Raw genomic sequence first — 53,909 nt, 5'->3', positions numbered from 1 at the left:
AGTAATGTAGTGACCGGCATCCGGCCCGTCAAGCCGCGACAATACCGGTCCCCGCTTTTTCCAACCCACCCGGAGCCGCGCCATGTCTTCCTCACCGTCGCCCACCGAAACCATCGTGCTCGGCGGAGGCTGCTTCTGGTGCACCGAGGCGGTGTTCGACCGGGTGCAGGGCGTGCTGGACGTCGAATCGGGCTACAGCAACGGCCAAACGGTGAACCCGAGCTACGAGCAGATCTGCACCGGCCGCACCGGCCATGCCGAGGTCGTGAAGCTCGAATTCGACCCGGCGCAGATCAGCCTGCGCGAGCTGCTCGAGATCTTCTTCGTGGTGCACGACCCCACCACGCTCAACCGCCAGGGCAACGACGTCGGCACCCAGTACCGCAGCGGCATCTACACCACGAGCGACGCCCAGAAAGAGGTCGCCGACTCTGTCATCCGCGAGATCGAGGCCAGCAAGACCTACAGCGCGCCCGTGGTGACCGAGGTGGCGCCGCTGGCCAACTACTCGACGGCCGAGGCCTACCACCAGGACTACTTCCTGAACCACCCGAACCAGGGCTACTGCGCGTTCGTGGTCGGCCCGAAGGTCGAGAAGTTCCAGAAGACCTTCGCTTCGCGCGTCAAGGCCTGAGTCTCTTCTTTCACGCCCCGTGTCCGCCACCCTGCGCCAGACCCCGACCCGCATGACGCGCACCACGCGTGCGCTCGTCGTCGCGCTGGCGTTCGCGCTCTGGTTCGCCGGCACGATGGGGCTGATGCACCGTTCGCTGCACGTGCCGGGCCTGCCCGCCGCTGCAGCGGCGGCGCAGGCACAGGCCGCGCACCGGCACGACAGCGGCCACACGCTGGCCAGCCTGTTCGGCGTGCACGACGACGCCGACTGCCGCCTGTACGACCAGCTCGCGCACGGCACGGGCGTGCCCGGCGTGCCGCTGGTGGTGCTGCCGATGCTGCTGCCGGCGGCCACGTTTGCTTATCTGCAGGGCGAAGCCATCGCCCGCTGGGTCGCGCTCTTCGACGCGCGCGGCCCGCCGTCCACTCGCTGAATCCCCCGTGTTCCGGTGGCCGCACCCCCTTCGGGCGGGTGAGGGCAGCCGGTCGTTCCCCGATTCAACGAGTGTTCTTTCTTCATGACCCCCCAATTCCGTCGCAACGCCATCGGCGCTGCCGTTCTTTCGCTCGCCTCGGTGGCGAGCCTGGCCCAGACCGCCGACACCGCCGCCGCCCCGGCCGCTGACGCCACCAGCCTGCGCGAAGTCACCGTCACCGGCAACCCGCTGGGCGCGAGCGACCTGATCGCGCCGACCACCTCGCTGTCGGGCGACCAGCTGCTGCTGCGCTCCGAATCGACGCTCGGCGAAACGCTGAACAACCTGCCCGGCGTGAGCAGCAGCTACTTCGGCCCCAACGCCAGCCGACCCAGCATCCGCGGGCAGGACGGCGACCGCATCCGCATCCTGCAGAACGGCGGTGGCGCGCCCGACGCCTCGGCGCTGAGCTACGACCACGCGGTGCCCATCGACGCGCTGGTGACCGAGCGCATCGAGGTGCTGCGCGGCCCCTCGGCGCTGCAGTACGGCGGCAGCGCCGTGGGCGGCGTGGTCAACGTGATCGACAACCGCATCCCCACCGAGCCCATCAACGGCTTCGGCGGCCGTGCCGATCTGGGCTACGCCAGCGGCAACAAGGAAAAGAGCGGCGGCGTGCTGCTCGAAGGCGGCAACGACCGCTTCGCCTTGCACGTCGACGCCTTCAACCGCGATTCGAAAGATGTGGCGGTGCCGGTCGACCTCGAATGCAGCAAGCCCGGGCGCCTGTCGCTCGCGCGTCGCATCTGCAACTCCCAGAACGAGGCGCACGGCGGCGCGGTCGGCGGCACGCTGTTCTTCAGCCAGGGCTGGATCGGCGCCTCCGCCAGCACCTACCGCAGCAACTACGGCACCGTGGCCGAGGACGACGTGACCATCGGCATGAAGTCCGACCGCTACGCGCTGGAAGGCGAATGGCGCCCGGGCGGCTTCATCCGCAGCATCCACGCGAAGGTGAGCCGCACCGACTACCGCCACACCGAGTTCGAGGGCCGCGAGGCCGGCACCACCTTCTCGAACCTGAGCAACGACCTGCGCATCGAGGCGCGGCACGAAAAGATCGGCAACCTCGAAGGCCTCGTCGGCTTCAGCCGCGAGACCAACCGCTTCGCCGCCGACGGCTCGGAGGCCTTCGCGCCGCACAGCCGCACGCGCTCCAACGCGCTGTTCCTGCACGAAGAGCTCGGCACCTCGTGGGGCCGCCTGAGCTTCGGCGCGCGCACCGAGAAGGTCACGGTGCGCTCGCTGGGCTACCCCGACGACCTGTCGGTGACGCGCTTCGCCATCGGCGAGCGCACCTTCAACCCGCACAGCGCGGCGTTCGGCGCGCTGGTCAACCTCACGCCACAGTGGCAGCTGACCTCGAACCTGGCCTACACCGAGCGCGCACCGAAGGACTACGAACTGCTCGCCAACGGCCCGCACGTGGCCACGGCGGCCTGGGAAGTGGGCGACCCGAACCTGGGCAAGGAAAAGTCCACCGGCTTCGACCTGGGCGCGCAATGGAAGTCGGGCCCGAACACGGCCCGCGTGAACGCGTACGTCACGCGCTTTCGCAACTACATCGGCCTGACCGCGTCGGGCCGCACGCTCGACGAGGAAGGGCAGGTCGTCACCGACCCCGAGGCGACCGACACGCTGGCCGAGTACCGCTACGGCGGCATGCGCGCGCGCTTCACCGGCATCGAGGCCAACGGCAACCTGCGGCTGCTGGGCGCCGACGGCTTCGCGCGCATGGCCGACGCGGCCACGCTCGACCTCGAATGGCGCGGCGACATCGTGCGCGCGAAAAACCTCGACACCGGCGAGCCGCTGCCGCGCATCGCGCCGCTGCGCCTGGGCGCCACGCTGGCCTACGGCAACGGGCCGTGGACCGCGCGCGTCGGCTTCGACTACAACGCGGCGCAGCGCCGGGTGCCGAGCGTGGGCGCGCGCGAGACGGACGCGTACACGTTGTGGAACGCGTCCATCAGCTACCGCATGAAGGTGCAGCGCGCCAACCTCACCTGGTACGCGCGCATGGACAACATCGGGAACACGCTGGCCTACACGCCGACCTCGATCCTGACGACCACGGTGTTCCCGAAGGCGCCGCTGCCGGGGCGTTCGCTGAAGGTGGGCCTGCGCGTCACGTTCTGACGTTCCAACCTTTTGAGCGACGGGCGCGCGCTATCCTCGCCGGGTGAATTCGTTCGTCATTTCTTCCCTGCTGCCCGTCGTTCTCCTCATTGCCGCCGGCTACCTCGCCGGACGGCGCCGGTGGATCGGCGGCAATGCGGTGAAAGACCTGTCGAACCTCATCTTCCTGCTGCTCGCGCCCGCGCTGCTGTTTCGCGCCATGGGCACGGTGCACGTGCAGCAGCTGAGCCTGAAGCCCGTGGCGGCGTACTTCATCGCCTCGGGCCTGCTGTTCGCGGCCACGCTCGCGTGGCGCGGCTTCAACCGCACGGGCGCGGTGCTCGCGCTGGCCAACACCTACAGCAACACCGTGATGATCGGCATCGCGCTGATCGGCCTGGCCTACGGCGAGCCCGGCATGGTGGTGCTGCTCACGCTGATCTCGCTGCATTCGCTCGTGCTCATGACCAGCGCCACCGTGGTGCTCGAGCTGGCCGTGGCGCGCGAGCACGCGGCGGTGAGCGGCGCCGACCGGCGCTCCATGGCGCGCACCGTGGGGCGCGCGCTGCGCAACGCCATCATCCATCCGGTGCCGCTGCCCATCATCGCGGGCCTGCTGTTCGCTCAGACGGGGCTCGTGATGCCCGAGGTGATCGACAAGCCGATCCAGCTGCTGGGCCAGGCCTTCGGGCCGGTCGCGCTGGTGATGGTGGGCATCACGCTCGCGCTCACGCCCATCGGGCGCCACTGGCGCGGCGCGCTGGTGCAGGCGCTGGTGAAGAACCTCGTGCACCCGCTGCTGGTGGCGCTCATCGGCTGGCTGCTGGGCGTGCGCGGCATTCCGCTCACCGTGATGGTGGTGGCGGCGGCGCTGCCCATCGGCGCCAACGTGTTCCTGTTCTCGCAGCGCTATCGCAGCGCCGAAGACCTGGTCACGGCCAGCGTGGCGGTGTCGACTGTGTTGGCACTTGGCACGCTCACGCTGGTGATGGTCTGGGTGCAGTGGTTGCCCTGACGGCCCCCATTTCTCCCGCGCTTTTCGCGAACTTTTGCCCGACTGGGCGACAGCGCTAGCCCTATGCCGTTTGGCAGGGGTGGCCGTTTGGTGGGCTGGCGCGCGGCGTTCGCGCCCCTACATTTGCCGGCTGATGACGATCTACCCGGCGCGTGTTTCGCCCCTTGCCCTTGCAGTGACGGCGGTGGTCGCGACGGTGATCGCGCTGCACGGCGCGCGCGCGCATGCGGCGGGCGAGGCCAAGCCGTGCCGCACGCCCTGCCTGGCCGTTCCCGTGCCGGTTGAGGCGCCACAGGCCAAGGAAGCGGAGCCCAAGCCCGCCGTCGTGCGGCCGGCGCCGAAGCCGCGCCCGCAGATCACCGCCACCGCCGCGCCGGCCCCGGCGCCCGAGGCGCATCGCGAACCCGTCGAGCGGCGCCCCGCGCCTTCGAAACGCTGCAGCGAGATCAACATGCGCGCCGCCGTGGGCGAGCCGCTGTCGGACCAGGACATGACCATCTTGAGGAGCCAGTGCTGATGACCACGACCCACACGAACACAGCGAACACCGCCGTCCCCCGAACCCTGTGGCGCGTGCTGGCGCTGTGCACTGCCGCGCTGCTGGCCACCGCCTGCGCGCACCGCCCCGCGCCCAGCAGCGCCATGCCCTTCGACCAGGCCGTCACCCAGGCGGTCGACGACCTCATGGTGCAGACCCAGAAGCTGCCGGCCTTCCTGGCCAAGGTGGAGTCGACGCTGACGCAGCGGCGCATCGTGATCGACCCGCTGCTCGAAGGCGCCAGCGGCCAGCAGACCGAGGTGACGCGCGTGGCCGAGCAGCGCATCGTGCAGCGCATGCAGGCGCAGTTCAAGCAGTTCACCGTGACGCCGTTCAACGCCAACGAGATCGGCAACGCGCAGTACGTGCTCAACGGCACGCTGGTGCGCGACAAGGACGCCTCGGGCGCGCCGTACCGGCTGAACCTCGCCATGACCGAGATCAAGAGCGGCATGGTGATCGCGCAGTCGGTGGCGCGCATCAGCGATGCCTCGCTCGACACGCGGCCCACCGCCTTCTTCCGCGACAGCCCCGTGAACGGCAAGGACCGCGGCGTGGAGGGCTACATCCGCACCGCCGAGACGCCGGCCGGGCAGGCCGCCGACGCGCTGTACCTGGAGCGCCTGCCGACCGCCACGGTGCTGCAGGAGGCCACCGCCGCCTACGAGGCCGGCCGCATGAGCGAGGCCCTGAGCCGCTACGAGGCCGCGTCGAAGCGCGCCGACGGCCAGCAGCTGCGCATCTACAGCGGGCTGTACCTCACGCAGTCGCAGTTGGGCCGCACGGCCGACGCCGAGCGCACCTTCGGCACGCTGGCGCGGCTGGGGCTCGAGAGCAACAACCTGAGCGTCAAGTTCCTGTTCAAGCCAGGCTCGACCGACTTCCTGGCCGACCCGAAGATCAGCGCGGCCTACCCGATGTGGCTGCGCCAGATCGCGCGGCAGGCGGCGCAGATCGAGTCGTGCGTGGTGGTCACGGGCCACACGAGCCGCACGGGCTCGGAGGCGGTCAACGAGCGGCTGTCGCTGCAGCGCGCGACCAGCGTCAAGGCGCGGCTGGTGGGCGAGGCGCCGCCGCTGTCGAAGAAGCTGCGCGAAGCCGGCATGGGCTTTCGCGAGAACATCGTCGGTACGGGCGCCGACGATGCGAGCGACGCGCTCGATCGGCGCGTCGAGTTCAAGGTGGCCGGTTGCGAGGCCTGAGCCAGGCTCAGGGAGCCAGGCGTTCGCGCACCCAGTCCGCACCCTCGAGCCGGTAGCGCAGCCGGTCGTGCAGCCGGCTCTTGCGGCCCTGCCAGAACTCCCAGCGGTCGGGCACCAGACGGAAGCCGCCCCAGTGCGGCGGGCGCGGTGGCGAGAGCAGGTGCCTGGCGGCGTACACGGCGGCGTTCTTCACCAGCACGTCGCGCCCGCTGATCACTTCGCTCTGCGGGCTGGCCCAGGCGCCGATGCGTGAATCGAGCGGGCGGCTGGCGTAGTAGGCGTCGCTCTCCTCGGCGCTGACGCGTTCCACGCGGCCTTCGATGCGCACCACGCGCTCCAGCTCGACCCAGTGGAACTGCAGCGAGGCATATGGGTTGCCCGACAGCTCGCGGCCCTTGCGGCTGTCGTAGTTGGTGTACCAGACGATGCCGCGCGCGTCGTAGCCCTTGATGAGCACGATGCGGCCGGACGGCCGCAGGTCGCTGCCAACGGTGCACAGCGTCATCGCATTGGGCTCGGGGATGTGCGCGTCGACGGCCTCGGTGAGCCAGCGCTCGAACTGCTGGATCGGGTCGGCGGCGCTGCGGGTCTCGTCGAGCTCGGCGCGCTCGTAGCTCTTGCGCAGCGCGGCCAGCGCGTCCTTGGAAAGAGGGGAAGAAGTCATGCCGGGATTGTTGCGCACATACTTCGCCCATGACGACGACAGAGGCGAACTCCCCGACCGTGATCGTGCTGGCCTCGGGCCGTGGCGAGCGTTTCATCGCGGCCGGCGGCACGGGTTCCAAGCTGAAGGCGCTGCTCGCAGGCCGGCCGGTGCTCGAGCGCACGCTCGACGCGGTGCGCGCGAGCGGCCTGCCGTGGCACCTGGAAGACGCGGGGCACCCCGGCATGGGCGATTCGATTGCCGCCGCGGTGCGCGCCACGCCCGACGCGGCGGGCTGGCTGATCCTGCCGGGCGACCTGCCGCTGGTGCAGCCCGCGACGCTGCGGGCGGTGGCCGCCGCGCTCGGCGGGCGGGTGAATGCCGTGCAGCCGCAGTACCGGGGCGAGCGTGGGCACCCGGTGGGCTTTGCGGCAGGCTGCGGGGCGCAGCTGGCGGCGCTGGAAGGGAACATGGGTGCATCGCCCGTCCTGCGGTCGATGCGTGCGATCGATTCGGTCATCGATCTGGCCGTGGACGATGCCGGCGTGGTGACCGACATCGACACGCCCGAGGCCCTGGCGCGGGCCGAGGCGCTCTGGCAGGCGCGCGCGGGCGCCTGACCACTCACACTTTTTTCTTAGTTCGTGGCAACGACCGCGCAGAGCACGCGCGGGCCGGAGTTGCCGGCGGGCTGCGTCGTGAAGTCGTCGCGGTCGCGGTGCACCACGAGCGCGCGGCCGCGCACGTTGTTGGCGGCGCCGTCGGTCAGCGAGATCGCGTGGTTCTCGACGCTGAAGCGCGCCACGCCGCTGGCATCGGCGACCAGGCTGGGCAGTTCGCCGGCGTGGCTGCCGGGGGCGGAGAACTTGCCGTGCGTGCCGCCGGCCGGGTTGAAGTGGCCGCCCGAGGCGTTGCCGTTGTTGCCGCAGTCGCCCTTTTCATGGATGTGGAAACCGTGCTCGCTGCCCGGCGCCAGGCCGCGCACCTCGCCGGACACGCGCACGCCGTGGTCGAGTGCGGTGAGCGTCACCGAGCCGCGCGCGGGGTTGGGCGTGACGGCGGCGGTCGGCGTCAGTTCGACCGTGGTGCTCGGCTTGCCGCCCATGCTGCCGCAGGCGGCGAGCACGGCAGTGGCGAGGAGGGCGGTGCCAGTGGCGAGGAGACGGCGATGGATCATTGGTTTTCCTTGTTGATGAGCGGGGTGGAGGGTTGAGAGGACGCGGTGTCCGAAGACCCCGCAACGTATACCGGAGCCGGGACTGTCCCGCAATCGGCGGGTGTCTGAAATGGCGGCTCGGCGGCCAGCGCCACCAGCCGGGCCAGCGCGGCGTCGTGGATCGCGTGGCGCTGCAGCTCGAGCAGGGTCTGGCGCGCGTAGTCGAGCGAACTGCCGTAGCGGCCCACGGCATTCGCGAAGATGTGGCGGTAGCGCTCGTCGCTGAGCTCACCCGTGAAGTTGGGGCTGCGCCGTGACAGCGTGAAGGCCAGCGCGCGCACCGGCCCTTCGGCGGTGCCGCATTGCAGCCACTTGGGGTCGTACACGCCGGTCGGCATCTCGCGCAGCCAGAGGCGCTTCAGCGTCTCCAGGCCCTCGGCCTTCGGCACGCGGAACACCACGCCCCGGCAGCTGCCGCCCGAGAGCAGGCCGAACACCAGGCCCGGCGTCTGCACGCTGCCGCGGTTGACGCGGCTCCACATCTTGAGCGCGCGGTGCCAGCCGTGCACCGAGGCCGCGCGCCGCTCCGCAAAGCCGAACTCGGGCCGCCAGATCAGCGAGCCGTAGCCGAACAGCCAGAGATCGTCGCGTCCGCCCCAGTCGGCGATCGCGCGTTCCAGCATCGGCTGCGGGTCGCGCAGCGGACGGGGCATGGGGTCCAGCCCCGGCGGACCGGGGTCCGGCGCGACGGCTGACACGGGGGTGTCGGGGGTGGCGCCTACAATTTCGTGATCATGGTTCACCGCACCATTATTTACCGCCCCCTTTCCTACGGAGACCGCGCTTCCATGAACAACGACGACAGCCAGCAGAATTTCGCCCTCGGCTTCCTGGTGGCATTGATCATGCTCGTGATCATGTTCGTGATCGGTGTCGCCTTCTGGCATAAGGGCCTGGGCGCGACGGCCGCGCAGGCCAAGCCCGCTGTCGCGGCTTCGGCGCCGGCACCGGGCGGCGCGGTGCAGGTGACCGAAGTCACCGAGACCGTCACCGTGGTGATCCCCGACGGCGCAAGCATCCGCGTGGTCGGCGGCGTGGTGAACTTCTACTTCGCGACCGGCAGCGCCGACCTCGCACCGGGCGCCGCCGAGGCGCTGGCCCTGGTCATCAAGGGCGTCGAGGGTGGCCGCAAGGCGGTGGTTTCGGGCTTCCACGACACCACCGGCGACGCCGCCGTCAACGAGGAACTGGCCAAGAAGCGCGCCCAGATGGTGCGCGAGGTGCTGGCGGGCCTGGGCGTGCCGGCCGAGAAGATCGACCTGCAGAAGCCCGCCGTCACCGCCGGCTCGGGCAACAACGCCGAGGCGCGCCGCGTCGAGGTCCGGCTGGTCGACTGAGCGATCCGGCCTTCCGCATCCCCCCATCAAAAAACCCGGCATGGCCGGGTTTTTTTGTGCCTGCACGCGGCCGGGTGCATGCCTGAGTAATTTCGTATCGTTCTGCGGCCGGATTTCATCGGGGCGTCGCGCTCGAATTGGTACGATGGGCCTCCAGGCCCACAGTCGCGCCGGCGACACGCAGCAAGAGCCAACTTCCCCATGAGCAGCACACACCCCACCGTCCGCGACGTCACCGATCGCATCCGCGCGCGCAGCCGCGACACGCGCAGCACCTACCTCACGCGCCTGGCCGAGATCCGCGCCCGCGACCGCGGCTCCGACCGCATGGGCTGCGCCAACGTGGCGCACGCCGTGGCCGGCATCCCGGCCAACGACAAGTTCAAGGTGGTGGCCGAGCGCGCGCCCAACCTGGGCATCGTCACGGCCTACAACGACATGCTCTCGGCCCACGCGCCGTACCAGGGCTACCCGGACATCATCAAGCACGAGGCCCGCCGCCACGGCGCCACCGCGCAGGTCGCCGGCGGCGTGCCCGCCATGTGCGACGGCGTCACGCAGGGCACGCCCGGCATGGAGCTGAGCCTGTTCAGCCGCGACCTGATCGCCATGAGCACCGCCGTCGCGCTCACGCACGACATGTTCGACGGCGCGCTGATGCTCGGCGTGTGCGACAAGATCGTGCCGGGCCTCCTGATCGGCGCGCTGCACTTCGGCCACCTGCCCACCGTCTTCGTGCCCGCCGGGCCGATGCCCTCGGGCCTGTCGAACACCGCCAAGTCGAAGGTGCGCGAGCAGGCGGCGCAGGGCCTCGTGGGCCGCCAGGGCCTGCTCGAGGCCGAGATGGCCGCCTATCACACGGTCGGCACCTGCACCTTCTACGGCACCGCCAACAGCAACCAGATGCTGCTGGAGGCCATGGGCCTGCACGTGCCCGGCACGGCCTTCATCCAGCCCGGCGACGCCATGCGCGAGACGCTCACGCGCGAAGCCGTGCGCTCGGTGCTCAGCAAGGCCAGCGACACGGCCTTCAACTGCCCGCCCATCGGCGAGATGGTCGACGAGCGCTGCATCGTCAACGCCATGGTCGCGCTGCTGGCCACCGGCGGCTCCACCAACCACCTGATCCACTGGGTGGCCGTGGCGCGCGCTGCCGGCATCCTCATCGACTGGGACGACTTCTCCCAGCTGTCCGACGTGGTGCCGCTGCTCACGCGCGTGTACCCCAACGGCAGCGCCGACGTGAACGAGTTCCAGGCCTGCGGCGGCCCGGGCTTCGTGATCGGCGAGCTGGTCGAGTCCGGCCTCATGCACGCCGACGTGCTCACGGTGCGCGCCGGCGGCATCCGCGAATTCGCCAACATCCCGTCGCTGGCCGGCGAGAACACGCTGCAATGGACGCCCGCTGCGCCGCTGCAGAAAGAAGCCGTCACGCGCCCGGTGGCCAGCCCCTTCAGCGCCACCGGCGGCCTCAAGCTGCTCAGCGGCAACCTGGGACGCAGCGTGATCAAGGTGTCGTCGGTGCCCGACGACCGCCACGTCATCGAAGCGCCAGCCCGTGTGTTCGACTCGCAGGCCGCGCTGCAAAAGGCGTTCACGGCCGGCGAGCTGGAGCGCGACGTGGTCTGCGTGGTGCGCTGGCAGGGCCCGCAGGCCAACGGCATGCCCGAGCTGCACAAGCTCACGCCGCCGCTGTCGGTGCTGCAGGGCAAGGGCTTCCGCGTGGCGCTGGTCACCGACGGCCGCATGAGCGGTGCCTCGGGCAAGATCCCCGCGGCCATCCACGTGTCGCCCGAAGCCGCCGCCGGCGGCCCGCTGGCCAAGGTGCGCGACGGCGACCTGATCCGCCTCGACGCCGTAGCGGGTACGCTTGCCGTGTTGCTGCCCGAAGACGAATGGGCCGCGCGCGAGACCGCAACGCTGTCCGACGCACAACGCATCGCGGACGGGCACGGCCTGGGCCGCGAACTGTTCGCCGGCATGCGCCGCAACGCACTGACCGCCGAAGAGGGCGCCTGCACCTGGATGTGACGGGGACCCACGTGGGCCGCAAGAAACTTTTGGAGCCATGAGATGACAGACAGACTCACCCCCCTCGACGTGATGCGCGACGCACCCGTCATTCCGGTCATCGTGCTGAACGACGTGAAAGACGCCGTGCCCCTGGCGCGCGCGCTGGTCGCAGGCGGCATCCGCATGCTCGAAGTGACGCTGCGCACGCCGCAGGCGCTGCAGTGCATCGAGGCCATCGCCAAGGAAGTGCCCGAGGCTGTCGCCGGCGCGGGCACCATCCGCAGCGCGGCCGACGCACAGGCCTCGGCGCTGGCCGGCGCGAAGTTCGGCGTGAGCCCGGGCTACACGCGCGCGGTCGGCAAGGCCTGCCACGACCTCGGCCTGCCGCTGCTGCCCGGCGTGGCCACCGGCAGCGAGATCATGACGGCGCAAGAAGACGGCTACACCCAGCTGAAGTTCTTCCCTGCGCTGCAGGCCGGCGGCCTGCCGATGCTCAAGGCCTGGCAGGGCCCGTTCGGCGACGTCACCTTCTGCCCCACGGGCGGCATCCATGCGGGCAACGCAGCCGAGTTCCTCGCGCTGTCGAACGTGGCCTGCGTGGGCGGTTCGTGGATCGTGCCGACCGACGCCATCCGCGACGGTGACTGGACCCGCATCGAGCAACTGGCGCGCGCCGCGAGCCAGCTGCCCCGCTGAGCATGTCGGCCGATTTCGACGCGGGCGACCTCAAGGTCATCGCGTTCGACGTGTTCGGCACGGTGGTCGACTGGCACAGCGGCATCGCGGCCGAGGTCGAGCGCGTGCTGCCCGGCGTGGACGGGGCGGCCTTTGCGCTGGCCTGGCGCGCCGGCTACCAGCCCGCCATGAAGGCCGTGATGGAACGCATCGCGGCCGGCGAGGGCGGCTTCACGCTGCTCGACGAGCTGCACCTGAGCATGCTCGAACAGGTGCTGCACGACTTCAGCCTGGCCGACCACCTCGACAGCGCCGCCAAGCGCGACCTGAGCCGCGCCTGGCACCGCCTGCCGGCCTGGCCCGACGCGGTCGAGGGGCTCACGCGGCTGAAGAAAAAGTTCACCATCTGCACGCTCTCCAACGGCAACATCGGCCTGCTCACCGAGATGGCCAAGCGCGCCGGCCTGCCCTGGGACTGCGTGCTGTCGGCCGAGGTGTTCAAGGCCTACAAGCCCGACCCGCGCACCTACCTCGGCGTGGCGGGCGTGTTCGACGCGACGCCCGGGCAGGTCATGCTCGCCGCGGCGCACCACGACGACCTGGCGGCCGCGCGCGTGTGCGGCCTGAAGACGGCGTACATCGAGCGGCCCCACGAATTCGGCCGCAACCAGCCGAAGGACGTGTCGCCGCAGCCGGACAACCACTTGCATGTGCGCGACATCGTCGCGCTGGCCGACCGGCTGGGCTGCTGATCGATCAGTCAGTGATGAGTTTTTCCACCGTGCGCAGGTTGCGCGTGGTGGTGCTCGACTTGTAGCGGGTCTTCGCGAGCAGCTTGGCCACCGGCGTCTCCAGGCTTTCGCCGCGCGGGCACTGCCAGTACAGCACGCCATCGCCGCGCACCAGCTGTTCGACCTTGGCGTCGACCGTGCCGGCTTTGTCCATGATCTCGTCGAGCATCGCGGCATCGGAGCCGAACACGAGGTAGGGATGGTGCGTGTCGTCGATGCGTTCGAAAGGGTAGCTCGCGGCCATGTCGGCCACGCGCTGCTGCGTGAGCAACACGATCCACGCCTCGTAGCCGAAGCACTGGCGCAGCGCTTTCTCGATGCGCGTGCGCAGCGCGGCGGCATCGGGTGCGTCGGTGTCGAACAGCACGTTGCCGCTGGCGAGCACCGTGCGCACCGCGCCGAAGCCGAGCTCGTCGACGAACAGCGCCTTCAGGTCGGCGCTCTTGATCGTGATGCCGTTGACGTTCACGCCGCGCAGCAGGGCGACGTAGCGCGTCAGCGGCGCGTCCTTCTTCTTTGTCTTCGGGCTTGCCATGGTGTTGCGTGCGGCCCGAAAAGACTCAGCGCAGGCCGCCGCCCGCGGCGCTCTCGTTGCGCTGGATGAGCTCGATCTTGTAGCCGTCGGGGTCCGTCACGAAGGCGATCACCGTCGTGCCGCCTTTGACCGGGCCGGCCTCACGCGTCACGTTGCCGCCGGCGGCCTTGATCTTGTCGCAGGCCGCGTAGGCGTCGGGCACGCCGAGCGCGATGTGGCCATAGGCGGTGCCGAGCTCGTAGCTCTCGGTGCCCCAGTTGTAGGTGAGTTCGATCTCGGCCTGGTCGGGGTTGCCGTTGCCGTAGCCGACGAAGGCGAGGCTGTACTTGTACTCGGGGTTTTCCGACGTGCGCAGCAGCGTCATGCCGAGCACCTGCGTGTAGAAGTCGATGGAGCGCTGGAGATTGCCAACGCGCAGCATGGTGTGGAGAAGTCGCATCTCGTGGGTCGTGTCGTTATTGGGGGGAGGGCGCTATTGTCGCCCTCTGCTCCCGGCGATCAAGCGGCCAGCGTCAGCAGGTGCGCCTGGTGCTTCTTCAGGAAATCCATCAGGTGCCGTGGGTACTCGGGCACCACCGCCGCGCGCACGCTGGGGCGCGCCGCCAGCGCGTGGCGCCAGGCGTTCACCTTGGGCAGCGCGTCGAACAGGTGCGAATCGCTGATCGCGTCGAACACCTCGAAGTAGCGGAACACCGGTGCGAACACCGCATCGACGAGGCTGAAGGCTTCGCCCGCGAAGTAGGGGCCTTGCCCCAGCGCGGCCTCGACGCGTTCGAACTTGGCGGCCAGTGCCTCGCGCTTCTGCGCGAACACGGCGGCGTCCTGGGTGGTCTCGTAGCCCCACAGGTCGGCGAGGACGGCCGAGCCGAACTCCATCCATGCACGGTGCTGCGCACGTGCGAGCGGGTCTTCGGGGTGCAGGCGGGCGCCGGGTTGCGTTTCCTCGAGGTATTCGCAGATCACGTTGCTCTCGAACAGCACGGCCTCGGTGCCGTCGGGGCGCTGCACCTTCAGCAGCGGCACCTTGCCCAGCGGCGAGATGTCGAGAAACCACTGGGGCTTGTTCGCGAGGTCGATCACGACGCGCTCGAAGGGCACGTTCTTCTCGTGCAGCGCGATCGCGGCGCGTTGCACGTAGGGGCACAGCAGGTGGCTGACGAGGGTGAGGGCCTGGGTCATGGGCGTTCCGTTCTCGAAGGGTTGGGGTCAGGATCGCCGCGATTCTTGCGGTCCTGAACAACCTTTTCCGGAAAAGCCCATTCGGGCGCCGCCCGGTAGCTACGGCTTGGGAAAAAGGTACGCGCCGGCCGCAGGCTTGGGAAGGGGCTTGAGTTCGGTGAACGGCAGCGCCACCGTGGTGCCGAGGCAGGCGCCGAGCGCGTGCGGCACGCCGCTGACCGCGACGGCCAACGCATCGCGCCCGCGGGTGCGCTCGAAATGCAATGCCAGGTACTCGGGCCACACCTCGTCGCAACCCGTGTAGTGCTGCGGGTCTGCGGCGGCTGCGGATTCGGGCCCACGTCCCTCTGCCTTCAGCTTCTTCCCGATCAGCGCCATGAGCGTCTTGCTCGGCACGAACCCGTCCGGCGTCCTGGTGAACGCGCGGAACAGGCGTTCGAAGTCGAGGTACTCGCCACGGAGCAGGTCGAGTGTGTAGGGCGCGTGGTGGTTGTGGGGATGGGCGCCGCCGCAGTCGGTGCTTCCCGATTCGACGACGCTCATCAGCGTCGGGCTGAGAAAGGTGACGCGCACCGATTCCGCGTCGTAGTCCCCCAGCGAGCCGGCCGCCGGGTGCGTCGCGGTGTAAAGGGTGGCCTTGCATTCGAGCGCGGCGAGGCTGATCTGTCCGTGCCTGCGCGCGAGGATGGCGTTGACCTTCTCGACCACGCGCGCATTCGGGTGTCGCGTGAGCCGCGGATAGGAAAAGCGCGTGCGCGGATCGATGACCATGCGCCATGCCACCGCTCCGCTGACGTGCTCCACGCCTTGCTTGAGCGATGTCTGCAGCTTCAGGTGGTCGTAGGGCGCCGTCTCGATGGAGATCGGCGCGTCCGAAGCCGCGCCGGTGGTGTTGCCTGGCGGGATGGCGCGCGTCACCGGTTCGGTGGCGTCGGGACTCTTGTCCGGGTCGTACTGGCGAACCTGCCGGAGCTCGAACGCGACGTTCTTCTTGCCAGGGCCATCGCTCCAGCTTCCGGCAAAGGTGCCGTCGATCACCTGGCCGCGCCATGTCGGACCCGGCTGTCGGGTCTGCGCGTCTTCGAACAACGGCGCGTTGCCGCCTTGTGCCGCCCGGTACATCGCCTCGCCCTGGATCGGGAGGGCTTCCACGAGCTTCGTCACCGGCCCGGAGAGTGGAATGTCGACACCGTGGCGGCGATAGAAATACCGCCCACCGCCAGAAGCATTCATTTCGAGCACGACCTCGCTGGTGCCGAGGGTGCCTTGGTAGACCGTACGGACTTCTGCCAGGGCCGGCATCGCCGACCCGAGCAACGTCGCCCACGCGAGGAAGAGTCGGGTCGCGTTGCGCATCGTGGGGCCTTCCGTTACGAGGCCGTCTCGAGCCAGTGCGTGATCCGCCCGTTGTGCATCACCCCGATGCGGTCGGCCATCGCATGCGCTTCGGCCTCGTTGTGCGTGACCAGGATCGCGGTCTGGCCGGCCTTCTTCAGGATGTCGCGCACCTCGGCGGTCAGGCGTTCGCGCGTGCCGCCGTCGAGGTTGGAAAACGGTTCGTCCAGCAGCAGCAAGGCGGGCGATGGCGCCAGCGCGCGGGCCAGTGCGATGCGTTGCTGCTGGCCGCCCGACAGTTCGTGCGGGTAGCGCTCGCCGGCCTCGGCCAGGCCGACCAGCGCGAGCATCTCGGCCACGCGCGCCTGCTGCGCTGCGCGGCCCAGGCGGCGCAGGCCGAAGGCGACGTTCCTGGCGGCCGACAGGTGCGGGAACAGCGCGTACTCCTGGAACATCATGCCCACGCGCCGCTGCTCGGGCGGCAGGTGCTTCTGGGGCGACGACAGCAGCGTGTCGCCGAGGCGGATGGTGCCGGCGCGCACGGGCTCGAAGCCGGCGATGGCGCGCAGCACCGTGGTCTTGCCGCAGCCCGAGGGGCCGAACAGGCAGGCGATCTCGCCCGCGGCTAGGTCCAGCGAAAAGCCGTCGACCACCGTGTGCGGGCCGCGCGGCGTGTCGTACGCGAGTTGGAGCGAGTCGAGATGAAGCGGGGAACTCATGCGGGGTCCGTGTCGGGAGGCGTCACCGCCGGTGTCGTGCCGAGCTGGTTGCGCGCCAGCAGCACCACCGGCAGCAGGCCGGCGACCACGATGGCCAGCGCGGCGATCGCGCCTTCCTCGTAGGTGCCGCGCGCGGCCTCGGCATACAGCCAGGTGGCGAGGGTGTCGAAGTTGGCCGGGCGCAGCAGCAGCGTGGCCGGCAGTTCCTTCATGGCGTCGACGAAGACCAGCAGCGCGCCCGCCGCGATGGCGGGCTGCAGCAGCGGAAGGTGCACGCGGCGCAGCGTGCCGCCGGTGGTTTCGCCGAGCAGGCGCGAGGCCTGCTCGATGGCCGGCGGAATGCGCGCCAGCCCGGCCTCGATGCCACCCACGGGCATCGCAAGAAAGCGGATCGCGCAGGCCATGACCAGCACGATGCCCGCGCCCATCAGCGGCAGGCCTTGCCAGCCCATCGCGCCGGCCAGCGCCGCGTCGAAGGCCAGCGCCGGCGTCAGCAGGCCGATGGCGAGCACGGTGCCCGGCACCGCGTAGCCCAGCGTGGCCACGCGCGCCTGCCAGCGGGCGCGGTTGAGGCTCGTGCCCTGGCTGCGCGAGGCCCAGGCCACGACCAGCCCCGCCGCCACGGCCACCACCGTCACGCCGGCCGCCAGCGCCAGCGTGTTGCCCAGGCTGGCCACGAGGCCCTGCGAAATGCCGCCGCCCTGGTGCAGCCGCTTGCCGCTTTCCCAGACCAGGTACAGCGCGGGCGCGACGAAACCGATCAGCACCGGCAGCGCCGCCGTCGCGGTCGCGGCCCAGGCCGCGCCGCCGTGCAGGCGCCGGGGCTGCACCGCGCGCATGCGCTGCGCGGAGCCGAAGCGCTGGTGCTGGCGGCCGTTGCGTTCGAGCCAGACCAGCGCCACCACCACGAACAGCATCGCGCAGGCGATCTGCGCGGCGCCGGCCAGGTCGGAGCGCGTGATCCAGGTGGTGTAGACCGCCACCGTGAGCGTGTTCACGCCGAGGAATTCGGAGGCGCCGATGTCGTTGAGCGTCTCGAGCAGCGCCAGGCTCAGGCCGACGGCCAGCGCCGGCCGCGCCAGCGGCAGTGCCACGCGAAAGAACGCGCCGCGCCGGTTCTCGCCCAGCGTGCGCGCCGCTTCCAGCAGGTGCGCCGGCTGGGTCATGAACATCGCGCGCGCCGTCATGTAGACGTACGGGTAGAGCACGAAGCCCAGCACGAAGATCGCGCCCGGCATCGAGCGCAGGTCGGGCAGGCGGAACTGGCGCGGACTGTCGAAGCCCAGCATCCAGCGGATCGCGCCCTGCACGGGGCCGATGGGGTGCAACAGGTCGAGGTAGGCGAAGGCGACGATGTAGGTCGGCATCGCCAGCGGCAGCAGCAGTGCCCAGTTGAGCACGCCGCGGCCGGGGAAATCATGCGCCGTGACCAGCCAGGCACAGCCGGTGCCGATCACGAGGACGAGGGTGCCGACGCCCGCGAGCAGCAGCGCCGTGTTGAGCGCCGCCTGCGGCAGCACGTGCGCGAACAGCGGCCCCCAGTGGCCGACGCCCGAGCCGAACGCGAGCCAGGCCAGCGTGAGCACCGGCGCGAGCACGCCGAGTGCGATCAGGAACGACGCGCAGCGCCATGCCGGGCCCGCGGCGCGCAGGCCCGGCGGCTGGCGCCGCGAAATCAGCATTCAGTTGCCGGCAAGGTGTGCCCGGCCATGCAAGGTCACTGGTCGAAGCCGACCTTGTCGACGAGGGCGCTGGCCTGCTTGCGGTACTTGGCAATCTCGGTCAGCGGCAGCGGGTCGACCTTCAGCTCGCCGATGGACTGGCCGATGATCGGGTCGAGGGCCACGCCCTTGCGCACCGGGTACTCGTAGTTGGCGTCGGCGTACAGCGCCTGGGCCGGTTCCGACACCAGGAACTCGAGCAGCTTGACCGCGTTGGCGCGCTGCGGCGCGTTCTTGGCCACGGCTGCGCCGCTGATGTTCACGTGCGTACCGCCGCTCTTGGCGCTGGCGAAGGTCGGGCGGATCACCTTGATGGCGTCGCCCCACTTGCGCGCGTCGGTGCCTTCCTTGGCGCTCTTCATCTGGCCCACGTAGTACGAGTTGGCCACGCCGATGTCGCAGATGCCGCCGAGGATGTCGCGCGCCACATCGCGGTCGCCGCCGGTGGCCTTGCGCGCCAGGTTGCCCTTGACGCCGCGCAGCCACTGCTCGGTCTTGGCTTCGCCGTCGTGCGCGATCATCGCGGCCACCAGGGCCGTGTTGTAGGGGTGCTGGCCGGCGCGGATGCAGACCTTGCCCTTGTACTTCGGGTTGGCCAGGTCTTCGTAGCGGAAGCTGGTCAGCGGCTGGTTCTTGTCGGCGTACAGCACGCGCGCGCGCAGCGAGAGCGCGAACCACTGGCCGTCGGCGCCGCGCAGGTTGGCCGGAATGGCCGACTCGAGCGCGGCCGACTTCACCGGCTGCGTCACGCCGCCCTCGACGAGGTCGACGAGGTTGCCGATGTCCACCGTCATCAGCACGTCGGCCGGCGAGCGCGCGCCTTCGGCCTTCACGCGTTCCAGCAGGCCGTCCTTCACGAACACCGTGTTGACCTTGATCTTGCTCTGCGCGCTGAACGCCGAGATCAGCGGCTGGATCAGCGCCGGCTCGCGCGTCGTGTAGAGCGTGAGCTCGTCATTGGCGGCGTGCGCGGGCAGGGCGGTGAGGGCGAGCCAGGCGGCAGAAACGCCGAGGAGGGCGTGCGCCACGCGGCCCTGGGGGCCGGAACGGTCGGTCATGAAGGATCCTCCAGGTGCGGTGAGGTGTTCTAGAAAATGCATCGGCGACGGCGGGTGCGTCGCTGATGCGAACAATTATCACTGACAGGGAGGAGCGGGTTTTCCTTTTGGCTTACAGCTTGAGGGCCTACTTGAAACGCCTCACCGCCCCGCCGGCACCTCGAACACCAGGCACGTCGTCGTCGCATGCGCATACAGCGTGCCGTCCGCCCCGACCAGCCGCGCCTCGGCGGTCGCGAGCTGCTTGCCGCAGTGGATCACCTTGCCCTCGGCGCGCACGCGCTGCACCTTCGGCGTGAGGCCCTTGACGTAGTTCACGCTGAGTTCGGCCGTCGTGTACGCGCGACCGGGCGGCATCATGGTGTGGACCGAGCAGCCCAGCGCCGAGTCGAGCATCGTGGCGACCCAGCCGCCGTGGATGGTGCCCAGCGGGTTCAGGTGCTGCGGCAGCGGCGTGCCCTGGAAGATGGCGACGCCCTTGCTGACCGAGACGATGGTGAAGTCCAGCGTCTTGGCGATGGCGGCGTAGGGAATCTCGCCGTTGAGCATGGCCTGCATGACCTCCAGGCCGGTCTTGCCGGCGACCTGCTCGGGGCGCGCGAGCCCGGGGCCGGGGCCGTTCTCGAGGCGCTCGGCGATCTGCCGTTCTTCGGCGATCCATGCGTCGAGCAGATGGGAAGGGGTGTCGGTGAAAGCTTGCTGCGTCATGCCTGTGTTCCTGCTGGGGGCTTTGCGGGGTGGTGTTGATTGCATATGCAATAGTTGCACATACAATAATACCCCATGGACACACCCACCCAACCCCGCGGCTGCACCAGCTTCAAGACGCGCCAGCTGATGCGTCGCCTGACGCAGCACTACGACGCCGAGGTGTCGCGCAGCGGCCTCAAGACCACGCAGTACTCGCTGCTGTCGCACCTCAAGCGCCTGGGCCCGATGCGCCCGGTCGACCTGGCGGGCGAACTGAAGATGACCGCGTCCACGCTGAGCCGCAACCTGCAGCCGCTGATCACCGCGGGCTGGGTGGCGCAAGTGGCGGGCGCCGATGCGCGCAGCCGGCTGGTGTCGCTCACCGACGCCGGCGACGCCAAGTGGCGCGAAGCGCAGCAGCACTGGAAGACGGCGCAGCTCAAGCTCAATGCGCTGCTGGGCGTGGAGCGCGTGCTGGCGCTGCATGCGCTCATCGACGAATCGCTCGCGCTGCTGGGCACGGGCGAGCCGGTCGACGTGCAGGACTGACGCTTCCCACCCTCCCACAACGAACACGTTCCGCGTCTACGAAGCCGCGCGGCCGGATTCCCTGTCTCTTCGTTTCTCCCCCGACCCATTCCAACAGTTCCAGAGGTCCCATGTTCGCCACCCACGTCTCCGCATGGCTGCAGCGCCGCGGCATCCACTACGGCTGGATCGTCGCCGCCGTCACCTTCCTGACCATGCTCACCATGTCGGCCGCGCTCGGCCTGCCGGGCGCGATGATGAAGCCGCTCGGCGAGGAGTTCGGCTGGAGCACCGAGCAGATCTCGTCCGCGCTCGCGCTGCGCTTTGCGCTGTTCGGCCTCATGGGCCCGTTTGCCGCGGTGCTGATGGAGCGCTACGGCCTGCGCGCGGTGATGTGCGCCGGCCTCACGCTGGTCGGCCTGGGCATGGCGCTGGTCACCACGGCCTCGCAGCTGTGGCAACTCTTCGTGCTGTGGAGCCTGATGCTCGGCCTGGGCACCGGCATGACGGCGCTGGTGCTGGGCGCCGTGGTGGCCAACCGCTGGTTCGTCGCGCGGCGCGGCCTGGTCGTGGGCATGCTCACGGCCAGCGCGGCCACCGGCCAGCTGGCCTTCCTGCCGCTGGCGGCCTGGATGATCGAGCACTGGGGCTGGCGCTCGGCCATCGTGCCGATCGTGGTCGGCAGCGTGGTGATCGGGCTGCTCGCGCTGTGCCTGGTGCGCAACCGGCCGTCGGACATCGGCCTGCTGCCCTACGGTGAAGCGCCCGGCACGCAGCCGGCGCCGGCACCCGCCTTCACGATGAACTTCGCCACGCCGTTTCGCGTGCTGCGCGAGGTGGCGACCAACCGCACCTTCCTGATCCTGGCCGGCACCTTCTTCATCTGCGGCCTGAGCACCAACGGCCTGGTGCAGACGCACTTCATCTCGCTGTGCGGCGACTACGGCATGAGCGCCGTGCCCGCCGCCTCGGTGCTCGCGATGATGGGCGCCTTCGACTTCGTCGGCACCATCCTGTCGGGCTGGCTGTCCGACCGCTACGACAACCGCAAGCTGCTCTTCTGGTACTACGGCCTGCGCGGGCTGTCGCTGTTCTGGCTGCCGCATTCGGAGTTCACGATCTATGGCCTGGGCCTGTTCGCGATGTTCTACGGCCTCGACTGGATCGCCACCGTGCCGCCGACCGTCAAGCTCGCAGGCGCCGCCTTCGGTCCCGCGAAGGTCGGGCTGGTGTTCGGCTGGATCTTCGCGGCCCACCAGCTGGGCGCAGCCACCGCGGCCTACGGCGCGGGCTTTGCGCGCACGCTGCTGCTGACCTACACGCCGGCGCTGTACACGGCCGGCGCGGCCTGCCTGTTCGCGGCGCTGATCGTGATGGCGATCCGCCGTCCCGCCAAGACCGCCGCTGCACCGGCCGCGGCCACCACCAACGCCGCCGCGCGCGCCTGACCGTCGGAGACCCGCATGACCACCCCCCAACAAGCGAACGGCGACCTCGACCCGCGCACGCGCCGCCTGCTCGAGGCGCCCATCATCCCCACGCTGCTGCGGCTGGCCGCGCCCAATGTGCTCGTGATGCTGGCGCAGGCCTCCGTCGGGCTCATCGAGACCTACTTCGTCGGCAAGCTCGGCACCGACGCGCTGGCTGGCATGGCGCTGGTGTTCCCCATCGTCATGCTGATGCAGATGACTTCCAGCGGCGCGATGGGCGGCGGCATCGCCTCGTCGATCGCGCGTGCGCTGGGCGCGCGCCGCCGGGGCGACGCCGACGCGCTGGTGTGGCACGCGGTGGTCATCGCGATCGGCTTCGGCCTGTGCTTCACGCTCGCGCTGCTGCTGGGCGGGCGCTGGCTCTACGGCGTGATGGGCGGCACCGGCGCCGCGCTGGAAGCCGCGCTCACGTACTCGAACTGGGTGTTCGCGGGCGCGGTGCTGGTGTGGCTGTTCAACTCGCTGTCCGCCATCATCCGCGGCACCGGCAACATGGCGGTGCCGGCCAACGTGACGGTGGTGGGCGTGGTGTTCCTCATTCCGGCGTCGCCGCTGTTGATCTTCGGCATCGGGCCGTGGGGCGGCATGGGCATCGCGGGCGGGGCGCTGGCACTTCTGCTGTATTACCTGCTGGGCTCGCTCGCGCTCATCGCCTACCTGCGCTCGCCGCGCAGCCTGCTGCGGCCCACGCTGGCGGCGTTCCAGATGCGCTGGCCGCTGTTCCGCGACATCCTGCGCATCGGGCTGGTGGGCACGGTGTCGACGGTGGCGACCAACCTGTCGATCGGCATCGCCACCGCACTCACCGGCCACTTCGGCGCGGGCGCGCTGGCCGGCTATGGCACCGCGTCGCGGCTCGAGTACCTGCTGGTGCCGCTGGTGTTCGGCCTGGGTGCGCCGCTGGTCGCGATGGTCGGCACCTGCATGGGCGCGGGTCTGCGCGAGCGCGCGCTGCGTGCCACCTGGGCCGGCGCGGCGCTGGCCTTCGGCATGGCCGAGGTCATCGGGCTGGCCGCCGCGCTGTTCCCGCGTCCGTGGCTGATGCTGTTCGGCCACGACCCCGTGATGCTCGAGACCGGCGCACACTACCTGCGCGTGGTGGGGCCGCTGTACGGTTTCTTCGGCGTCGGGCTGGTGCTGTACTTCGCCTCGCAGGGCGCGGGCCGGCTGCTGTGGCCGGTGCTCGGCAACATCGCGCGGCTCGCCGTGGCGGGCACGGGCGGCTGCCTGGCGCTGCGCTGGGGCGGCGGGCTCACCGGCGTGTTCGCGGCGCAGGGCGTGGCGCTGGTGGTGTACGGCATCGTCATCGCCTCGGCCATCGCGGGCGGTGCGTGGTTCGGCCGCGTGGGCTGGCCGCGCACGACCCAGGGGCTGCTGCGCCGCGTGGCGCAGGCCTGAAGCGCTCTCGCTATCTCTTCATTAACGAAAGGCTCGTCATGCAGATCAAGGATTCCGTCGTCTTCATCACCGGTGCCAACCGGGGGCTCGGCCTGGCGTTCGCCAAGGCGGCACTCGCGGCCGGTGCGCGCAAGGTCTACGGGGCCGCGCGCGACCCCAAGAGCATCACGCTCGCGGGCGTCGTGCCCGTGGCGCTCGACGTGACGCAGCCCGCGCAGATCGAGGCCGCGGTGCGCGCCTGCGGCGACGTGACGCTGCTGGTCAACAACGCGGGAATTTCGCGCGGATCGAGCTTCCTGGGGTCGGCCGATGCGGTGGCCGCGGCACGCGCCGAGTTCGAGACCAACTTCTTCGGCCCCTGGGCGCTCACGCAGGCCTTTGCGCCGGTGCTCGCGTCGAACGGCGGCGGTGCGGTCCTCAACGTGCTGTCGGCCCTGGCCTGGACGACGTTCCCCGGCGTGGCGACCTACAGCGCCACCAAGTCGGCGGCCTGGTCGCTGAGCAACGGATTGCGCAACGAACTGGCGGGACAGGGCACGCAGGTCACGAGCCTGCACGTGGCGCTCATGGACACCGACATGGCGGCGCGCCTGCCCGGCCCCAAGACCTCTCCCGATGACGCCGCGCGCCAGGCGCTGGCGGGCGTGGAAGCGGGGCTGCCCGAGGTGCTGGCCGATGAGGTCACGCGCCAGCTCAAGCAGAGCCTGTCGACCGAGCGGCCCGCGTATGCGAGCCCGCCGGTCTGAAGTGCGTCAATAGCGGTAGGGGTTGTTCGGGCGACGGTCGTAGCGGTTGGGCACACCGTCGCCGTCGTTGTCCCGGCGGCCGTGGCGACGGCCTTCCCAGTCGCGGCGGCCGTGGTCGTAGTAACCGTGGCGACGCGGACCGTCGTAGTAGCCCGGGTGGTAGTGGCGCGGGGGCGGCGGCGGGGCGTAGTAGTGATGGCGCGGCGGCGGCGCGGGTGTCACGTACACCTGGGCCTGGATGAACGGGCCGCCGGCCTGGGCATGGGCCGGCGCGGTGAGGGCGGCCAGCGACAGCAGGGCGGCAGCACCGAAGGCGAATGTCAGCTTTTTCATGGCGACTCCTGGGGAGTGATTGCGATGCCTCATCGTCGCGCCATTATGTGAAGTTCTTGTAAGCCGGAAGCGAAATCGCATGAAGAGCTGTAAGCCGCTGCGCGCACACTTTTTCAGCGTTGCGGGGCCGGCAGCATGCGTCGCAGGGCTTCGAAGAACAGGTCGGACTGTTCCCGCTCGCCCTGGATCTGCGCCGCCACGTGCGCGGCCAGCTTGGCGTTGACGGGCACCAGCGGGCGCCCGGTCGATTGCGCGATCACCTGATGCAGGCAGGCGCGCTCCAGGTAGTACAGGTCGTCGTAGGCATGGGCGATGGTGCCGCCCGCCACGATCACACCGTGGTTCGCGAGAAAGGCCACGTCCTTGCCCGCCATGGCGCGCGCGATGCGTTCGCCCTCGGCGTCGTCCAGTGCCAGGCCGTTGTACTCGGCGTCGATGGCGATGCGGTTCATGTAGCGCATGGCGTTCTGGCTGGCCGTGGGGTCGAGCGCGCGGTCGACCGTGAGCGTCAGCGCCGTCGCGTAGGGCATGTGGCAATGCAGCACCACGGCGTGGCCCGTGAGGCGGTGCACCGCGCCGTGGATGAAGAGGGCGGTGGGCTCCACGCGGTGGCGGCCCGCGAGCACTTCGCCGTGCACGTCGATCAGCACGATGTCGTCGGGACCGATCTCGCTCCAGTGCAGCCCGCGCGGGTTGATGAGGTAGCGGTCCTGTGCGCCCGGCAGCAACACGCTGAAATGGTTGCACACACCTTCGGACAGCCCGTGGTGGGCCGCGGCGCGCAATGCGAGCGCGAGGTCTTCGCGCAACTGGCGCACGGCGGGGCTGGCGTATTCGGAATCGGCGGACATCGCGAGGGTCTCCTTCTTTCTTGTGGTGGATGGGTCTTGTCGGATCAGGCGCGGACCAGCCCGGCCCAGGCCGCCACGAAGCGCTGCGCGTCCTCGCGCACGGCGGCGGCGGTCTTGCCGGGCTTGTAGAGCGACGAGCCGATGCCGAAACCGGCCGCACCGGCTGCGCGCCACGCGCCCATGTTGTCCGGCGAAATGCCACCCACGGGCATCACGGGCGTGCCGGCCGGCAGCACCGCGAGCAGGGCCTTGACCACGGCGGGCGAGGCCAGTTCGGCCGGGAACAGCTTGAGGCCCGTGGCGCCGGCCGCGAGCGCGCCGAAGGCCTCGGTCGGCGTCATCACGCCGGGCAGGCAGGCCATGCCCAGGCGCGCGGCCTCGGCGATGACGTCGGCGTTGAAGTTGGGCGACACGATCAGCTCGCCGCCGGCCGCATGCACCTCGCGCACCTGCTTCGCGTCGAGCACGGTGCCCGCGCCGACCAGCGCGTTCGGAAAGCGCTGGCGCATCAGCGCGATGCTCTCCAGCGGCTGCGGCGAATTGAGCGGCACTTCGAGCAGCCGGAAGCCGGGCTCGACGATGGCGTCGCCCACGTCGGCGGCTTCGGCGGGCGAGAGGCCGCGCAGGATGGCCACGAGCGGCAGGGCCTGCATCGCGGCGTTGAATTTATCGAGGGGCGTGGTCATGGGGCGGGTGTCCGGTCGGTGTCGAGAAAGCCGGACAGCGTGTGCAGTCCGGCCCAGGTGGCTTCCGCGCCGAGCGTGCGCGTGGCGACGCCGGTGGCGCGCAGGGCCAGGGTGTAGCGTTGGGTGAGGGTGGAAGAGCCGATCAGCACGACCTCGCCGACGGCCTGTACCGATTGCGTGCGCAGCTCTTCGCCGATGAGCAGGCCCGACAGGTAGCTCGAGAGCTCTTCCTTGGGCATGCGCTCGAACAGCGCGAGCGTGCGCGTGCCGAAGGCGTTGTGCAGCAGGCCGTGGCCGTTCTCGGAGCGCGTCACGCCTTCGAGGAACGCGGCTTCGTCGAGCGGCGCGGCCGCATCGAGCGTGCGCCCCAGGATCGAGTGCTGGCTCAGCAGCGCGTAGAACTCGCCCGTCATGTAGGTGCGAAAGCCCGCGACGCGGCCTTTCTTGACCGTGGCCCATTTGTTGTGGGTGCCGGGCAGGACGAAGACGCCGTCGTCCAGGCCGGTGATCGTCATGGCGCCGAGGATCTGCACCTCTTCGCCGCGCATCACATCGGGCACGCCGGCGTGTTCGTCGCTGAGGCCGGGCACGATGGCGATGCGCGCGCCGGGGATGGCGTCTGTGGCGATGATGCTGCGGCCTACTTCGACGCGGCCCGCGGGGCAGGGGCAGTAGGGCGCTTCGACCCAGCCCTGCTTGCTGCCGGCCATGCCGGAGATCAGGCAGCGCGTGTCTTCCAGGCGCATCCAGTCGCCGAACAGCGACTCGAACACGGCAGGGAAGCCGCCTTCGGGCACGGTGAGGATGCCGCGGGCGTCGCTGCGTTCTTCGATGACCTGTCCGCTCGGGTCGAGCAATGCACCGCGTAGCGAGCTTGTGCCCCAGTCGATGGCGATGAGTCTTGTCATGTCTGTCGTCTTTGAGAGGTTGTTCGGGGCGCGTGCCCAGGCCACCGGGTACTTCCCTCCGCGAATGTCCTCCGGCCTGCGGCCTCCCCCTTGATTTCGCTGCGGGAAGCACCCAGTGCCCTGTGCACGAGGGCACGCTCTGCGTTTGCAGCCGATCAACGACTGCTGTGAACCCGCTCACGTCGATGGGGTGCCTTGCGCCGCGAAATCAAGGAGGAGCCCGAAGGGCGGGGGACATTCGCGGAGCAAGGTACCCCGTCGGCGGGAGCGCGCCCTGGATCTCTCCAAATCAGTGATTGTCTCGCGGCACAAAAGCCCCACGGCGACCACGCAGAAAGGCCAGGTCCGCTCCCTGGTCGGCCTGCAGCACCGTGTCCACGTACAGCTTCCAGTACCCCGAATCGAGTGGGGCCTTGGGCGCGACCCACTTCGCGCGGCGCTTCGCCAGTTCCTCGTCGCTCACGTGCAGGTGCAGCTTGCGGTTCGGCACGTCGAGCTCGACGATGTCGCCGTCCTGCACCAACGCCAGCGGGCCGCCCGCAGCCGCCTCGGGCGCGGTGTGCAGAACGACGGTGCCGTAGGCCGTGCCGCTCATGCGTGCGTCGCTGATGCGGACCATGTCCGTGATGCCCTTGCGCAGCACCTTCGGCGGCAGCGGCATGTTGCCGGCCTCGGCCATGCCGGGGTAGCCCTTGGGGCCGCAGTTCTTGAGCACCATGATGCAGTGCTCGTCGATGTCCAGGTTCTCGTCGTCGATGCGCTTGTGCAGGTCGTCGGCGCTTTCGAAAACCACCGCGCGGCCCTTGTGCACCAGCAGCTCGGGCGTGGCCGCGCTGGGCTTGATAATGGCGCCGTTGGGCGCGAGGTTGCCGCGCAGCACGCAGATGCCGGCCTTGTCCTTGAAGGGCTCGGCCTGGGTGCGGATGACCTGCGGGTTGTAGTTCTCGGCATCCTTCACGTTCTCCCACACGCTCTGGCCGGTGACGGTGAGGATGTCCTTGTGCAGGTGGTCGGCGATTTCCTTGATGACCACGGGCAGGCCGCCCGCGTAGCAGAAGTCTTCCATCAGGAACTGGCCCGAGGGCTGCAGGTTCACGAGGCAGGGCAGGTCGGCGGCGAGGCGGTCGAAGTCGTCGAGCGTGAGCTCGACGCCCATGCGCCCCGCAATGGCCAGCAGGTGGATCACGAAGTTGGTCGAGCCGCCGATGGCCGCGTTGACCTTGATTGCGTTCTCGATCGCTTCGCGCGTGAGGATCTTCGACATGTTCAGGTCTTCATGCACCATGTCGACGATGCGCCGGCCCGCTTGCCGTGCGAGCACGTTGCGCCGGCCGTCGACGGCAGGGTAGGCCGCGTTGCCCGGCAGGCCGATGCCCAGCGACTCGACCATGCTGGCCATGGTGCTGGCCGTGCCCATCGTCATGCAGTGGCCGTGGCTGCGGTGCATGCAGCTCTCGGCCTCGAAGAAGTCCTGCAGCTTGAGCGTGCCGGCGCGCACCTGCTCGCTCATCTGCCACACACCGGTGCCCGAGCCCAGCTCCTGGCCGCGCCATTTGCCTGAGAGCATCGGGCCGCCCGACACGCCGATGGTCGGCAGGTCGACGCTGGCCGCGCCCATCATCAGCGCGGGCGTGGTCTTGTCGCAGCCCATGAGCAGCACCACGCCATCGAGCGGGTTGCCGCGGATGCTTTCTTCGACGTCCATGCTCGCGAGGTTGCGGTACAGCATGGCGGTGGGGCGCAGGAGCGTCTCGCCCAGCGACATCACCGGGAACTCGAGCGGGAAGCCGCCCGCCTCGTACACGCCGATCTTCACCTGCTCGGCGAGCGTGCGGAAGTGCGAGTTGCAGGGCGTGAGTTCGCTGAAGGTGTTGCAGATGCCGATGACCGGGCGACCGTCGAACTGGTCGTGCGGCACGCCCTTGCCCTTCATCCAGCTGCGGTAGATGAAACCGTCGCGGTCGTGGCGTCCGAACCACTGCTGGCTGCGCAGTTCGCTGGCGGGCTTTTTCTTCGGGGCGTTGCTCATGGGATGTGTCTCTTCGTCGTTGATGCTTTGCGGAAATCCTCAGGGTTTTTCCTGCGGGACGACCGTTTCAATCATCATATGATAAGCGTGACGAGCTGTCGCGCATTCAGGGTTTTCGAGTGGCCGGCACAGGCAGATCCGCCTGAATCCGGCCCCGATACGGGCAGGCAAACAGGCACCGGACACCACCAGAACCACACACCCACAGGCAGGCATGATCAAGAACGTTCACGGCAACACGGTCGACCGCATCGGCAGCGACATCGTCGCGGGCCGCTATGCGCCCGGCGCGTCGATTCCGCCGGAGCCGCTCTTGTGCGAAGAGCTCGGCGTGAGCCGGACCGTGGTGCGCGAATCGATCAAGTCGCTGATCGCCAAGGGCCTGGTGACCAGCGGCCCGAAGGTGGGCACGCGCGTGCAGCCGCCCGACCAGTGGAACTGGTTCGACGCCGACGTCATCGTGTGGCAGACGCAGGCGGGCCTGTCGGCCGAGTTCCTGCGCGACCTGCAGGACCTGCGCCGCGTGGTCGAGCCCGCCGCGGTGGCGCTGGCCGCCCAGCGCGCCACCGCCGAAGACATCGCCGACATGGAAGACGCCTACGCGGGCATGAAGCGCGCCATCGAGTTCGGCGGCGACTACATCACGCCCGACCTGCGCTTTCACCAGGGCCTCATCCGCTCCAGTCACAACCGCATGCTGGTGCAGATGAGCCGTGCACTGGGCGCGCTGCTGCGCACCAGCTTCGAGATTTCGACCACCCGCAAGAACGGGCCCGCGAGTTCGCTGCCGCTGCACCGCGCGGTGCTCGACGCCGTCATCGCACGCGATCCGGCCGCCGCCGAGAAAGCCGTGCTGGTGCTCATCGACGGCGCGCGCCACGACATCGAGACGGTGCTGGCCTCGCGCAAGAAGATTCCGCGCATCAGCCGCCCGGCGACGCAGCTGAAGGCCTTCCCGCTCTAGACGCGGCGGCCGCGCAGACATCCCATAACAACACTGGAAAGTCAGGAGACGCAGATGCTGATGCAAAGGGCTATCGACGGATTTTTTCGCCTGCTGGAGTTCCTCGTCGTCGTGTGCATGGTGGCGATGGTCGTCATGGTGTTCGGCAACGTGGTGCTGCGCTACGGTTTCAATTCGGGCATTTCGGTGTCGGACGAGATGTCGCGCTACTGCTTCATCTGGCTCACCTACATCGGCGCCATGGTGGCCATGCGCGACGGCGCGCACCTGGGTGTCGACACGCTCATCAAGCACCTGCCGCTCATGGGCAAGAAGGTCTGCTTCTTCCTGAGCCAGTCGCTCATGCTGTTCTGCAACGTGCTCTTCTTCATGGGCACCTACGAGATGCACGAGCTGCAGGTGACCAACATCTCGCCCGTGGTCGGCATCTCGATGATCTGGGTCTACGGCATCGGCTACGTGGTGTCGGTGGTGATGGCCCTCTTCAACATCGACAAGCTCTGGCGATTGTTCCGGGGCCGGGTGCCCGACCAGGAGCTGATCCAGATCATGGAATCCGAAGAACAGGTGCTCGACGCCGCCGCACACGGGAAGGTGGCGCAATGACTGTCACGATCTTCATCGTCTCCCTGCTCGGCGCCATGGCACTGGGCATTCCGATCTCGTATTCGTTGCTGGTGTGCGGCGTCTCGCTGATGGGCTGGCTGGCCTACACCGGCGGCCTGCCGGCCTTCGACAGCCAGATCATTGCGCAGCGCTTTGTCGACGGTGCCGACAACTTCCCGCTGCTGGCCGTGCCGTTCTTCCTGCTGGCCGGCGAGTTCATGAATGCGGGCGGGCTCAGCCGGCGCATCGTGAACCTGGCGATGGCCTGGGTCGGCCACTACCGCGGCGGCATGGGCTATGTGGCGGTGCTGGCCGCGATCATCATGGCCTCGCTGTCGGGCTCGGCCGTGGCCGACACGGCCGCGCTCGCCGCGCTCCTCATCCCGATGATGAAGGCCGCCGGCTACCAGATGAACCGCTCGGCCGGCCTCATTGCCGCGGGCGGCATCATCGCGCCGGTGATCCCGCCGTCGATCGGGCTCATTGTGTTCGGCGTGGCGGGCAACGTGTCGATCACCAAGCTGTTCCTCGCGGGCATCGTGCCCGGCATCCTGATGGGGCTCGCAGTGGGCGTGGCCTGGTGGATCGTGGCCCGGAAGGACAACGTGAAGTCCTCGCCGCGCGTGCCCTGGGGCGAGCGGCTGAAGGTCACGGCGCAGGGCAGCCTGGCGCTCGCGCTGCCGATCATCATCATCGGCGGCATGAAGTTCGGCGTCTTCACGCCGACCGAAGCCGCCGTGGTCGCGGCCGTCTATTCGCTCGTGGTGGGCCTCTTCATCTATGGCGAACTCAAGGTCAAAGACCTGTACCGCCTCACGCTCGCGGCGGGCAAGACCACCGCGGTCGTGATGTTCCTCGTGGCCGCCGCGATGGTGAGCGCCTGGCTCATCACGGTGGCCAACATCCCGACCGAGGTGGTGTCGCTGCTGGAGCCCTTCCTGGACAACAAGACGCTGCTGATGTTCGTGATGATGGTGCTGATCGTCATCGTGGGCACCGCGCTCGACTTCACGCCTACCGTGCTCATCCTCACGCCGGTGCTGATGCCCGTGGTGCTCAAGGCCGGCATCGACCCGGTGTACTTCGGCGTGCTGTTCATCATGAACAACGCCATCGGCCTGATCACGCCGCCCGTGGGCACGGTGCTCAACGTGGTGAGCGGCGTGGCGCGCATCTCGATGGACGATGCCTTCAAGGGCGTGATGCCCTTCTTCATCGCCCACCTGGTGGTGCTGTTCACGCTGGTGTTTTTCCCGCAGCTCGTGACCGTTCCGCTGCAGTGGTGGATGGGGCGCTAGTTCTTCTTTTTTCCTGTCAGTCAGTTCGTTCAACCAACCCCTCGAATCGAAGGAGACAAGCATGTTGTTTCGCAGAACCCTGATGACCGCCGCCCTCGTGGCCGGCGGCCTGCTGGCGTCGACTGGCGCCCTCGCGCAATTTGCCGAACGCACGATCAAGTTCACCAACGGCGTGAACGAAGACCACCCCGTGGGCGTGGGCGTGAAGAAGATGCAGGAGGTGCTGGCGGCCAAGACCGGCGGCAAGATGAAGATCACGGCCTTCTGGGGCGGCGCCGCGGGCGGCGACCTGCCGGCCACGCAGGCGCTGCGGGCCGGCACGCAGGAAATGGTGTGCACCTCGAGCTCGCCGCTGGTGGGCATCGTGAAGGAACTCGGTGCCTTCGACCTGCCGTTCCTGTTCGCCAACGAGAAGGAAGCCGACGCGGTGCTCGACGGCCCCGCGGGCGAGTACTTCAACAAGAAGCTCGAAGCCGCCGGTCTCGTGAACCTGGCCTACTGGGAGAACGGCTTCCGCAACCTCACCAACAGCAAGAAGCCCGTGGCCAAGGCCGAGGACTTCGAAGGCGTGAAGCTGCGCGTGATGCAGAACAACATCTTCCTCGATTCGTTCAAGACCCTGGGCGCCAACGCCGTGCCCATGGCCTTCGGCGAGGTGTTCACCGCGCTCGAAACCCGCACCATCGACGGCCAGGAGAACCCCTTCGTGACCATCGAGACCTCCAAGTTCAGCGAGGTCCAGAAGTACCTGAGCGTGACGCGCCACGCCTACACGCCCTTCCTCATCCTCTACAGCAAGAAGCTCTGGGACCAGCTCAACCCGCAGGAGCAGGCGGTGCTGCGCGAGGCCGCGAAGGAAGGCCAGAAGGTCCAGCGCGAAGCCAACCGCGCGCTCAACGAGAAGTCGCTCGCCAGCCTGCGCAAGACCATGACGGTGAACGAAGTCTCGGCGGCCGAACAGAAGCGCATGTTGGAGAAGGTCAAGCCCGTGTACGACAAGAACGTGCCCAACATCGGCACGGAAGCCGTGGGCGTGGTCACCGACGCGCTGAAGAAGGCGCGCGGGGGCTGACCGAGGCTTTCGGCCATGCGCTGAATGTGTGCAAGAGCCGCGCGGCACCCGCCGCTGCGGCTTTTTCTTTTTGCGGAATCCTTGTCATGAAAATCACGCAGCTCGAAACCATCCGCCTGGGCGAGTTTCCCAACATCCTGTGGGTGCGCCTGCACACCGACGAGGGCCTGGTCGGCCTCGGCGAGACCTTCATGGGAGCCGAAGCGGTCGAGGCCTACCTGCACGAGTGGGCGGCGCTGAAACTGCTGGGCACCGACCCGCTGCAGATCGAAGCGCGCAACCGCGACATCACGGGCTACCTCGGCTGGCGCGGGTCGGGCGTGGAAACGCGCGGCAACTCGGCCGTCGACATCGCGCTGTGGGACCTGTTCGGCAAGGCCGCCAACATGCCGGTGCACACGGCGCTGGGCGGCAAGAGCCGCGATGCGATCCGCATCTACAACACCTGCGCGGGCTACCAGTACATCCGCAGCGCCACCAACCAGACCAGCTCGAACTGGGGCCTGGCCAACAACAACGGGCCGTACGAAGACCTGCAGGGCTTCCTGCACCACGCCGACGAACTGGCCGAATCGCTGCTGTCCGAAGGCATCACGGCCATGAAGATCTGGCCCTTCGATCCGGCGGCGGAGAAGAGCCACGGGCAGTACATCAGCAACGCCGATCTTGACACCGCGCTCGAGCCCTTCCGCAAGATCCGCCAGGCGGTGGGCGGCAAGATGGACATCATGGTCGAGTTCCACAGCCTGTGGCGGCTGCCGATGGCGCAGAAGATCGCGCGCGCGCTGCAGGAGTTCGACACCTTCTGGCACGAAGACGCCATCCGCATGGACAGCCTCGACCTGCTCAAGCAGTACGCGAAGGACTGCCAGGCGCTCGTCTGCGCCAGCGAAACGCTGAGCTACAAGTGGGGCTTCAAGGACTACCTGCAGACCGGCGTGGCCGGGGTCGCGATGCTCGACCTGAGCTGGTGCGGCGGCCTCACCGAGGCGCGCAAGATCGCCGCCATGGCCGACGCCTGGCAACTGCCCGTGGCACCGCACGACTGCACGGGGCCGGTGGTCTGGGCCGCGTCCACGCACCTGAGCCTGCACGCGCCCAACGCGCTCATCCAGGAGAGCGTGCGCGCCTTCTTCACCGGCTGGTACAAGGAGCTCGTCACCGAGTTGCCGAAGGTCGAGAACGGCATGATCAGCCTCAACGACAAGCCCGGCCTCGGCTTGGAGCTGCTGCCCGACCTGCACAAGCGCGCCGACGCGATCGTGCGGGTGTCGAAGGCGGCGTAGCGCCGTTCGTCAGCGGTTGTCGTCGGTGCGCAGCCGCAGCAGGGCGCGCACGAAGCCGTGGTCCGAGCGCGAGCGGTCGCGGCCTTCGTGCAGGTGGTCGTTGAAGTAGTCGACGCGGCGCACGTCGCCCAGGCTGTGGCGGCTGGCGGCGACGAACTCCTCGCTCACCAGGATCTGGTCGAGCACATCCGGGAAGCCCTGGTGGATGTGCGAATAGGCCACGTCCTTCTTCAGCGCCGACTCGCCTTGCATCTCGTAGGCGTTGAACAGCGCCACGTCGCGCGCGGCCTTGTCGTAGGCCACTTCGGAGGTCGCGGCCACCAGTTGCGTGGTCACGCTGTGCGGGTTGTCGTTGAAGTCGCCCATCACCACCAGCGGCACGTTGGTGCCCTGCAGCAGGTCGATCACGATGCAGCGCAGGGCCGCGGCCTCGGCGCCGCGCATCAGCAAGGAGCGCAGCGAGGCCATCGCGCCGATCTTGCGGTCGTCGCGGTCTTCGAGGGAGTTGCCTTGCGCGTCCTGCAGGAACTTGGGGCGCTTGGACTTCAGGTGCACCGTCAGCACATGCACCTGCTGGCCGTGCTTCATGCGCACGGTGACCAGCAGGGGCGGGCGCTCGAAGCGCGTGTGCGGGCCGATGCCCGGCACCTCGACGCCGAAGCCCGAGGGGAAATCGACGAAGGACTGCACGCTGTCCACCTGCAGCCGCGTGACGATGCCGACGCGCGGCGTGCCCTGTGCGCCCGGCCGCCCGGGCGTGCCCGGCGGGCTCGCGGGCGGCGGCGAGTTCTCGGCGCCCGGCACCGAGACGAAGTCGTAGCGCAGCCCGCTGCGCCCGATGGCGGCCTTCAGCGCGGCCTCGTCCCACACCTCCTGCACCGCGAGCACGTCGGCATTGAGCGCGTGGATGCGCTCGCCGATCCAGTCGATCTTGCGTTCGTATTCGCGCTCGTTGTAGGCGTCCTGGTTCTCGTAGTACACGCGGTTGGGGTTCGCGAGGTTGAGCAGGTTGCAGGTGGCGACGAAGAGCGTGGCGTAGTTGGGCGGGATGTATGGCATGGAAACGCGATTGTGTCCCGGGTTAGGATTTCAAGCTGAGGTGCGCCCGCCATGTCGTCCATGTCATTCGATGGCGAGGCTGGCCGCAAGAAATAACAACGAAACCAGGGAGCCGCCCAGCGCGGAATGCATGAAGCTCATCCATATCACCACCTGCGCTGTGGCGGCGCTGCTCGTTGCGGGCTGCGCATCCAGGAGCCATCCCTCGATGTCCTTCGGCGGCAGCCTTGTCGAACACAGCCTGCTGCGCGTCGAGGACCATGTGTCCTTTGCCCTGGAAGATGGGCCCGAGACGCGCAACTTCACGGTCGCGTGCAATGCGCCGCAGGCGTGGTTGCTCTACTCCGACCTGCGCACGGGCCGCAGCTATCCAGTGACCGGCCGGCGGTATGGCGTGCGCAAGGAACTGGACGAGCGCCAGGCGTTGGCTCTGAAAGCGCAGCCGGCGGTCGAACGCGCATGCCGCGCGACCCCGCCCGATTGGCGCGAGGTGCAACGCGGCGCAGACGGCACATTCACGCTCATCGACATCGCAAGCATCGAGCCCTCCGAGGGTGCCTTGCTCTTCTGGGGCGCGTTCGACTATTCGCGCATGGACTTCGACCTGCCTTACCGGGCACCCTTTGGCCAGAAGCGCGAGCGCTTCAGGCTCGCGTGCCCATCGCAGTCCTATGCCCAGGTGAGCGGCTTCGACATCGATGAGCGCGGCCGCGTCACGGACGGTCGGGTTGAAGGCGACAGGGCGAAGTCGTACACGGTCGGCGGCGACACGAATGCGGACTACAAGGCGCTCTTCAAGGCGGCCTGTGGCGGTGCTTCGGCAGGGCAGGCGTTGCCTGCCTTCACTTCTCGCGCCAAGGCGCTGCCCGATCCCGCAGGCCTGACACCGCCGAATCCGGCGGTGATTCAGGCCGTTTCCCAGCTGGGGCTTCCGCTGGCGCCCAAGCGCCTGAAGCGTGTCGTGCTCGAAGGCACCTGGACCCGCGACGGGAAGACGACGCCGACCCGCAGCGAACTCCAGATTGCGCCGGATGCGACAGCTTCCATGTTCCGAACCCGGACGAAGACCGGCACAGGCCCCGCGGACGGCACGCGGTCGCAGACCGCTTCATTCCTGGGCCTGGTCGACTTGAGCAGCTTCGTCAACTTTCTTCCCGGCTCCGACACGATCAGCCAGGCCATGACCGAGCTCACGTTGACGGGCGACTGGCAACGCATGGCCGTGGGCTCGGAGTTGCGCTACGAGACGAAGAAACTGAGCTTGTTCAGCATGATCGGCGGAGTGACCTACGACTACACAACGGTCTGCAAAGTCGCCGGCGTCAGTGCGGCCGCCGAACTTCATCCCGATCTGAGCGGCGACGCCAGGCGCCTGGAGTGCCGGATGCAGCCCGACTCGCTCGGTCGGACCGACACCTATGTCTATCTGACCGACTACGGCTACGCCGTACAGGTTCGAGAGGTCGCGGCCAAGCCGCCTTCCGAAGGCATCAAGAAGATCACAGCGGTCGAACAATGAGCGCCGTCATGACACATCGGCGCGCGCTGCTGCGCAGCCTGCGCTGACGCGCCGACAAAAGAAAAGGGCACCGAAGTGCCCTTGCTCATTTCTGGGGCAGGTGTTCCTGCCCGCAGCGCTCAGCGACCGAACGAACGGCCACCGCCGCCGCCGGAGCGGCCACCACCGCCACCGCCGTAGCCACCACCGCCACCCGAGCGGCCACCGCCACCCGAACGGTTGCCGCCGTAGCCACCACCACCGCCGCCGCCCGGGCGACCGCCGCGACCGCGACCACCCATGTGGTCGACGCTCGTGCGCAACGGATCCGGCTGGCCGGCTGCACCGCCGCCTGCGACGGCTTCAGCGCGCAGGTGCGCGACCTGGTTGGCCTGCGTCGGGCTGTGGCTGTTGCCGTGATGGCGCGGTTGGCGCTCTTCGTGCGGTGCGTGGTGATGCGGCTGCTGCGGTGCGCGCGGCTGGCCTTGCTGCGGGCCGCGGCCCTGTGCCGGACGGGCTGCGCCCTGGCCGCGCGGGCCCTGGCCCTGGCCTTGGCCGCCACCGTTGGCATTGCGGCCTTGACCGCCGCCGCCCTGGCCGCCACCACGGCGTTGACCGCCGCCATTGCCGCCGCCACCGCCGTTGCCGCCACCCTGGCCGGCCTTGTTCTCGCGGATGCGCGACATCATTTCGGTGCGGGCGGCCTTGGCGGCTGCCTGCATGACTTCGCGGCTCGGCGGACGGCCGGCGCCGCCCCAGATCGTCTGGCGACCCATGGCGATCGGCTCGGCGCGTTCGCCTTCTTCAGGACCGAAGCCCTCGACCTTCTGCACCGGGATCGTCTGCTTCGTGAAGCGTTCGATCTCCTGCATGAAGCCTTCTTCGTCCAGGCACACGAAGCTCACGGCCTCGCCGCTCGAACCGGCGCGGCCGGTGCGGCCGATGCGGTGCACGTAGTCTTCGCTGACGTTCGGGATCTCGTAGTTCACGACGTGCGGCAGCTCGTCGATGTCGATGCCGCGCGCGGCGATGTCGGTGGCCACCAGGGCGCGGATGTCGCCGCTCTTGAAGCCGGCCAGCGCCTGCGTGCGGGCGCTCTGGCTCTTGTTGCCGTGCAGCGCCATCGCCTCGATGCCGTTCTTGGTGAGGAATTCGGCCACGCTGTTGGCGCCGAACTTGGTACGCGTGAACACGAGCACCTGGCTCCACTTGTTCTCGTTGATGATGTGCGCGAGCAGCGCCTTCTTCTTGCCGCGGCCCACGGGGTGGATCACCTGCGTGATGCGCTGCACCGTGGTGTTGCGCGGCGTGACCTGGATGCTCTGCGGGTTCTTGAGCAGCGAGCCGGCGAGGTCGCGGATCTCGTCGCTGAAGGTGGCCGAGAACAGCAGGCTCTGCTTTTCCTTGGGCACCAGGGCCAGGATCTTCTTCACGTCGTGGATGAAGCCCATGTCCAGCATGCGGTCGGCTTCGTCCAGGATCAGCATCTGGACCTGGCTGAGGTCGAGCATGCCCTGCTGTTGCAGGTCGAGCAGGCGGCCGGGGGTGGCCACGAGGATGTCGACGCCCTTCTTGAGCTTGCTGATCTGCGGGTTCATGCCCACGCCGCCGAAGATCACGGTGGAGTCGAGCTGCAGGTACTTGCCGTACGTACGCACCGACTCTTCGACCTGGGCCGCGAGTTCGCGCGTGGGAGTCAGCACGAGGGCACGGATGCCGATGCCGCCGAACTTGTTGGTGGCGCTGCGGCTCATGGTGAGCTTGTGCAGCATCGGCAGGGTGAAGGCCGCGGTCTTGCCGGTGCCGGTCTGGGCGCCGCCCAGCAGGTCGTGGCCGTCGAGGACCACGGGAATGGCTTGCGCCTGGATGGGGGTGGGGGTGTCGTAGCCGTGCTCGTGCACAGCCTTCAAGATGGCGGGAGCCAGCTTCAGTTCGTCAAAATTCATTGTGGAAACAACAAGCGCCATACACGGCGCAGTGGCATCGGCCCGCCAGGCGTCGTTTTGGGGTGACGCCGAGCCAGTCAAGGCAGATGAAGGTCAGGGGTGGGAGCCGGAAGACCCGCGGTGATTTGGGGTTTTCTTCGTCCCCGGCAGAGAGCCGGTTTGCGGGCAACTGGACCCGGCAACGAGGACTATTGTCGCATGAGTCGATAATCATGGGTTCGCCGCGCCCGGATCACTGTCCGGACGACCGTGCTTTTACGCAAATCCCAAGCTACCCAAGGTAATCATTCACAGATGGCTCAATACGTCTATTCGATGAACCGCGTCAGCAAGACCGTGCCGCCCAAGCGGCAGCTCTTGAAGGACATTTCGCTCTCTTTCTTCCCCGGCGCCAAGATCGGCGTGCTCGGCCTGAACGGCTCGGGCAAGTCCACGCTGCTCAAGATCATGGCGGGTGTGGACAAGGAATTCGAGGGCGAGGCCCTGCCCATGCCGGGGATGACGATCGGCTATCTGGAGCAGGAACCCAAGCTCAACGCCGAGCACACGGTGCGTGAATCGGTCGAGGAGTCCATGGGCGCGGTGTTCGCGGCCAAGGCCCGCCTCGAAGAGGTGTACATCGCCTACGGTGCCGAAGACGCCGACTTCGACGCGCTGGCGGCCGAACAGGCCCAGCTCGAAGCCATCATCGCCACCGCCGGCACCGATTCCGAGCACCAGCTCGAAATTGCCGCCGACGCGCTGCGCCTGCCGCCGTGGGACGCCAAGATCGGCCTGCTGTCGGGTGGTGAAAAGCGCCGCGTGGCGCTGTGCCGCCTGCTGCTGTCCAAGCCCGACATGCTGCTGCTCGACGAACCGACCAACCACCTGGACGCCGAATCGGTCGAGTGGCTCGAAGTGTTCCTGCAGCGTTTCACGGGCACCGTGGTGGCTATCACCCACGATCGCTACTTCCTGGACAACGCCGCCGAGTGGATCCTGGAAATGGACCGCGGTCGCGGCATTCCCTGGAAGGGCAACTACAGCACCTGGCTCGAGCAGAAGGGTGAACGCCTGGCGCAGGAGCAAAAGAGCGAAGAAGCCCACGCCAAGGCCCTGAAGAAGGAACTCGAGTGGTCGCGCCAGAACCCGAAGGCACGCCAGGCCAAGAGCAAATCGCGCCTGGCCCGCTTCGAAGAGCTGAGCGACATGGAATACCAGAAGCGCAACGAAACGCAGGAAATCTTCATTCCTGTGGCGGAGCGACTGGGCCAGCAGGTGTTCGAGTTCCACGGCGTCAGCAAGTCCTTCGGCGACCGCATGCTGATCGACAACCTGAGCTTCACCGTGCCGCCGGGCGCGATCGTCGGCATCATCGGCCCGAACGGCGCCGGCAAGTCGACGCTGTTCAAGCTGCTCGCGGGCAAGGAAAAGCCGGACACGGGCGAGGTCGTCATCGGCCAGACCGTGAAGATGGCCTTCGTCGACCAGCACCGCGACGAACTGGCGTCCGACAAGACCGTGTGGGAAGACATCTCGAACGGCCTGGACATCATCAACGTCGGCAAGTTCCAGATGGCCAGCCGCGCGTACGCGGGCCGCTTCAACTTCAACGGCGCCGACCAGCAGAAGAAGGTCGGCACGCTGTCGGGCGGTGAGCGCGGCCGCCTGCACCTGGCCAAGACGCTGATCGCGGGCGGCAACGTGCTGCTGCTGGACGAACCGTCGAACGACCTGGACGTGGAAACCCTGCGCGCCCTGGAAGACGCGCTGCTCGAGTTCGCCGGCACCGTGATGGTCATCAGCCACGACCGCTGGTTCCTCGACCGCATCGCCACGCACATCCTCGCGGCCGAAGGCGACAGCCAGTGGACCTTCTTCGACGGCAACTACCAGGAGTACGAAGCCGACAAGAAGAAGCGCCTGGGCGAAGAAGGCGCCAAGCCGAAGCGCATGCGCTACAAGGCACTCAAGTAAGACAGGACGCAGGCGGCTTCGGCCGCTTCGACGACCAGAGCGCGCGGTTCCGCAAGGGGCCGCGCGCTTTGTCGTTCAGGGGGCGTCGTGGCCGACGAGGTCGGCGTCGAGCCAGCCGCGCAGGCTGTTGACGAAGGCGAGCGCTTCGACGCGGGGCAGATCGTCCACCCGCACGACGGCTTCGGCAAGCTGTCCCTCGCGGATGCGGCGGGCCCGGCCGATGCCGTCGAGCAGGCCGCAATGCAGCGGCGGCGTGACCCAGCGGCCGTCGAGCCGCAGCGCGATGTTGCCGCGCGTGCATTCGGTGATCTCGCCGTCGCGGTTCCACAGCAGGGTGTCGAACACGCCGGGCGCGGTCGGCGCAAAGGCCTCGTAGTGCGCACGGCGCGTGGTCTTGAAGCGCGAGAACTCGCTGTCGGCCTCGTCGAAAGCGCGTGGGGCCAGCTGCAGGCGCACGCGCGGTGGCGGGGCGTCCGTGGCGAAGGCTTCGGCGCGCGGTTGCCCTTGCGCGTCGAGCAGCAGGCGCACGCGCCATGTGCCTGCGGCATGCGCTGCGCGCAGCTGGTCCAGGCAGGCCGTCACTTGCGCTTCGTGCCACGGATAGCCGAAGTGCGCAGCTGCACGATGCATGCGCGCCAGGTGCGCGGGCGCATCGCGCAGTGCGCCATCGGCCAGCGCCAGGGTTTCGAGCAGTTCGAAGGACGTCATGGTTGCGAAGATACCGCCGCGCCGAGAAAGGCACGCTTGTGCCGCCACTCGTCCCACTCCGCATCCGCCTGCGCATCGGCCGTGATGCCGCTGCCGATGCCGCAGCGCGCGGCGCCGTCGCGCAGCGTGACGGTGCGGATCGGCACGTTGAAGGTCGCGTGCCCGCCGGGCCGCACCACGCCCACGGCACCGCAGTACACGCCGCGCGCGTCAGGCTCCAGCGCGCGGATCATGCGCATGGCGCTCACCTTCGGCGCGCCGGTGATGGAACCGCAGGGGAACAGCGCCGCGAACAGGTCGGCCAGCGTCGTGCCTTCGCGCAGCCGGGCTTCCACGTCGGAGGTCATCTGCCACACGGTGGGCAGCGCCTCGGTGTGGAAAAGGCGCGGCACGCGCACCGAGAAGGGCTGGGCCACGCGCGAGAGGTCGTTGCGGATCAGGTCCACGATCATCACGTTCTCGGCGCGCTCCTTGGGCACGGTGCGCAGCCGCAGCGCGTGGGCCGCGTCTTCGGCGGGCGTGGCGCCGCGCGGGGCGGTGCCCTTCATGGGGCGCACGAGGATGCGGTCGCCGTCGCGGTCGAAGAACAGCTCGGGCGACACCGACAGCACCTGCTCGTCGCCGGTGTCGATGAAGGCGCCGTAGCCGTTGGGTTGCGCCTGCCGCAGCGCATGGAACCAGGCCTGCGCGTCGCCGTCGAAAGTGGCGTGCAGCGGCGCCGTGTAGTTGAGCTGGTACAGCACGCCGTCGGCGATGGCGCGGTGGATCGCCAGCATGTGGCGGTCGAAGGCTTCGCGCGACAGGTCGGCCGTCCACGCGACGGGCGCCACGGCGGGTACCGGCGCGTCGGGCCATGGCAATGCCTCGTCATGCACGCCGAACCAGGCCAGCGGCCCGTCGGGTGCATGCACCTCGAACGCCGGGTCGAACGCCGCGGCGGCCTCGTAGCGCAGGTGGCCGACGCACCAGCGGCCTTCGCGGGCCAGCGCCTCGACGGCCTCCAGCACAGGGCGCACCTCGTGCGGCGCATGGGCGACGAGCACGCGCACGGGCGCGCCGAAGGCGGCGCGCAGCCGGGTCGCCCCGTCGGTGCGCGGGTCGGCGAAATCGATCAGCGTGGACAGCAAGCGCGCGCCCGGGCCTTCTTGTCAGGTGGCCGCGCGGACCGGCGCGGCCGTCGCTGGGCTGGCCGAGCCCGCGAGTGCCCGCTTGCGCACCGCGTAGATGTTGTTGCGCAGGGCATAGAGCTCGTCGGCGTACGACAGCGGCACGGCCACCTTGTTGACCACGCGGTCGAGGTCGTCGAGTTCTTCCAGCAGCTTGTCGCGCTCGGCCTGACTCTGGCGCCCGTCCACCTTGGCCTCGATGTCGCGCAGCCGCGCGTACCAGCGGAACACGCGCCGGCGCACGCGGAACTGGTACAGCGGCGGGATCACGCGGCTCAGCGGCAGCATCAGCACCAGCACGCCGCCCAGCACCAGCCACATGCGCTCGACCAGGTTGCTGGCCCAGAACGGCAGGTAGCGCTGCCAGAAGGGCGGCGTGCCGTTGATCGCGCGGTCGCCCTCGGGGCTCACGGGCAGTTCGCTGGTGCGGGTGTTGGGGAAGTCGCGCGCGCGGTTGAACCAGCCGGCGTCGCTGTGCACGGTCTGCGCGGCCTGCGCGAACAGCTGGCGCAGGGCCGGGTGGGTCTCGTCGCGCGACAGCAGCGAGGTGGTGGCGGCGAGCAGCGACACGTCGTGCAGCGGCAGGTCCTTCGACAGGTCGACCACGCCGCGCGGCAGTGACACGGCCGACAGGAACGGAAAGCGCCGTGTGTAGGCCTCGGCCTGGCCGAAGTCCATGAGCTGGATGTCGCTCGCGCGCAGCAGGCGCTGCACCTGCGGCGACTGCGGCGCCGAGAACAGCACGATGGCATCGAGCAGCCCGGCCTGCAGCGCCTCGGCCGCGGCGGCCTGCTCGAGGTTCGACAGCAGCAGGTCGTCGGGCCCGAGCCGGTTGGCCTTGAGCAGCCGCTCCATGATCTCGGGCAGCCCGCTGCCCGGCAGGTCGACGTTCACGCGCAGGCCGCGCAGCTGCGTGAGCGAGGTCAGCGTGCCGGTCTTGCGATCGATCTTCTGCGCGGTGTCGGTGCGGTAGAAGAGCCAGATGGGCTCGAAGAACAGCGCGCCCAGCGAGCGCAGGCCGGCCTCTTCGTCGGCCACCGGGTCGGCGCTGCCGCCGCGCACGAAGGCCACGTCGGCGCCGCCGGTGCGCAGCAGTTGCAGGTTCTCGGTCGAGCCTGAGGTGGCCTTGAGCTCGACGGTGATGCCGCTGTGCTTCAGGGCGTCGGCGTAGCGCTTGCCGAACTGCGCATAGGCGCTGCCCGTGGGGCCGGTGGCCAGCGTCACGTGCTTGGGCGGCTGCGGCTGCAGCCACCAGTAGGCCGCAATCAGCAGGCCGATGACGATGAACACGATCGGGCCGGCCGAGGCGATCAGGTCGCGGATCGACAGCAGGATCAGCTTCAGGGTGCGGGGAAACGCCATGGGGTGCCTCGTCGTGCGGTGCGCGGGTCAGCCGCGCGGTGCGGCCAGGTCGGCGGCGCAGGGAATGTGCAGCTCGCCCACGGTCACCGCGCGCGCGGCGCGCACGGCGCGCACGGTGGCGATCGCGGTGGCTTCGGCGGCCATGGTGCTCAGCACGGTCATGCCGGGCGCATCGCCTTCCAGCGGCACGCGGCCGGTGGCCAGTGCGAACAGCGTGTCGCCGTCGCTCATGGTGTGCACCGGGTTGATGGCGCGCGCCAGGCCGTCGTGCGCCACCATGGCCAGCCGGTTGGCCTGCACCTTGGTCAGCACCGCATCGGTGGCGATCACGCCGATGGTGGTGTTGGTGCCCGCCAGCAGCGGCTTGGGCAGCTCACCGCGCAGCAGCGCGCGGCGCGTGTCGAGCAGGGCGGCGCCGTCCTCGGTGCGCGCGCCGGCCACGGGCAGGGCGGTGTCGGGGTCGATCACGTCGCCCAGCGAATTGACTGCGATGAGTGCGCCGACCGTGACGCCGCCCACGGTGACCGAGGCGGTGCCGATGCCGCCCTTCATCGCGCGGTGCACGCCGAAGAGCTTGCCCACCAGTGCGCCGGTGCCCGCGCCCACGTTGCCTTCGGCGGGCGCGTCGGTCGAGGCGGCTTCGCAGGCGGCGTAGCCCGCGGCCGCATCGGGGCGGATGCGCGCGTCGCCCATCGGCAGGTCGAACAGCACGGCGGCCGGCACGATGGGCAGGGTGCCGAAGCGCACGTCCATGCCGACGCCGCGTTCTTCGAGCCAGCGCATCGCGCCCTCGGCGGCGGCCAGGCCCCAGGCGCTGCCGCCCGCGAGCATGACGGCGTGCACTTCCTGCACGAGGTTGCCGGGCGAGAGCAGGTCGGTCTCACGCGTGCCGGGCGCGGCGCCGCGCACATCGACACCGGCCACGGCGCCGTCGCGCGCAATGATCACGGTGCAGCCGGTGGGGCGGCGGGTGTCGGAGAAATGGCCGACTTCGATGCCGGCGACGTCGGTGATGGCACCGGCGCGAGAAGAGGGGGAAGAAGACGCAGCGGACATGGCGGCCGATTATGGGACCGCGACCTTTACGATCCCCACAATGACAGTTGCAAGAAGTTTCTCCCCCGAGGGCGGCAGCCGCCACGTGGTGGTGATCGGCGCGGGCGCGGTGGGCTGCGCCACCGCCATCGAGGCCCTGCGCGCGGGCCTGCGCGTGACGCTGGTGGAGCCCGGCGAGCCGGGTGGCCCGCAGGCCACGAGCTACGGCAACGCCGGCTGGCTGTCATCGCACTCCGTGGTGCCGCCCGCGCTGCCGGGGGCCTGGCGCAAGGTGCCGGGCTGGCTGGCCGACCCGCTCGGGCCGCTGGCGTTGCGCTGGCGCCACCTGCCGCGCGCGCTGCCGTGGCTGTTGCGCTACCTGGCCTCGGGCTGGACCGAGGCGCGCGTGCAGCGCACCGCCGACGCATTGCGCACGCTGCTGGCCGATGCGCCCGCGCTGCATGCGCAACTGGCCGCCGAGGCCGGCGTGCCGCAGTTCATCGAGCGGCGCGGGCTGCTGCATGCCTACCGTTCACGCGCCGAGTTCGACGGCGACGCGCTGGGCTGGCGCGTGCGCCGGCGCGCCGGTGTCCAGTGGGAAGAATGGCCGGCGGACGAACTGCGCCGCCGCGAGCCCGATCTGGCCGCGCGCTACACGCTCGGCATCTTCGTGCCCGAAGCCGGCCACTGCCGCAATCCGGGCGCCTACGTGGCGGCCCTCGCCCAACATGCGCTCGACGCGGGCGCCGAACGCGTCGCCGCGCGGGCCACCGGCTTTCGCATCGAGGGCGGCCGGCTGCGCGCCGTGCGCACCGAGGCTGGGGAGATCGCCTGCGATGGTGCTGCCATCTGCGCCGGCGCGCGCTCGGGCCCGCTGGCCGCGGCGGCAGGCTCGGCGGTGCCGCTGGAGTCCGAGCGCGGCTACCACGTGGTGATCGAAGGCGCCACGGCCGGCCCGCGCACGCCGACCATGGTGGCCGACGGCAAACTCATCGCGCACTGGATGGACGGCGGCCTGCGCGCGGCCGGGCAGGTGGAGATCGCGGGCCTCGAAGCGGCGCCCGACTGGCGCCGCGCCGAGATCCTGCACGCGCATCTGCAATCGATGTTTCCGTCGCTGGCACCGCCCGCGCCCGGTGCGCCTTCGGTGGCGCACTGGCTCGGACACCGGCCGAGCCTGCCCGACGGACTGCCGTGCATCGGCCCGTCGGCGGCCAGCGGCGACATCGTGCTGGCCTTCGGGCATGGCCACGTCGGCCTGTGCGGCTCGGCGCGAACCGGGCGGCTGGCAGCGCAACTGCTGGCGGGCGTTGCGCCGGAGATACCGCTGGCGCCCTTCGATCCGGGGCGCTTCAGGTCCTGAGGTTCAGTTCGCCGGCGTGATCGACAGCACGGTGAGTGCGCCGTCGACCTTGTCGACGGTGAACTTCACCTTGTCGCCGGCCTTCACCTTGGCGAGCAGCGCCGGGTCGCTCACGCGGAACACCATGGTCATGCCGGTCATCTCGAGGTTCGGGATGTCGCCGTGGCGCAGGGTGATCTTCTTGGCGTCGGTGTCGACCTTGCGGACTTCGCCGTCGACCTGGGGCAGTGCGGCCTGCGCGAACGCTGCGGCGGCGAGCACGAGGGTGGAGAGGGCAGTGAGGACTTTTTTCATGGTCGGGGTTCCTTCCTTGTTTGGATGGGATGAAGGGTAAGAGGGGGGTCAGCGGTAGCTCTGGAAGACGCGCGTGCTGCCGTCGGCCAGCACCAGCAGCACGTCGTAGGCGTCGCGCTGGTCGCCGTAGGCGGGGCCGTCCATGCCGGGCGAGCCGATGGGCATGCCGGGCACGGCCAGGCCGACGGCCTTGGGTTTTTCCTTCAGCAGGCGCTGCATCTCGCGCGCCGGCACGTGGCCTTCGATGGCGTAGCCGCCGACGCGGCCGGTGTGGCACGAACCCAGCTTCGCCGGAATGCCGAGCCGCTCGCGCGCGGGGCCGTTGCCCTCGTCGTGCACGCGCGTGGCAAAGCCGTTCTTGTTGAGGTGCTTGACCCAGTCCTGGCAGCAGCCGCAGTTCGGGTCTTTCCAGATCTCGACCATCGGCGCGGCGGCCTGCGCGGCGAGCGGCAGGGACGCGGTGGCGGCGGCGAGTTTCAGGAGGGTTCGTCGTTGCATGGTGGGGTTCCTTTCAGTGGGTCATCGTGCGGGCGCGGCAGCGGCCCGCACGCGCACGCGGCCGGCCATGCCGAGTTCGTAGTGGTCCTTCACGAGGCAGGCGAAGTCGAAGTCGCCGGCGCGGTTGAAGGTCCAGATCAGTTCGCCGGTCTTGCCCGGCTGCACGTGCGCCATCCAGGGCTCGTCGTGCTCCATGCCGGGGTGCTTCTTCATCATGGCGGCATGGTCCTCGATGACGGCGGTGGTGCCAAGCACGAGCTCGTGCAGGTCCTTGCCGCGGTTCTTCAGCCGCAGGCGGATGGTGTCGCCTTCGCGCACTTCGAGGACCGAGGGCGTGAAGGTCATGTCGTCGGCCATCGCGATGTCGATGGTGCGCTTCACGGCGCTGGCCTTGCCGGCGATGCCCCAGGCTTTCTGCTCGGGTGCGAGCGAGGCGGCGGCGGTGCCAGTTTTGGGTGCGTGGCTTTCGTGGGCCGTGGCGAGCGTGGTGACGGCTGCGAGTGCGATGCCGGCGACGAGGGGGGAGAAACGGGTGTTCATGAATGGAATCTCAAAAAAGTTGGATCGATGCGATCAGTGGTTGTGGGCCCCATGGCCCGAGGGCTTGCGCACGGTGGCGCTGCCGCTGCCGCTGCCGCTGCCGCTGCCGGGGCTGGCGGGCGCGGCACCCGTCTTGCGCGGCGCCACGGGCGCACCGCTGGCCGACACCTCGCGCGCGACCGTGCCGGCCGGGTGCTTGAACCAGCCCGGGTCGCGGTAGTCGCCCGGCTTCTGGTCGCGCCGCACCTTCAGCAGCGTGAACATGCCGCCCATCTCGGCCGAGCCGAAGGGGCCGGTGCCGGTCATCATGGGCACGGTGTTCTCGGGAATGGGCATTTCCATCTCGCCCATGTCGGCCATGCCCTTGTCGCCCATCACCATGTAGTCGGGCACGAGCTTCTTGATTTTTTCGGCCACGCCCTTGTGGTCCACGCCGATCATGGTCGGCACGTCGTGGCCCATCGGGCCCATCGTGTGGTGCGCCTTGTGGCAGTGCAGCGCCCAGTCGCCTTCCTCGTCGGCAATGAACTCCATCTGCCGCATCTGGCCCACTGCCACGTCGACCGACACCTCGGGCCAGCGCGCGGTGCGCGGCACGGGGCCGCCGTCGGTGCCGGTCACCTCGAACTCGTGGCCGTGGATGTGGATCGGGTGGTTGGTCATCGTGAGGTTGCCCGCGCGGATGCGCACGCGGTCGCCACGGCGCACGTTGAGCGTGTCGATGGCCGGGAAAACGCGGCTGTTGAAGCTCCAGATGTTGAAGTCGGTCATGGTGTTGACCTTGGGCGTGGCGCTGCCGGGCTCCACGTCGAAGCTGCCGAGCAGGAAGCAGAAGTCGCGGTCGACCTTCTCGATCAGCGGATGCTCCGCCTTCGGGTGCGTGACCCAGAAGCCCATCATCCCCATCGCCATCTGCACCATCTCGTCGGCATGCGGGTGGTACATGAAGGTGCCGGGGCGGCGCGCCGTGAACTCGTAGACGAAGGTCTTGCCCGGCGGAATGTGCGGCTGCGTGATGCCGCCCACGCCGTCCATGCCGTTGGGCAGGCGCTGGCCGTGCCAGTGCACGGTGGTGTGCTCGGGCAGCTTGTTGGTCACGAAGATGCGCACGCGGTCGCCCTCGACCACCTCGATGGTCGGGCCGGGCGACTGGCCGTTGTAGCCCCACATGTTGACCTTGAAGCCCGGCGCCATCTCGCGCACGACGGGTTCGGCGACGAGGTGGAACTCCTTGACGCCGGCGTTCATGCGCCACGGCAGCGTCCAGCCGTTGAGCGTGACGACGGGGTTGTAGGGCCGGCCGTTGGGCGGCACGAGCGGCGGCGCGGTGGCGGTCGATGCCTGTGTCACCGGCTCGGGCAGCGCGGCCATGCTCACGCGGCTCACGGTGGTGGCGGCCACGGCCGTGGCGGCGCCCGCAAAGAAGTTGCGACGGTTCATGTCAGTGGCCTCCCGCCGCAGGTTCGTTGGTGGCCGCGGTCTGCAGGGCCGTCATGCCGCCGGGCGAGCTGCCCGTGAGCACCAGTTGAAGGTCGGTGTCGGCCAGCCAGAAGTCGCGCTGGGCTTCCATGCCGGCGTTCACGGCGAGCATGCTCGCGCGCGTTTCGCCGAGCAGCTCCCACACGCTGGCGAGCATGCCGTTGTAGCGCAGCACCATCTCCTCGTTGACCTGCTTGCGCAGCGGCAGCACCTCGTCGCGGTAGCGGCGCGCCAGGGCGTAGGCGGTGTTCCAGCCCTGCCAGGCTTCGCGCGCCTCGCTGGCCGCGAGCACGCCCACGTCGCGCACGCGCGCGGCCGACTGCAGGTACTGCGCCTCGGCGCGGCCGCTGCGGGCCTGGCCCCAGTCGAAGATCGGAATCGGCAGCTCGAGCTCGAAGCCGCGCGTGGTCGATTTCGAGCGATCGGCGTCGTTCTCGAAGGTGGTGTTGCGCACCACGCCCAGTTCCATCGCATTGATCATGCGGGTGGCGTGCGTGAGGCCGAGCGAGCCGGCCACGGCCGTGTTCTGCGCCTGCGCCGAGCGCACGTCGAGCCGGTCGCGCAGCGCCAGGGCCTGCACGTCGCCGAGTTCGGGCGCGGCCTTCGGCAGCGGCGGCAGGCGATCGGGCAGGGTGTAGCCGGTGCGCGCGCCGCTCAGGCCCAGCAGGCGCGTGAGCTGTTCGCGGCTGGCGACGGCCGCCTGTTCGGCGCGTGCGAGCTGTGCGGACGCATCGGCCAGCAGCAGCTGTTCGCGCGTGCGCTGCAGCGCGCTCCAGTTGCCGACCTGGGCCATGCGGTGCGCCAGTTCGGCGCCCGCCTCGGTGGCGTCCTTCGCGTCGCGCAGGTAGCTCACGCTCTGCTGCGCGGCCACCGCGCGCACCCAGGCGCGGCGGGTGTCGGCGGCCAGCAGCAGCACGCTTTGCGCCGCCTGCAGCTTGGCGGCCTCGTGCCGCTGGCCGGCCCAGCGCGCCTGCCACGGCAGCGTGAGCAGGCCCACCACGTTGAAAGTCAGCATGCGCTCGAACTCGCGCTCGCTGCCCTGCGCCAGCCGACTGAAGGACAGCACCGGGTTCGGCAGGCTCGCGGCCTGCACGCGGTCGGCGTCGCTCAGTTGGAGCGTGGCAAAGGCCTCCTGCACGCGCGGGCTGTTGACGAGCGCGATGCGCACGGCGGCTTCGGCGTCCAGCGGCTTGGCCAGCAGCGCGTCGACGCTTTGCTGCGAGGCGTCGTCCGGCTTGCGCTGGGCCGTGGCGCCCGCCATGAGCGGGTTGCCGTCGACCAGCGCCTGCACGTCGCCGGCGCCGCCGTCGGGCGACAGGCTGGCGCAGCCGGCGAGCACCAGCGCAGCGGTCAGCGCGGTGGCGGTTCTGAGGAATGAAAAGCGACTTTTTCGCCCGAGGGGCGGGCTATCTGTTCGATAGCGGGGGATGCCGGCATACGGCCGGCGAGCAAGGGAATTCACGAGCGATCTCCATGGGCAATACGGCGAACGCTGCGAGCCGGCAAAGGCTCACTGCGGACGGACTACGGGCAGGAAGATCAGGAAATGGGCGGCTTGAAGCCCAGGACGGGCTCGGCGCTGGCAAAGCGGGCCGCGTGTGCGGCCGGCGGCGCCTGGGGCGCCGCATGCGGGGTGTCGACCAGCGGCATGCCGCCGAGCGCCACCGTGTGGCAGACCTGGCAGGCGACACAGGTGCCGCAGTTCGCGTGGTCGGTGCCGTGGGACTGCTGCGAATCGCCGCTGCTGCCGTGCATGGCCGCCATGTCGTGGCCGGTGTCGGCCTCCATGGTGGCGTCATGGCAGTGCGATTCGGCGATGCCGGTGGCCGCGGCCACCACCGCCTCGGTGGCGGGCAGCGAATGCCGCACCATCTCGACCGCCATGGCGTCGCCGAGCCAGCCGCGGATGGGCAGCAGGGCGATCATGAGGGCGAGCAGCAGGGTGCGCATGGTTGGGCGCGATGATAAACCGGGGCGGGGCGTCAGCGCCTCAAGACACCAGTTGGCCGCGGGCCTTGTCGACCCACACCTGCAGGTTGTCGAGCAGGTCTTTCTGGCTGAACGAGCAGCTTTCCTCGCTGAAGAGCGCGCTCGATTCGAGGCGGTCCAGCAGGTTCAGCAGCACCTCGCCGTAGCGCGGCGGCAGGGCGCCGAGCAGTTCGGTGCTGGCGCGCGCGGCCGTGGAGAGCGTGGTGACGGAGCCGCTGCCGCCTTGCAGCGCGGCGATGCCCGAGGCGATGGTGTCGAGTTGCGTCACGGTGCTCATGAGGTGGCCTTCGCTGGTGGTGGCAGTGCCAGCCCGCGTTCGCGCATCAGGTCGCGCAACACGTCGGGGTAGTCGGTGATCAGGCCATCGGCGCCCGCGTCCATGAGCCGCACCATGTCGGCGCGCTGGTTCACGGTCCAGGGGACGACCTTCATGCCGAGCTTCTGCGCTTCGCGGATCGCGGGGGCGCCCAGGTCGGCGTGCGCCGGCGACCAGATCACCGGCCCGGCCGATGCACCGGCCGCGGCCTTCACCAACTGCGGCACCGAGGCGAAGTTCGCGGCGGCCAGGCCGGCGGTCCAGCGGCTGTCTTTCAGCGTGCGGGGCGTGGTGAGGTAGGCGCGCGACAGCTGCGGCGCGAGCTGACCGACCAGCGCGAGCGTGCGCCAGTCGAAGCTCTGGATGGTCACGCGCTCGCCCACCTTCGCCTTGTCGATCTCGGCCAGCAGCGCGCGCACCATGGGCTCGGGCGCGGCCGTCTCGTCGGGCTTGGTCGGGTCGATCTTGGTCTCGATGTTGAAGTGCACCCGCGCGGCATCGGCACCGCGCGCCTGCACCTGCGCGAACAGCGCGGCCAGCGTGGGAATGCGCTCGCCGTCGCGCGGCTGCTGCAGCGCGAACTGCTTGCCGTAGTTGCTCTCGGGGTTGAGACGGCCCACGTCGTAGGTCTGCAGCTGCGCCAGCGTGAGCGAGCGCACGGAAGGGGCGGGCTTGGCCGTGAGCCAGGCGCCGCGGGCGTCGCGCGTGTGGTCGGCGTTGAGTGCCGTGTCGTGCGACACCACCACCACGCCGTCGGCCGTGAGCCCGATGTCGAGTTCGAGCGTGGTCACGCCCAGATTCATTGCGTTGGAGAACGCGGCCAGCGTGTTCTCGGGCGCCAGGCCGCGTCCGCCGCGGTGGGCCTGCAGGTCGAAGTGCTGCTTCGCCTTCGGGGCGATGGCGGCGCAGCCGGCGCCGAGGAGGGCGGCGGCGATCAGGAGGAAGGCGGTGCGTTGTTTCATTTGAGTTGCACTTTGATGCCGTTGTCTTGCACCGTGATGTCGCCGACCTCGTAGGTCTTGCGACCGACCGTGAGTTCGTCGGCCGTGAAGCTGCGCAGGATCTGGCCCTGCAGCAGTTCCTGCGCGACCACCGCGCCGACCTTCTGCAGGCGCTCGGCGTCGCGGCCCTCCACGCCCTGCAGCTCGAGGCGCTCGGCCTTGGGCTGATCGAGCCGCAGCGCGCGTGCCGCCGCGTCGTAGCGCAGCGCGCTGCTCACCGACACCACGCCCTGCACCGGCGAGGCCGCCAGCAGTGGGCTGGCGATGGTCAGCGTGGCCGTGATGGCGGCGCGGTTGGCGCGCCCGTCCAGGCCCAGCTGCGGGTCGCGCAGCCCGACCATGAAGATCTCGGCATAGCGCTCGGCCACCGGAAAGCGCTTGGCGATCTGCGACTGCAGCTCCTCGCGCGTGGCGGTGTATTCGTTCGTGAAGAAGTTGAAGCCGGCCAGCGCCGCGAACGGCGCGGGCAGGGCGGCGGCGCCCAGCAGCGCGCGCAGCACCCGACGGCGGAAATGAGAGGGCGGGATTCGGTCGGTCATGGAGCTTGCGAGCTTGCCACAGGCGACGATGTTCCCGCCAGCGCCGAAGGGGCGCGTCGGCGTGTCGGACGGTCAGCCGTTCACGCGCAGTTCGTAGCGCGCAAACGTCCCGCCGCGCAGGTCGATGCAGCTGTGCAGTGCGAAGCCGAAGCCTTCGTACAGCGTGCGCAGCGCGGCGCGGTCGGCCACGCAGTCCAGCCGCAGCCAGGGGCGCCCGAGCGCGCGGGCGTGGTCGCGCGCATGGCCCAGCAGCGCGCGCGACACGCCCCGGCCCGCCCAGGCGCGGCGCACGGCCAGCTTGTGCACGAACAGCGCGCTGTCGGGCGCGATCTCGGGCCAGAACGACGGGTCTTCCAGATCGAGGCGCATCACGCCGGCCCAGTCGCCGTTCTCCTTGGCCACCACGTAGCGGCCGGCGTCGGTGTCGCGCTGGATGCGTTCGAGGCCGGTGTCGGCGGCGCTCCAGAGCGGGCGTCCTCCCTCGGCGAGCCATTGCGCGGCTTCGGTCAACACGGCCGCGACGGCGGGCGCTTCGGTGGAAAGGGCGGGTTCGATGTGCATCGGCGCGCAGCTTACCGGCACCGTTGTCAGGCGTGCCGGATCACGTGGAAGCCTTCCTCGGCCGTGGGCGGCACGAAGTGGCGGGTGATCAGGTCGAACTGCGCGTCGGAGGTTTCGAACGGGTGCTCGCCCGCCGCGTTGCGCGCCCGCAGCCGCGCCTTGCAGACCTCGTCCGGCACGTCGAGAAAGTGCAGCTGGTGCGCCGCGCCGGCCTGCTCGAAGAGGCCGCGCGCCCAAGCCCTGTTGCTCACCGTGTTGGCCGGAAAGTCGAGTACCACCGACACGCCGGCGCGCAGCAGCGCGCAGACGTGTTCGCCCATCGCCTGCTTGAGCCGGCCGGCGGCGCGCACGTAGTCGGGCAGTGCGTGGATTTCACCGGGGTAGAGCGCGGCGAGCCAGGTGTCCTCGCTGATGCACACGGTGGCGGGCGCCTGCGCCAGGCGCCGGGTCAGCGTGGACTTTCCGGCGCCGATCTTGCCGCAGACCATGTGCAGCACGGGCGGGGGAGATGTGGGGGGTGTCGGTGTC

At 69.4% G+C, this 53,909-nt stretch carries 54 protein-coding genes and 1 pseudogene; 23 read left to right on the top strand and 32 right to left on the bottom strand.

The features are described from left to right. Positions 1–82: 82 nt before the first annotated feature. The 6 genes from msrA to AC3WQR_RS08135 all read left to right on the top strand — a co-directional run bounded on the left by msrA (position 83) and on the right by AC3WQR_RS08135 (position 5,964). On the top strand, positions 83–634 hold the full coding sequence (gene msrA, locus AC3WQR_RS08160; protein WP_492741696.1) for a peptide-methionine (S)-S-oxide reductase MsrA: 552 nt from the start codon (positions 83–85) through the stop codon (positions 632–634). Positions 635–653: 19 nt separating this feature from the next. Further along, positions 654–1,049 (top strand): hypothetical protein, encoded by a 396-nt coding sequence (locus AC3WQR_RS08155; protein WP_492741695.1) that lies wholly within the window; start codon positions 654–656, stop codon positions 1,047–1,049. 84 nt (positions 1,050–1,133) lie between these two features. After that, positions 1,134–3,230 carry a TonB-dependent receptor gene (locus AC3WQR_RS08150; RefSeq protein ID WP_492741694.1) on the top strand — a complete coding sequence of 699 codons (2,097 nt, stop codon included), beginning with the start codon at positions 1,134–1,136 and terminating at the stop codon, positions 3,228–3,230. A 43-nt stretch (positions 3,231–3,273) separates the two neighbouring features. After that, the gene (locus AC3WQR_RS08145; RefSeq protein ID WP_492741693.1) at positions 3,274–4,224 is read left to right on the top strand and encodes an AEC family transporter; all 951 of its coding nucleotides are present in this window, start codon (positions 3,274–3,276) and stop codon (positions 4,222–4,224) included. A gap of 133 nt (positions 4,225–4,357) precedes the next feature. Then, positions 4,358–4,741, top strand: a complete 384-nt coding sequence (locus AC3WQR_RS08140; RefSeq protein ID WP_492741692.1) for a hypothetical protein — start codon at positions 4,358–4,360, stop codon at positions 4,739–4,741. Then, on the top strand, positions 4,741–5,964 hold the full coding sequence (locus tag AC3WQR_RS08135; protein WP_492741691.1) for an OmpA family protein: 1,224 nt from the start codon (positions 4,741–4,743) through the stop codon (positions 5,962–5,964). Before AC3WQR_RS08140 ends, AC3WQR_RS08135 begins: the two co-directional genes overlap by 1 nt. Before the next feature lie 7 nt (positions 5,965–5,971). On the opposite strand, the gene pdxH is transcribed toward AC3WQR_RS08135, so the two are convergent. Further along, positions 5,972–6,628, bottom strand: coding sequence for a pyridoxamine 5'-phosphate oxidase (gene pdxH / locus AC3WQR_RS08130; protein WP_492741690.1), 657 nt, complete (start codon positions 6,626–6,628; stop codon positions 5,972–5,974). A gap of 29 nt (positions 6,629–6,657) precedes the next feature. On the opposite strand from pdxH, the gene AC3WQR_RS08125 reads away from it, so the two are divergent. Further along, entirely contained in the window at positions 6,658–7,227 is a 570-nt protein-coding gene (locus AC3WQR_RS08125) for a nucleotidyltransferase family protein (protein ID WP_492741689.1), read from the top strand. Between the two features lie 17 nt (positions 7,228–7,244). On the opposite strand, the gene AC3WQR_RS08120 is transcribed toward AC3WQR_RS08125, so the two are convergent. Next, positions 7,245–7,784, bottom strand: a complete 540-nt coding sequence (locus tag AC3WQR_RS08120; protein ID WP_070062467.1) for a superoxide dismutase family protein — start codon at positions 7,782–7,784, stop codon at positions 7,245–7,247. Beyond that, a complete protein-coding gene (locus AC3WQR_RS08115; RefSeq protein WP_492741688.1) occupies positions 7,781–8,476 on the bottom strand; it encodes a gamma-glutamylcyclotransferase in 696 nt (231 codons plus the stop codon). The genes AC3WQR_RS08120 and AC3WQR_RS08115 overlap by 4 nt, the downstream gene beginning before the upstream one ends. A gap of 135 nt (positions 8,477–8,611) precedes the next feature. Here AC3WQR_RS08115 and AC3WQR_RS08110 point away from each other — a divergent pair, with 135 nt between their 5' ends. The 4 genes from AC3WQR_RS08110 to AC3WQR_RS08095 all read left to right on the top strand — a co-directional run bounded on the left by AC3WQR_RS08110 (position 8,612) and on the right by AC3WQR_RS08095 (position 12,600). Further along, the gene (locus AC3WQR_RS08110) at positions 8,612–9,160 is read left to right on the top strand and encodes an OmpA family protein (RefSeq protein ID WP_139702882.1); all 549 of its coding nucleotides are present in this window, start codon (positions 8,612–8,614) and stop codon (positions 9,158–9,160) included. 201 nt (positions 9,161–9,361) lie between these two features. Beyond that, positions 9,362–11,191 carry a phosphogluconate dehydratase gene (gene edd, locus AC3WQR_RS08105; protein ID WP_492741687.1) on the top strand — a complete coding sequence of 610 codons (1,830 nt, stop codon included), beginning with the start codon at positions 9,362–9,364 and terminating at the stop codon, positions 11,189–11,191. Between the two features lie 42 nt (positions 11,192–11,233). After that, positions 11,234–11,869, top strand: coding sequence for a bifunctional 4-hydroxy-2-oxoglutarate aldolase/2-dehydro-3-deoxy-phosphogluconate aldolase (eda, locus tag AC3WQR_RS08100; protein ID WP_070062470.1), 636 nt, complete (start codon positions 11,234–11,236; stop codon positions 11,867–11,869). A 2-nt stretch (positions 11,870–11,871) separates the two neighbouring features. Beyond that, the gene (locus AC3WQR_RS08095; RefSeq protein WP_492741686.1) at positions 11,872–12,600 is read left to right on the top strand and encodes a haloacid dehalogenase type II; all 729 of its coding nucleotides are present in this window, start codon (positions 11,872–11,874) and stop codon (positions 12,598–12,600) included. A 4-nt stretch (positions 12,601–12,604) separates the two neighbouring features. Here AC3WQR_RS08095 and AC3WQR_RS08090 read toward each other — a convergent pair whose 3' ends face one another. From AC3WQR_RS08090 to AC3WQR_RS08055, 8 genes are all read right to left on the bottom strand, one after another. Next, positions 12,605–13,174: a DUF1697 domain-containing protein gene (locus AC3WQR_RS08090; RefSeq protein ID WP_492741685.1), complete on the bottom strand. Its 570-nt coding sequence runs from the start codon at positions 13,172–13,174 to the stop codon at positions 12,605–12,607. Between the two features lie 25 nt (positions 13,175–13,199). Further along, on the bottom strand, positions 13,200–13,613 hold the full coding sequence (gloA, locus tag AC3WQR_RS08085; RefSeq protein ID WP_492741684.1) for a lactoylglutathione lyase: 414 nt from the start codon (positions 13,611–13,613) through the stop codon (positions 13,200–13,202). A gap of 59 nt (positions 13,614–13,672) precedes the next feature. Next, positions 13,673–14,353, bottom strand: coding sequence for a glutathione S-transferase family protein (locus AC3WQR_RS08080; protein ID WP_492741683.1), 681 nt, complete (start codon positions 14,351–14,353; stop codon positions 13,673–13,675). A 99-nt stretch (positions 14,354–14,452) separates the two neighbouring features. Then, positions 14,453–15,709: a hypothetical protein gene (locus tag AC3WQR_RS08075; RefSeq protein ID WP_492741682.1), complete on the bottom strand. Its 1,257-nt coding sequence runs from the start codon at positions 15,707–15,709 to the stop codon at positions 14,453–14,455. A gap of 14 nt (positions 15,710–15,723) precedes the next feature. Beyond that, positions 15,724–16,407, bottom strand: a complete 684-nt coding sequence (locus tag AC3WQR_RS08070) for an ABC transporter ATP-binding protein (RefSeq protein WP_492741681.1) — start codon at positions 16,405–16,407, stop codon at positions 15,724–15,726. Beyond that, positions 16,404–18,089 (bottom strand): ABC transporter permease, encoded by a 1,686-nt coding sequence (locus tag AC3WQR_RS08065; protein ID WP_070062476.1) that lies wholly within the window; start codon positions 18,087–18,089, stop codon positions 16,404–16,406. Before AC3WQR_RS08065 ends, AC3WQR_RS08070 begins: the two co-directional genes overlap by 4 nt. Before the next feature lie 35 nt (positions 18,090–18,124). Next, positions 18,125–19,186 (bottom strand): Fe(3+) ABC transporter substrate-binding protein, encoded by a 1,062-nt coding sequence (locus AC3WQR_RS08060; protein ID WP_062480133.1) that lies wholly within the window; start codon positions 19,184–19,186, stop codon positions 18,125–18,127. A 141-nt stretch (positions 19,187–19,327) separates the two neighbouring features. Next, positions 19,328–19,894, bottom strand: a complete 567-nt coding sequence (locus AC3WQR_RS08055) for a PaaI family thioesterase (RefSeq protein WP_307696067.1) — start codon at positions 19,892–19,894, stop codon at positions 19,328–19,330. A gap of 75 nt (positions 19,895–19,969) precedes the next feature. Between AC3WQR_RS08055 and AC3WQR_RS08050 the strand changes: the two genes are divergently transcribed. From AC3WQR_RS08050 to AC3WQR_RS08035, 4 genes are all read left to right on the top strand, one after another. Further along, the gene (locus tag AC3WQR_RS08050) at positions 19,970–20,425 is read left to right on the top strand and encodes a MarR family winged helix-turn-helix transcriptional regulator (protein ID WP_070062480.1); all 456 of its coding nucleotides are present in this window, start codon (positions 19,970–19,972) and stop codon (positions 20,423–20,425) included. A gap of 110 nt (positions 20,426–20,535) precedes the next feature. Beyond that, positions 20,536–21,852 carry an MFS transporter gene (locus AC3WQR_RS08045; RefSeq protein ID WP_492741680.1) on the top strand — a complete coding sequence of 439 codons (1,317 nt, stop codon included), beginning with the start codon at positions 20,536–20,538 and terminating at the stop codon, positions 21,850–21,852. A gap of 15 nt (positions 21,853–21,867) precedes the next feature. Then, complete coding sequence (locus tag AC3WQR_RS08040; RefSeq protein ID WP_492741679.1) at positions 21,868–23,292, top strand: MATE family efflux transporter; 1,425 nt, start codon at positions 21,868–21,870, stop codon at positions 23,290–23,292. Between the two features lie 38 nt (positions 23,293–23,330). Further along, the gene (locus AC3WQR_RS08035) at positions 23,331–24,038 is read left to right on the top strand and encodes an SDR family oxidoreductase (RefSeq protein WP_369629651.1); all 708 of its coding nucleotides are present in this window, start codon (positions 23,331–23,333) and stop codon (positions 24,036–24,038) included. A gap of 6 nt (positions 24,039–24,044) precedes the next feature. On the opposite strand, the gene AC3WQR_RS08030 is transcribed toward AC3WQR_RS08035, so the two are convergent. The 5 genes from AC3WQR_RS08030 to AC3WQR_RS08010 all read right to left on the bottom strand — a co-directional run bounded on the left by AC3WQR_RS08030 (position 24,045) and on the right by AC3WQR_RS08010 (position 28,845). Beyond that, complete coding sequence (locus AC3WQR_RS08030; protein ID WP_095746254.1) at positions 24,045–24,371, bottom strand: hypothetical protein; 327 nt, start codon at positions 24,369–24,371, stop codon at positions 24,045–24,047. A gap of 113 nt (positions 24,372–24,484) precedes the next feature. Then, positions 24,485–25,222: an aldolase gene (locus AC3WQR_RS08025; protein ID WP_095746253.1), complete on the bottom strand. Its 738-nt coding sequence runs from the start codon at positions 25,220–25,222 to the stop codon at positions 24,485–24,487. A 44-nt stretch (positions 25,223–25,266) separates the two neighbouring features. Then, complete coding sequence (locus AC3WQR_RS08020; protein WP_492741678.1) at positions 25,267–25,908, bottom strand: 2-dehydro-3-deoxy-6-phosphogalactonate aldolase; 642 nt, start codon at positions 25,906–25,908, stop codon at positions 25,267–25,269. Further along, on the bottom strand, positions 25,905–26,816 hold the full coding sequence (locus tag AC3WQR_RS08015) for a 2-dehydro-3-deoxygalactonokinase (RefSeq protein ID WP_492741677.1): 912 nt from the start codon (positions 26,814–26,816) through the stop codon (positions 25,905–25,907). Before AC3WQR_RS08015 ends, AC3WQR_RS08020 begins: the two co-directional genes overlap by 4 nt. A 289-nt stretch (positions 26,817–27,105) precedes the next feature. After that, positions 27,106–28,845: an IlvD/Edd family dehydratase gene (locus tag AC3WQR_RS08010; protein ID WP_095949005.1), complete on the bottom strand. Its 1,740-nt coding sequence runs from the start codon at positions 28,843–28,845 to the stop codon at positions 27,106–27,108. A 214-nt stretch (positions 28,846–29,059) separates the two neighbouring features. Between AC3WQR_RS08010 and AC3WQR_RS08005 the strand changes: the two genes are divergently transcribed. The 5 genes from AC3WQR_RS08005 (at position 29,060) to AC3WQR_RS07985 (ending at position 34,071) form a co-directional block, all read left to right on the top strand. Next, positions 29,060–29,809 (top strand): FadR/GntR family transcriptional regulator, encoded by a 750-nt coding sequence (locus AC3WQR_RS08005; protein ID WP_062476018.1) that lies wholly within the window; start codon positions 29,060–29,062, stop codon positions 29,807–29,809. A 54-nt stretch (positions 29,810–29,863) separates the two neighbouring features. Then, positions 29,864–30,415, top strand: a complete 552-nt coding sequence (locus AC3WQR_RS08000; protein WP_223301408.1) for a TRAP transporter small permease — start codon at positions 29,864–29,866, stop codon at positions 30,413–30,415. Then, positions 30,412–31,713: a TRAP transporter large permease gene (locus AC3WQR_RS07995; protein WP_070062487.1), complete on the top strand. Its 1,302-nt coding sequence runs from the start codon at positions 30,412–30,414 to the stop codon at positions 31,711–31,713. The genes AC3WQR_RS08000 and AC3WQR_RS07995 overlap by 4 nt, the downstream gene beginning before the upstream one ends. Before the next feature lie 61 nt (positions 31,714–31,774). Next, complete coding sequence (locus AC3WQR_RS07990; RefSeq protein WP_062476013.1) at positions 31,775–32,785, top strand: TRAP transporter substrate-binding protein; 1,011 nt, start codon at positions 31,775–31,777, stop codon at positions 32,783–32,785. An 86-nt stretch (positions 32,786–32,871) separates the two neighbouring features. Further along, positions 32,872–34,071, top strand: coding sequence for a mandelate racemase/muconate lactonizing enzyme family protein (locus tag AC3WQR_RS07985; protein WP_062476010.1), 1,200 nt, complete (start codon positions 32,872–32,874; stop codon positions 34,069–34,071). Positions 34,072–34,080: 9 nt separating this feature from the next. Here AC3WQR_RS07985 and AC3WQR_RS07980 read toward each other — a convergent pair whose 3' ends face one another. Continuing rightward, positions 34,081–35,130 (bottom strand): endonuclease/exonuclease/phosphatase family protein, encoded by a 1,050-nt coding sequence (locus AC3WQR_RS07980; RefSeq protein WP_492741676.1) that lies wholly within the window; start codon positions 35,128–35,130, stop codon positions 34,081–34,083. A 130-nt stretch (positions 35,131–35,260) separates the two neighbouring features. Here AC3WQR_RS07980 and AC3WQR_RS07975 point away from each other — a divergent pair, with 130 nt between their 5' ends. Beyond that, positions 35,261–36,649 carry a hypothetical protein gene (locus tag AC3WQR_RS07975; RefSeq protein WP_492741675.1) on the top strand — a complete coding sequence of 463 codons (1,389 nt, stop codon included), beginning with the start codon at positions 35,261–35,263 and terminating at the stop codon, positions 36,647–36,649. A gap of 119 nt (positions 36,650–36,768) precedes the next feature. Here AC3WQR_RS07975 and AC3WQR_RS07970 read toward each other — a convergent pair whose 3' ends face one another. After that, positions 36,769–38,574, bottom strand: coding sequence for a DEAD/DEAH box helicase (locus AC3WQR_RS07970; protein ID WP_492741674.1), 1,806 nt, complete (start codon positions 38,572–38,574; stop codon positions 36,769–36,771). Positions 38,575–38,868: 294 nt separating this feature from the next. Between AC3WQR_RS07970 and ettA the strand changes: the two genes are divergently transcribed. After that, positions 38,869–40,530, top strand: coding sequence for an energy-dependent translational throttle protein EttA (gene ettA / locus AC3WQR_RS07965; RefSeq protein WP_062475998.1), 1,662 nt, complete (start codon positions 38,869–38,871; stop codon positions 40,528–40,530). A 75-nt stretch (positions 40,531–40,605) separates the two neighbouring features. Here the strand turns inward: ettA and pabB are convergent. From pabB to AC3WQR_RS07950, 3 genes and pseudogenes are all read right to left on the bottom strand, one after another. Further along, positions 40,606–42,362: pseudogene (gene pabB, locus AC3WQR_RS07960) on the bottom strand (aminodeoxychorismate synthase component I). Between the two features lie 24 nt (positions 42,363–42,386). Continuing rightward, a complete protein-coding gene (locus AC3WQR_RS07955) occupies positions 42,387–43,766 on the bottom strand; it encodes a TAXI family TRAP transporter solute-binding subunit (RefSeq protein WP_492741673.1) in 1,380 nt (459 codons plus the stop codon). Positions 43,767–43,793: 27 nt separating this feature from the next. After that, the gene (locus AC3WQR_RS07950; protein ID WP_492741672.1) at positions 43,794–44,822 is read right to left on the bottom strand and encodes a P1 family peptidase; all 1,029 of its coding nucleotides are present in this window, start codon (positions 44,820–44,822) and stop codon (positions 43,794–43,796) included. A gap of 40 nt (positions 44,823–44,862) precedes the next feature. Here AC3WQR_RS07950 and AC3WQR_RS07945 point away from each other — a divergent pair, with 40 nt between their 5' ends. Beyond that, positions 44,863–46,164 (top strand): NAD(P)/FAD-dependent oxidoreductase, encoded by a 1,302-nt coding sequence (locus AC3WQR_RS07945; RefSeq protein ID WP_492741671.1) that lies wholly within the window; start codon positions 44,863–44,865, stop codon positions 46,162–46,164. Between the two features lie 3 nt (positions 46,165–46,167). Here the strand turns inward: AC3WQR_RS07945 and AC3WQR_RS07940 are convergent, their stop codons facing one another. The 11 genes from AC3WQR_RS07940 to AC3WQR_RS07890 all read right to left on the bottom strand — a co-directional run bounded on the left by AC3WQR_RS07940 (position 46,168) and on the right by AC3WQR_RS07890 (position 53,869). Then, positions 46,168–46,458: a copper-binding protein gene (locus AC3WQR_RS07940; protein WP_062475985.1), complete on the bottom strand. Its 291-nt coding sequence runs from the start codon at positions 46,456–46,458 to the stop codon at positions 46,168–46,170. Between the two features lie 48 nt (positions 46,459–46,506). Further along, the gene (locus AC3WQR_RS07935; protein ID WP_153282826.1) at positions 46,507–46,956 is read right to left on the bottom strand and encodes a DUF411 domain-containing protein; all 450 of its coding nucleotides are present in this window, start codon (positions 46,954–46,956) and stop codon (positions 46,507–46,509) included. Positions 46,957–46,977: 21 nt separating this feature from the next. Continuing rightward, positions 46,978–47,496, bottom strand: a complete 519-nt coding sequence (locus tag AC3WQR_RS07930; RefSeq protein WP_492736637.1) for a cupredoxin domain-containing protein — start codon at positions 47,494–47,496, stop codon at positions 46,978–46,980. Between the two features lie 33 nt (positions 47,497–47,529). Beyond that, positions 47,530–48,936, bottom strand: coding sequence for a multicopper oxidase family protein (locus AC3WQR_RS07925; RefSeq protein WP_492741670.1), 1,407 nt, complete (start codon positions 48,934–48,936; stop codon positions 47,530–47,532). Position 48,937: 1 nt separating this feature from the next. Further along, positions 48,938–50,314: a TolC family protein gene (locus AC3WQR_RS07920; RefSeq protein ID WP_492741669.1), complete on the bottom strand. Its 1,377-nt coding sequence runs from the start codon at positions 50,312–50,314 to the stop codon at positions 48,938–48,940. 200 nt (positions 50,315–50,514) lie between these two features. Next, on the bottom strand, positions 50,515–50,925 hold the full coding sequence (locus AC3WQR_RS07915) for a hypothetical protein (RefSeq protein WP_492741668.1): 411 nt from the start codon (positions 50,923–50,925) through the stop codon (positions 50,515–50,517). Between the two features lie 40 nt (positions 50,926–50,965). Beyond that, entirely contained in the window at positions 50,966–51,241 is a 276-nt protein-coding gene (locus AC3WQR_RS07910) for a hypothetical protein (RefSeq protein WP_062475969.1), read from the bottom strand. Beyond that, positions 51,238–52,242 carry a glycerophosphodiester phosphodiesterase gene (locus AC3WQR_RS07905; protein ID WP_492741667.1) on the bottom strand — a complete coding sequence of 335 codons (1,005 nt, stop codon included), beginning with the start codon at positions 52,240–52,242 and terminating at the stop codon, positions 51,238–51,240. Before AC3WQR_RS07905 ends, AC3WQR_RS07910 begins: the two co-directional genes overlap by 4 nt. Then, positions 52,239–52,820: a YceB family lipoprotein gene (locus AC3WQR_RS07900; protein ID WP_062475964.1), complete on the bottom strand. Its 582-nt coding sequence runs from the start codon at positions 52,818–52,820 to the stop codon at positions 52,239–52,241. Before AC3WQR_RS07900 ends, AC3WQR_RS07905 begins: the two co-directional genes overlap by 4 nt. 72 nt (positions 52,821–52,892) lie before the next feature. Then, a complete protein-coding gene (locus AC3WQR_RS07895) occupies positions 52,893–53,381 on the bottom strand; it encodes a GNAT family N-acetyltransferase (protein ID WP_492741666.1) in 489 nt (162 codons plus the stop codon). Between the two features lie 26 nt (positions 53,382–53,407). Continuing rightward, positions 53,408–53,869, bottom strand: coding sequence for a P-loop nucleotide/nucleoside kinase family protein (locus tag AC3WQR_RS07890; protein ID WP_492741737.1), 462 nt, complete (start codon positions 53,867–53,869; stop codon positions 53,408–53,410). Positions 53,870–53,909 lie beyond the last annotated feature (40 nt).

It is taken from the genome of Variovorax sp. FW305-3-2-15-B-LB1, from assembly GCF_058787635.1.
This window is presented reverse-complemented; position numbering and strand designations above follow the sequence as displayed.

What these genes read in the sequence shown, in the direction of transcription:
- msrA (WP_492741696.1), top strand. Translation starts at nt 83, where the DNA reads ATGTCTTCCTCACCGTCGCCCACCGAAACCATCGTGCTCGGCGGAGGC.
- AC3WQR_RS08150 (WP_492741694.1), top strand. Translation starts at nt 1,134, where the DNA reads ATGACCCCCCAATTCCGTCGCAACGCCATCGGCGCTGCCGTTCTTTCG.
- AC3WQR_RS08140 (WP_492741692.1), top strand. Translation starts at nt 4,358, where the DNA reads ATGACGATCTACCCGGCGCGTGTTTCGCCCCTTGCCCTTGCAGTGACG.
- AC3WQR_RS08135 (WP_492741691.1), top strand. Translation starts at nt 4,741, where the DNA reads ATGACCACGACCCACACGAACACAGCGAACACCGCCGTCCCCCGAACC.
- pdxH (WP_492741690.1), bottom strand. Translation starts at nt 6,628, where the DNA reads ATGACTTCTTCCCCTCTTTCCAAGGACGCGCTGGCCGCGCTGCGCAAG.
- AC3WQR_RS08125 (WP_492741689.1), top strand. Translation starts at nt 6,658, where the DNA reads ATGACGACGACAGAGGCGAACTCCCCGACCGTGATCGTGCTGGCCTCG.
- AC3WQR_RS08120 (WP_070062467.1), bottom strand. Translation starts at nt 7,784, where the DNA reads ATGATCCATCGCCGTCTCCTCGCCACTGGCACCGCCCTCCTCGCCACT.
- AC3WQR_RS08115 (WP_492741688.1), bottom strand. Translation starts at nt 8,476, where the DNA reads ATGCCCCGTCCGCTGCGCGACCCGCAGCCGATGCTGGAACGCGCGATC.
- AC3WQR_RS08110 (WP_139702882.1), top strand. Translation starts at nt 8,612, where the DNA reads ATGAACAACGACGACAGCCAGCAGAATTTCGCCCTCGGCTTCCTGGTG.
- edd (WP_492741687.1), top strand. Translation starts at nt 9,362, where the DNA reads ATGAGCAGCACACACCCCACCGTCCGCGACGTCACCGATCGCATCCGC.
- eda (WP_070062470.1), top strand. Translation starts at nt 11,234, where the DNA reads ATGACAGACAGACTCACCCCCCTCGACGTGATGCGCGACGCACCCGTC.
- AC3WQR_RS08095 (WP_492741686.1), top strand. Translation starts at nt 11,872, where the DNA reads ATGTCGGCCGATTTCGACGCGGGCGACCTCAAGGTCATCGCGTTCGAC.
- AC3WQR_RS08090 (WP_492741685.1), bottom strand. Translation starts at nt 13,174, where the DNA reads ATGGCAAGCCCGAAGACAAAGAAGAAGGACGCGCCGCTGACGCGCTAC.
- gloA (WP_492741684.1), bottom strand. Translation starts at nt 13,613, where the DNA reads ATGCGACTTCTCCACACCATGCTGCGCGTTGGCAATCTCCAGCGCTCC.
- AC3WQR_RS08080 (WP_492741683.1), bottom strand. Translation starts at nt 14,353, where the DNA reads ATGACCCAGGCCCTCACCCTCGTCAGCCACCTGCTGTGCCCCTACGTG.
- AC3WQR_RS08075 (WP_492741682.1), bottom strand. Translation starts at nt 15,709, where the DNA reads ATGCGCAACGCGACCCGACTCTTCCTCGCGTGGGCGACGTTGCTCGGG.
- AC3WQR_RS08070 (WP_492741681.1), bottom strand. Translation starts at nt 16,407, where the DNA reads ATGAGTTCCCCGCTTCATCTCGACTCGCTCCAACTCGCGTACGACACG.
- AC3WQR_RS08065 (WP_070062476.1), bottom strand. Translation starts at nt 18,089, where the DNA reads ATGCTGATTTCGCGGCGCCAGCCGCCGGGCCTGCGCGCCGCGGGCCCG.
- AC3WQR_RS08060 (WP_062480133.1), bottom strand. Translation starts at nt 19,186, where the DNA reads ATGACCGACCGTTCCGGCCCCCAGGGCCGCGTGGCGCACGCCCTCCTC.
- AC3WQR_RS08055 (WP_307696067.1), bottom strand. Translation starts at nt 19,894, where the DNA reads ATGACGCAGCAAGCTTTCACCGACACCCCTTCCCATCTGCTCGACGCA.
- AC3WQR_RS08050 (WP_070062480.1), top strand. Translation starts at nt 19,970, where the DNA reads ATGGACACACCCACCCAACCCCGCGGCTGCACCAGCTTCAAGACGCGC.
- AC3WQR_RS08045 (WP_492741680.1), top strand. Translation starts at nt 20,536, where the DNA reads ATGTTCGCCACCCACGTCTCCGCATGGCTGCAGCGCCGCGGCATCCAC.
- AC3WQR_RS08040 (WP_492741679.1), top strand. Translation starts at nt 21,868, where the DNA reads ATGACCACCCCCCAACAAGCGAACGGCGACCTCGACCCGCGCACGCGC.
- AC3WQR_RS08035 (WP_369629651.1), top strand. Translation starts at nt 23,331, where the DNA reads ATGCAGATCAAGGATTCCGTCGTCTTCATCACCGGTGCCAACCGGGGG.
- AC3WQR_RS08030 (WP_095746254.1), bottom strand. Translation starts at nt 24,371, where the DNA reads ATGAAAAAGCTGACATTCGCCTTCGGTGCTGCCGCCCTGCTGTCGCTG.
- AC3WQR_RS08025 (WP_095746253.1), bottom strand. Translation starts at nt 25,222, where the DNA reads ATGTCCGCCGATTCCGAATACGCCAGCCCCGCCGTGCGCCAGTTGCGC.
- AC3WQR_RS08020 (WP_492741678.1), bottom strand. Translation starts at nt 25,908, where the DNA reads ATGACCACGCCCCTCGATAAATTCAACGCCGCGATGCAGGCCCTGCCG.
- AC3WQR_RS08015 (WP_492741677.1), bottom strand. Translation starts at nt 26,816, where the DNA reads ATGACAAGACTCATCGCCATCGACTGGGGCACAAGCTCGCTACGCGGT.
- AC3WQR_RS08010 (WP_095949005.1), bottom strand. Translation starts at nt 28,845, where the DNA reads ATGAGCAACGCCCCGAAGAAAAAGCCCGCCAGCGAACTGCGCAGCCAG.
- AC3WQR_RS08005 (WP_062476018.1), top strand. Translation starts at nt 29,060, where the DNA reads ATGATCAAGAACGTTCACGGCAACACGGTCGACCGCATCGGCAGCGAC.
- AC3WQR_RS08000 (WP_223301408.1), top strand. Translation starts at nt 29,864, where the DNA reads ATGCTGATGCAAAGGGCTATCGACGGATTTTTTCGCCTGCTGGAGTTC.
- AC3WQR_RS07995 (WP_070062487.1), top strand. Translation starts at nt 30,412, where the DNA reads ATGACTGTCACGATCTTCATCGTCTCCCTGCTCGGCGCCATGGCACTG.
- AC3WQR_RS07990 (WP_062476013.1), top strand. Translation starts at nt 31,775, where the DNA reads ATGTTGTTTCGCAGAACCCTGATGACCGCCGCCCTCGTGGCCGGCGGC.
- AC3WQR_RS07985 (WP_062476010.1), top strand. Translation starts at nt 32,872, where the DNA reads ATGAAAATCACGCAGCTCGAAACCATCCGCCTGGGCGAGTTTCCCAAC.
- AC3WQR_RS07980 (WP_492741676.1), bottom strand. Translation starts at nt 35,130, where the DNA reads ATGCCATACATCCCGCCCAACTACGCCACGCTCTTCGTCGCCACCTGC.
- AC3WQR_RS07975 (WP_492741675.1), top strand. Translation starts at nt 35,261, where the DNA reads ATGAAGCTCATCCATATCACCACCTGCGCTGTGGCGGCGCTGCTCGTT.
- AC3WQR_RS07970 (WP_492741674.1), bottom strand. Translation starts at nt 38,574, where the DNA reads ATGAATTTTGACGAACTGAAGCTGGCTCCCGCCATCTTGAAGGCTGTG.
- ettA (WP_062475998.1), top strand. Translation starts at nt 38,869, where the DNA reads ATGGCTCAATACGTCTATTCGATGAACCGCGTCAGCAAGACCGTGCCG.
- AC3WQR_RS07955 (WP_492741673.1), bottom strand. Translation starts at nt 43,766, where the DNA reads ATGGCGTTTCCCCGCACCCTGAAGCTGATCCTGCTGTCGATCCGCGAC.
- AC3WQR_RS07950 (WP_492741672.1), bottom strand. Translation starts at nt 44,822, where the DNA reads ATGTCCGCTGCGTCTTCTTCCCCCTCTTCTCGCGCCGGTGCCATCACC.
- AC3WQR_RS07945 (WP_492741671.1), top strand. Translation starts at nt 44,863, where the DNA reads ATGACAGTTGCAAGAAGTTTCTCCCCCGAGGGCGGCAGCCGCCACGTG.
- AC3WQR_RS07940 (WP_062475985.1), bottom strand. Translation starts at nt 46,458, where the DNA reads ATGAAAAAAGTCCTCACTGCCCTCTCCACCCTCGTGCTCGCCGCCGCA.
- AC3WQR_RS07935 (WP_153282826.1), bottom strand. Translation starts at nt 46,956, where the DNA reads ATGCAACGACGAACCCTCCTGAAACTCGCCGCCGCCACCGCGTCCCTG.
- AC3WQR_RS07930 (WP_492736637.1), bottom strand. Translation starts at nt 47,496, where the DNA reads ATGAACACCCGTTTCTCCCCCCTCGTCGCCGGCATCGCACTCGCAGCC.
- AC3WQR_RS07925 (WP_492741670.1), bottom strand. Translation starts at nt 48,936, where the DNA reads ATGAACCGTCGCAACTTCTTTGCGGGCGCCGCCACGGCCGTGGCCGCC.
- AC3WQR_RS07915 (WP_492741668.1), bottom strand. Translation starts at nt 50,925, where the DNA reads ATGCGCACCCTGCTGCTCGCCCTCATGATCGCCCTGCTGCCCATCCGC.
- AC3WQR_RS07910 (WP_062475969.1), bottom strand. Translation starts at nt 51,241, where the DNA reads ATGAGCACCGTGACGCAACTCGACACCATCGCCTCGGGCATCGCCGCG.
- AC3WQR_RS07905 (WP_492741667.1), bottom strand. Translation starts at nt 52,242, where the DNA reads ATGAAACAACGCACCGCCTTCCTCCTGATCGCCGCCGCCCTCCTCGGC.
- AC3WQR_RS07900 (WP_062475964.1), bottom strand. Translation starts at nt 52,820, where the DNA reads ATGACCGACCGAATCCCGCCCTCTCATTTCCGCCGTCGGGTGCTGCGC.
- AC3WQR_RS07895 (WP_492741666.1), bottom strand. Translation starts at nt 53,381, where the DNA reads ATGCACATCGAACCCGCCCTTTCCACCGAAGCGCCCGCCGTCGCGGCC.
- AC3WQR_RS07890 (WP_492741737.1), bottom strand. Translation starts at nt 53,869, where the DNA reads ATGGTCTGCGGCAAGATCGGCGCCGGAAAGTCCACGCTGACCCGGCGC.